Here is a 44,237-nt window from a genome sequence, read left to right on the forward strand (position 1 = left end):
TAAAGTAAAATTAAATTCTCTCAGGAATCGTCAGATAAAAGGTACTTCCTTTTTTCTCCTCACTTTCCACCGTAATTGTTCCGGAATGAATCTCCATGATTCTCGCTGTTATGGAGAGTCCCAGTCCAAATCCTTCTGAGTTTCTCGCTTTATCGGCCCGATAAAATCTGTCAAAAATGTGTTTTTTCTCTTCCTCGCTCATTCCCCTTCCATAATCCCTGACCATCAGTTCCACCGCGCCGTCCCTTTTCTTCAGAACTACATCCACGACAGAATTCTCGTAACTGTATTTTAATGCATTATTAATGACATTTCGTATGGCGGCCATGATCAGCCCCACATCCACCCTGGCCTCCGCATTCTCCAGCGAAAGACGAAGATCAATATTTTTCTCATCATGAAGCTTTTCATTATCACAGACTTCTTCCACAATATCCTTCACATCGACATATTCAAAATCTATACGTATTCTATCCTGATCAAGACGTGCCAGCTGTAAAATCTGTGAAATAATATCATTGGTTTTTTTTACCTGCCGTTCAATCAGAGAAATCGCTTCATCAAATTCTTCTTTGTTATTAATATGCTTTCTCGCATACTGGCACTGCGCCATGATAACAGCCACGGGCGTTCTCAGTTCATGAGTCACATCAGAGGAAAACTGTTTCTGTTTTTCAAACATTTCCTCCAGCCTGTCCAGCATCCTGTTATTGGCCTGGGCAAGAATCTCTATCTCACGAAACATTCCATCATATTCTATTCGCTTGGATAAATCTTTTTCCAGACCGATTTTCTCCGAAGTATCGCAGATCTGCCTGAGTGGAACCACTATACGTCTTGAAAAAACCGATGCCAGAACAGTAGCGATAAGAACAATAGCAGCTGCGCATATATAAGAAGCATATTTCAAAGTCCGGTAACCGCTTGAAAGATTACCTCTGTTCACCATGCTTCTGATATACGCTACCACCCTTGAATTACCGTTTTCATCGCCTTTTATAATCGATCGATCATAAATATAATATTTTACCCTTCCGCATCTTACTTCCCGGACCATTTTGGGTCTGGGCTTTAATTTCTCCAGTCTCTCATCCGGATAAGTACCCTTGACCAGATTCCCCTCGGCGTCAAGAATCACTTTGACTATACCTTCATCCTCATAAACGAAATCATCAGAAACTCTGATCTCTCCCTTTTTTTCCTTGATATTGATATAATCATATCTGGATTCCTTTCGAATCTGCTTTTTAAAATCAGATTCAATAGCCACATTTGAAAAATAAGTAATAAACAGCGCCATCAGCACTGCCGCCGCAAATGTTATCCCTATAAAATGCATAGAAATGTATCTTGCAATGGACATCTTCTTCATTCGTCGCATTTCAGCATATACCCTACCCCTCTGACTGTCTGAATCAACTTCTCATCGAAACCTTCGTCAATCTTTTTTCTGAGATACCGAATATACACATCGATAACATTCGATTCACCATTATAATCCATATCCCATATGTTCGATTCAATCTGCGCTCTCGTGAGAACAATGTTTTTATTGCGAATCAGGCATTCCAGAATCGCATATTCTTTTGGAGACAAAGATATTTCTTTTCCCTGTCTTGTTACCTGTCTCGTATTGACATTCAGGCTTAAATCTCCACATGTATATATATTTTCTCTCACTTCAGGCTTCCTTCTTACGATCACCCTGAGTCTTGCCATCAGTTCATCAAAAGAAAACGGCTTAACCATATAGTCATCTGCCCCGATATTGAGCCCGAATACGATATCTTCCACACTGTCACGAGCGGTTAAAAATAGCACAGGAGTCTCAATTTTCATTTCCCTCACTTTTTTTAATACTTCAAATCCGCTCATCTTCGGAATCATCACATCCAGAATAACTGCGTCATAATCTATACTCATCATAAATAATACGGCATCCTCACCATCGTAGCATGAATCGACAATATAGCCTTCCGCTTCCAGATTCTTCACGATTATACTGTTCAAATCCTTCTCGTCTTCCACAACCAGCAGCCGCATATCGTCCTCCATATTCATTTTTATAAAAAAAATACTATATTATCTTCATTTCAGATACCTTTTATATTATCCCATAATCTTGATGAAATAAAGTTCTTTTTTAAACAATACCGTAAGAATCATCCACTTAACAATAACATACAATATATTAAAATGACAAAATTGAGGATTTCATGAATTTTTCAGAAAAAATCCGCTGGAATATTCAAAGAAAAAGTTTCAGCAATAAAGGTATATGGAAATGTCTGAATCAAATTGTAAAAAGCTTTGATGAAATCTGCCGTACACTCAATGACCGGTAAAAAACGGAGGAGATGCAACATCTCCTCCCGCTATTATTTAACATTTTATTTATATTCCTTCATGTCGTTATTGTTTAAAACTTCGCAACACTTTCGGTCTCTCAACGCTTTTTTCATGATTCTTCTTTCAATCATAAGATTCAACAGATACTGAAGGACCGCCACAACAGGCACGCCGAGAAACAGACCGAACACTCCCAGATAGACTCCTCCCAGCGTAATAGCAAACAAAATCAGAATAGGGCGCAGCCCCGTAGAATCTCCCAATATTCTCGGCGCCAGAATCCATCCGTCAAACTGCTGCAGGACAAAAATCATCACCACAAACATAATCCCATATTTCAGTCTGATCGCCGCCAGTATGCACACGCCCGGCACTGCGCCTATATATGGACCAAAATATGGAATCATATTGGTCACACCCACTATAACACTGATCAAAAGCGCATACGGCAGTCTCAGAAATGTCATCAGCAGAAAACATAGAATTCCCACAATCAGCGCATCCAATGCCTGCGCTGTTATATATCCGGTAAAAATCGCATTACATTTTTTTACGACCCCGATCATCTCATCGACACGTCTCTCCGGCAGAAATGCATAAGATATCCGCTTTACGGAGCAAAATATCAGTTGCTTGTCAAATAACAGATAGATTGATACGACCACGGCAATCACAATAGTTATAAGCCATTGTATCACCGCCACCGACACCGAATACATCCATGGAATGATTTTGGACGCCAGTACCGTTGACAATTCCATCATCTTCGGATACATATTTTCAATCAATGTATGGACAATTCCATTATTCAAAAATTCAAACTCTGCAGCTATATTCAGAAGCCACCCGGAAAATGCTGTATACATTGAAGGAATTTTTCCTGACAATTCTGTCAGACTGGAAATAATCTGCGGTATAATATATATCAGACATACTGCTGCCGCTCCCAGCACCACCACATACGCCAGCGCAATCGCCAGCATCCGGCTCTTTTTTCCCTCTTGTACATGAAAAAATCCAGGCAGTATCTTCTCATAAATAAAATCTACAAGAGGATTCACAATAAACGCAATCAATATTCCCACCACAAATCCGGACATACTGGAGAGAAAATGTTTTATTATCTTCAATATATCATCCCAGTGAAAAATAAGCCTGAAAATAATGCAGGCGGCAAAAATAACAAATACCGTATAAATACAAATAGTAAAATATCTCTGATTGGACCGGAAACGATTATTATTCACAGTACATTTTACCTCCTTCCCTCCCTTCCCTTTTCATCCCTGTCTATATCATTTACATCCTTCACCAAAAATAAACAGCCTCAGAAAAATTGTACTGAAAAAAATACTTAAAAAAAGTAAGAAAAAAGAAAAAAAAGCTTGCATTTTTTTCGATTCTCATATATAATGTTCCTTGCGTTGAAAAGTTCGCAACAATTTCAAATGCAAGGGCTTTTAGCTCAGTTGGAAGAGCACCTGACTCTTAATCAGGGTGTCCAGGGTTCGAGCCCCTGAAGGCCCACTTAAAAGCACTGTTTTTGATGGCTTGACCATTGGGGACGGTGTTTTTTTGTTGTCTGTCACAGAAATCCCGTGTATATATGCCATGAGTTTTACACAAAAACCGCCAGCACGCAATACCGGTTATTAACCGGTATCGAGGTGCTGGCGGTTTTCATTACATGTTATATTATGTTTATCTGTACTTCTGTTTATTGTTACTTATCTCTTCTTCCCGGAACGTCTTTTTCTGGAGGAAGAAGTTCTCCCGGCGTTCTTTTTTCCGGATGAATTTCTTTCTGTGCCTGCCCCGTAACTTCCGCTGTTTCTGGTATTGGAAGAAGCATGTTTTTTCTTTCTCTCCAGTATTCTCTGCTGTCTTCGCTTCTCTGCCTGCCTTCTTCTCAGGAAACTAATAAGAATCGCCAGAATAATAACCACCACAACGGCACGAACGATATAGTTAAAAATTTTACTTGGGGTCATCCGGTCTTCATCCACCGGAGCAGTCTCTAGATTATCGTCCGCACTTCCGCTGCTGACATAACTCTGAGCAGCTTCTGTATTCATATCATAAGTAACAGGAACCGCCGCTATTACATTTTCTCCTGATAAAACATTAATATATCCAATTCTTCCCGCATGTATATCCTCATCCAATACAAACGAAGCAGTCAGAGCAGAATCGTCAAAATCCTTTTTTACAAGGAGATAGTAGTCAGAAGGAAATGTACATCCCAATCTCTGAATATTTGTCAATTTATCATCGGAAATGGAGGATTCTGCATCCAGAGCCCCATTTAAATCAAAAGATGACAGCGGAGTAATTCCTTTTACTTTCTCAAATCCCCACTCAAAGAGTTCAGTGGTATCATAGTAGCTGCTGTCCGCGCCATAATCTTTCAGGATAACGCATATAAGTTCCACATTATCTTTTCCGGCGTAAGTGACCAGAGTATTTAAAGCAGCCTGCGTATAACCAGTTTTAGATCCTTTGGCGTATTCATAGTAATAATCGCTGTTCTCCCGGATTATCTTTGCGTGATTCCATAATTCCAGAGTATCTGTCAGCGTGTCGCTTTTTTTCAGAGTATGGCTGTCTGCCTCGGCTATGGTCCTGAACTCATCATATTTCATAGCCTGCTGAAGAATCAAAGCCATATCGTGGGCGGTTGTATAATGATCCTCATCCGGCAGACCATGGGGATTGGTAAAATGTGTTCCGGTACATCCCAGTTCAGCCGCTCTCTGATTCATCAGCTCAGCAAACGCTTCATTGGAACCGGAGATATGCTCGGCTAAAGCAGAAGCCGCCTCGTTGGCGGAAACCAGCATCAGAGCATATAAAGTATCTTCCACGGTCAGTTGAGCGCCCACATTGATTCCGGCACTGCTGCTTCCCGGTTCAATTCCATTGACCGCTTCATTGGAAAATGTAACAATATCATCCATAGAACAATTTTCTATGGCCAGAAGCGCTGTCATCACTTTGGTTATGCTGGCGGGGTATTGTTTGGATTCCTCATCTTTACCATAAAGTACAGCGCCGGAGGCTGCATCCATGAGAATCGCTGATTCTGCTGTGATATCCGGCGCTCCTTTCAGATTATCCACACCGTATGCGGCAGCGGAAGAATTATCTGAAACTGAACTTCCGGCAGATGCATTTTCTCCGTTGTCAGCCGCTTTGGCAGACTCCGTATCTGACTCGACAGACTCCGTATCTGTTTCGCCTTCAGCGGCACTTTCTCCCTGGGTAGCTGCTTCTGCCGCAGCATCTTCCTGAAAAGAATATTGTGCATGTACAGGAAGACAGACGGAAACACTCATAGATAAAGCCAATATTAAAGTTAATAGACGTCTCATATGTATAATCTCCTTATTATTTATTTTTCAGTTTATATCTGACGGTTCACAGACCGCCCGCAGACATATTTTCACAATAAAACATTACATTTTATACGGCATACGTACATTGTTTTATTTTATACTATCATTTTGTACGAATCAAGTAAAAAAAAATTGCAAAAATGTTACTTTTCGAGTAGGATGTATAAAGTGATTGAAATGATACATGAAAATAATTATGCGAATGTGAGGATAATCATGCGGTTAAGAAATGTAAAAGGTTCGAGAGAACAGATTGCTGAAAATGAATATGTTATTAAAAATGCAGAGGAAAACAAAGGAAAATGGCGGGAATTCTTTCAGGATGGCAAACCAATCCATCTGGAAATCGGCATGGGCAAGGGACGTTTTCTCATGGAGATGGCCAGACTGCATCCGGAGATCCATTATATCGGAATTGAGAAATACTCCAGCGTCCTTGTACGCGCCCTTGAAAAGATGGAAGAAGCGCCGCTGCCCAATATACATTTTCTGCGGATGGACGCCGAATACATCACAGAATATTTTGATAAAGGAGAAGTGGAAGAAATTTATCTGAATTTTTCCGATCCATGGCCAAAAGACCGGCATGCCAAACGTCGTCTTACCTCCCGGCAGTTTTTATCACGCTATCATGAGATTCTCTCCGATAATGGCAAGGTGATCTTCAAAACAGACAACCGGGGACTTTTTGACTTTTCTCTTGAAGAAGTAAAAGAATCCGGCTGGATTCTTGATTATTATACTTACGATCTGCATCACAGTGAATATCTGCCTGGAAATGTCATGACTGAATACGAGGAAAAGTTTGTCAATCTTGGAAATCCTATCTGCAAAATGGTCATTCACCAGAACGCTGCAAGTATTGAAAACTCTCCTTCTCAGGTGTAAAATAAATCTTCAGAAGCAGTGATAACCTGCTGATTCAGACATATCAACACAATACCGGCAGCCATCAGCGCTGCCCAGATCATTTGGGAGGTATGAACATGAAAGTATTAATGATTAACGGAAGTCCCCGCAAGGGAGGCAATACATCCATCGCCCTGCAGGAAATGGAAAAGACATTTTTAGAAGAGGGCGTCGAAGTGGAAACTGTCCAGATTGGAAATAAAGACATCCGTGGCTGCATCGCCTGTGGGACTTGTGCCTCCAAAGGCAAATGTGTATTTGACGACGTGGTAAACGAACTGGCTCCAAAGTTTGAGGAGGCCGACGGCCTTGTGATTGCCAGCCCGGTTTATTATGCTTCCGCCAACGCAACTCTTATTGCCTGTCTCGACCGTCTCTTCTACAGCACCGGTTTTGATAAGAGCATGAAAGTAGGCGCCAGCGTAGCGGTGGCAAGAAGGGGCGGCTGCTCTGCCACCTTTGATGAACTGAACAAATATTTTACCATTTCCGGCATGCCTGTCGCATCCAGCCAGTACTGGAACAGTGTACACGGCCGTGGTCCCGGAGAAGCCGCGCAGGACGCTGAAGGCCTTCAGACCATGCGTGTTCTCGCAAGAAATATGGCATTTCTCATGAAGAGTATCGCTCTTGGAAAAGAAAAATACGGCATGCCAAAGCAGGAAGACGAGCATATGTTCACAAACTTCATCCGATAATTTTTGCTCAAAAAGGAAGCTGCTGCAATCTCGATACCGGGTTTTGCAGCAGCTATTTTATTTGCCATATTCAAAATAAAGCAGTATTTTTTATTCTGGCTTAATCACAGATTTGCCGCCCATATACGGACGAAGCACTTCCGGAATGTTTACGGAACCGTCCGCATTCAGGTTATTTTCCAAAAATGCGATAAGCATACGAGGCGGAGCAACTACCGTGTTATTGAGGGTATGGGCAAAATATTTGCCGTTCTCTCCGACTACACGGATCTTTAATCTTCTCGCCTGCGCGTCTCCCAGATTAGAGCAGCTTCCCACCTCAAAGTATTTCTTCTGACGAGGAGACCATGCTTCCACGTCAATGGACTTAACCTTCAAATCAGCCAAATCTCCGGAGCAGCATTCCAGAGTACGAACCGGAATATCCATAGAACGGAACAAATCTACCGTATTCTGCCAAAGTTTGTCAAACCACATCGGGCTCTCTTCCGGTTTGCAGACAACGATCATCTCCTGCTTCTCAAACTGATGGATACGGTACACTCCTCTTTCTTCGATACCATGCGCTCCTTTTTCCTTACGGAAACACGGAGAATAAGATGTCAATGTTCTCGGAAGCGTATCTTCCTGCAGCACTGTATCGATGAACTTACCGATCATGGAATGTTCACTTGTACCGATCAGATACAAATCTTCTCCCTCAATCTTATACATCATGGCATCCATCTCTGCAAAACTCATAACTCCGGTAACCACATTGCTGCGGATCATGAACGGAGGAACACAATAAGTAAATCCTCTGTCGATCATGAAATCCCTTGCATATGAAATCACAGCGGAATGAAGTCTCGCGATATCTCCCATAAGATAATAGAAACCATTGCCGGCCACCTTTCTGGCGCTCTCCAGATCAATGCCGTTGAATCTTTCCATGATATCTGTGTGGTACGGAATCTCAAAGTCCGGAACTACCGGATCGCCGTATTTCTGTATCTCAACATTTTCACTGTCGTCTTTTCCAATCGGAACACTTGGATCAATGATATTTGGAATCCGCATCATAATGGAGGTCACTTTTTCTCCGATTTCCGCTTCCTGTGCTTCCAGTTCAGCCAGGCGTTCTGCATTTTTTGTGACCTGCTGCTTCACTTCTTCTGCTTCTTCCTTTTTGCCCTGAGCCATCAGGGCTCCGATCTGTTTGGAAATCTTTTTTCTGCTGGCTCTTAACTCATCGGCCTCCTGCTGTGTCTGTCTTCTCTTCACATCCAGAGCGATAACCTCGTCCACCAGCGGAAGCTTCTCATCCTGAAACTTATTTCTTATATTCTGTTTAACGATTTCCGGATTTTCTCTAACAAATTTTAAATCTAACATACTTTCCTCCAGAGGGTAAATTTACATGTATTATAATAGTCTATTCTCCGGCGATTTGCAAGTTTTATGTTCTTTCACGGCAAGAAATCATTGCTCTTTCTGCGGAGGTATCACGATCCGCACGGCCTTCGGAATCAGCTCCAGATCTAGAGGAAAACTGTCCATGAGCTGCTCGCCATCATAATCTACATTAATTTCCTGATCATCCATATTTTCAATCTGCATATGATTAGTTTGAAAATACTCCACTGCCGGATGATTGACATGATCGCCCTGCAAGATAGACAATAACAGCGGCGTCACTTGAAAAATATCCATTTTTTTGATGATAACCACATCAAACTTTCCATCCGAAGTGGAAGCCAACGGCGCAATTTCCCTGAATCCTCCCACACTTTGACTGTTGGCTACCATAAAAAGAAGAATCTCCTCCTCGAGACTCTTATCATCGCAGGTAAATCTAAGCTTTAATGTTCTGCCAAACTGTTTAGGAAGATCAATGGCCCCTTCCAGATAATAGGCAAGCTTACCCATAGCAGCTTTTTTATCTTTGGCCACCTTAAATCCTATATCTGATAACATCCCGGCAGCTACCACATTGATAAAATACCTGTCGTTCACTCTGCCCGCGTCCACCTGCTTCAGATTAAATTCTTTGATCATCTCACAGAACTCCTTCGGCGTCTGCGGAAGTTTCAGATAATTGGCAAAATCATTGACCGTACCCGCTGAGATCACTGCCACAGGAATATCACTTTTGCTGAGAATAATCCCATTGACTACCTCGTTTAATGTTCCGTCACCGCCTACGGCAACCACAAAATCATATTCTCCGGTTTTCAGCTTCTGCGCCCTGTTGAGAGCGTCATCCTGTTTTTCCGTATAGAAAACATCTATCGTATTGCATATCTGATCCATGATCAGATTACCTGCAATCTCTTTTATTTTATCGTGAAAATTCTGTCTGCCGGATGACGGATTAATAATAAACAACCCTTTCATACTCATCTCTCCTGTAAAGTCTCTGCAAAAATCATTATTTATTGGAGCACGCCTTCTCTGGCGAGAGATTCTATCTCTTCCATGGAATACCCTAATGCCATAAGAACTTCTTCTGTGTCCGCCTGTTCCAGAGTTCTGCCTGCAAATTTGTACTCCACAGGTGATTCTGAGAATTTAAACGGACTTCCAATCTGGCGAATCGTTTTTCCCTCCGCTGCAGGTACATCCACAACCATATTTCTTTCTCTGGCAAGCTCGCCGTTTAAGGCCTCCGAAAGCGATAATACCGGTTCAAAACATGCGTCGGCCTCCCAAAAGATGGACATCCACTCATCTCTGGTTTTCGTTTTCATAATCTCCCGCACTTCATTTTTAATCTCATCGCCGGCCTGGACTCCCTTTTCTATCCATTCCTCTCTGTGTATGACTCTGCAGAAATCAGCAAAGAACTTCGGTTCCAGACCTCCGAAGCTTACATATTCGCCGTCTTTCGTCTCATAGAAATCATACAGTGAACCGCCGTTTAACAGCTCTCCTTCCCGCTTCGGATTCTCTCCTGTCGCCAGTACTCCGGGTCCGCTCATGGCGTTAAGAGCAAACACCCCATCGGTCATGGACACGTCCAGATATTGTCCCCTGCCTGTATTGTTTCTGTAAATTACCGCAGCCAGGATGCTGATTATCGTATTATTGGTTCCGGAAGCAATATCCGCTATCTGGATTCCCATCAACGACGGCCCGTCTTTTTTCCTTCCGGCATAGCTCATCATACCGCTTAAAGACAGATAATTAATATCATGTCCTGCCTTTACAGCCATAGGGCCATCCTGACCATATCCCGTTAAGGAGCAATAGATAATCCCTGGATTAATTGCAGACAGCGTCTCGTAGTCCATCCCCAGCTTTTTCATGACGCCCGGTCTGAACTGCTCTAAAACGATGTCATATTCTCTGATTAATTCCTTTATGATCTGAACCGCCCGGGAATCTTTCAGATTCAATGTGATCACTTTTTTATTTCTTCCGATCTGGGCGGCTGTGGCGGAAATATTCATTCCCGGTACATATGGAGGCATTGTCTGTACCAGATCCGCCCTTGTGCCGGAAGTGACACGAAGCACTTCCGCCCCCATATCCGCCAGATGCATTGTTGCAAGCGGTCCGGGCAGCAATGTAGAAAAATCAAGTATCTTTAATCCGCTCAATGCTCCAGCCATAATATTCTCCTTCTATAATATTGTCTCAAAATAACTCATCTGAAAACAGCCTGTTTACCAATTCTATCATTATACAAAGACATATACAAGTATTTCACACAATCTTTAAATTTTACTTACAAAGCCGCTGCATAACATTTTATATATTTTATAACAGATTTCTGTGAATAGTGTTCAGAATATTTCTGAGTTCCGCTGCGTCCATCTGTCCCGGCGCCGATGCCTGTCCGGCGCTTCCGAATGTAACAGCCGACCCGAAGACTTCTCCGCACAGGCGGCTGATCAAACCGGAACCGGACATGGACATGGTGATCACCGGCGTTTTCCCATGTATCCGGCACATTTCTTCAGTGGCCTGAAGCAAGGTCAGTACATCTTCTTTATTCTGCGGCATCACCGCAATTTTTGCAATGTCAGCTCCAGCCTCCTGCATTACGCACAATCGCTTTATGATGACATCTTTGGACGGCGTCTTCATAAAATCATGATTGGACGCAACTACCTTAACTCCGTGTGCGTGCGCCTCCCTGATCAGATTTGTTATTACTCCGTCTTTGACTTCCGCCATTTTCTTTGTCTCGATAAAAAGCTCCACATCGATCATATCCGCATATCCTGTTTCTATGACAAATCTGTTGAGAAGTTCATAGCTATGTACATCTAACTCTCTCTCTCCGCCTTCCTGCAGTGTCCTGAAAGTAAAAAGAAGAGGCGTTTCTTTTAGAATTTTTCTGAGCCCTGAGAGAATCTCTCTTACCTGCTGCTGTTCTGTGATATCTTTAAACCAATCTCCCCGCCATTCCACAATATCGACGGAAAGCTCCGCTATATTTTCCGCCTGCGCAAAGATCTCGTCTCTTGTTACTCCCACCACAGGCACACAGATTTTCGGCATTCCTTCGCCGATTTTTACTTTTCTGACTATTACTGGATTCATTTGCTTCCCTCCATCTATACTTCCTGCAGTTTCCCGACAATTTCCCGGCAAATTTCAGAGGCAGATTTTCCATCGGTAGCGATGATTATATCCGCTGCCGCCTCATATTTCGGTCTTCTTGCCTCCATCAGCTTAGTAATGTGCTCCACATTCTTAGATCCATTTAATAATGGGCGGTCATCACAGTCTTTCACTCTTTCCAGTATCGTTTCCGGAGATGCTGTCAGAAGGACTACCCGTCCATTCTTTTTCATTTCTCTCACATTTCTTTCTCTCAGAGCTACTCCGCCGCCGCAGGATATAATTACATTTTTTCTTTCCTGCAGATCAATGAGAAGCTGGGTCTCCAGATTCCTGAAATATTCTTCTCCATGTTTTTCAAAAATCTCCGGTATACTCATTCCTTGCTGCTCTACGATCACCTGATCCATCTCTATGATTTCCATGGAAAACGTCTTGTGCATATAGCTGGCAACAGTACTTTTCCCCGCCCCCATAAAACCGATCAGCACAATATTATAATCGAAAATATGAGGGTTGCTCAGCTTTTCATCTTTTCCGTGCATTTCCTTTTCTTTCATGTTCTGTCTCCTTTGCTTCGTCTATTCTAAATTTCCTGTGCAATCTTTGTATCGCTGGTATTTTATCACAAATTTCTTAATATCTGCAACGAAATGGGGCGACTGCACTCCTGACACTTTTTTAAAATTTAATACAAATGTGATGAAATGGTAATGCTTTTACGATATATTTTGGAAGTACTTATTGTTTATTTATGGAGGAAAATATGAAAAAAATACATAGAAATTTATCTGTATTACAATCTGTTCCGGAATATCTTATTTATTTCTTTTTATACTCTGTTCTGGGATGGGTTTATGAAGTAGTTTTGGAAGTATTTATTTATCGGTGGGGATATTCCGACCGTGGAGTACTGACTGGTCCTTACTGCATTATCTATGGTTTCGGCGCCCTGATTTTTCTTATTCTTCTTAAGAATTTAAAATCAAAAAGAATTGGCCCAAAGCAATTTAATCTGACGCCGGTTCTTGTTTTTTTCGCCATTATTTTTATTGCCACGGTTGTAGAACTGATTGGAAGCTATATCATGGAATTTACACAGGGAAGCTGGATGTGGGATTACTCCAATTATTTTGCCAACTTTCAGGGACGGATCGCCCTGAATCCAAGCATTCGTTTCGGAATCGGCGGTATGGTGATCCTTTATCTTTTGCAGCCGCTTTTTGAGAAATGCGTAGGAAAACTTTCCCGCAAAGCATTATACCGGGTCAGCGGAGTCATCGGACTGATTCTGGTTGTCGATTACTTACATATGACTCTCTCATAATACGCAAATACAAAATATTATCATTTTTTCTCACAAAAAACCGGAGCAGTTTGGGCTCCGGTTTTCTTAACTTTATTTCTAATCTATTTTCCTGCACGTACCTCTTCAAATTCTCTCTGCATTTCCTCTGACGGCGGCGCCGTGAGAAGGGAAACCACAACAATACACAGACAGGAGATAACAAATGCCGGCAGCAGTTCATAGATATCCCAGATACCTCCCATTGGACGAATAAGAAGGTTCCAAACGAATACCATACATCCGCCGCTGATCATTCCGGCAATGGCGCCGGCACGGTTAATTCTTTTCCAGAACAGTGAAAGCAGCATCAACGGACCGAAGGTTGCTCCGAATCCTGCCCACGCAAAACTTACAATGGTAAAAATAACACTGTTTTCATCAAGCGCGATCACAATGGCTATCACTGTGATTGCAAGAAGCGCAAAGCGGGAAATCCATAAAACCTCTTTATCCGATGCCTTTTTGTGGAACAGGCCCTGATAGATATTCTTGGCAAATGCAGATGCAGCAATCAGCAGATAAGAATCGGAAGAACTGATAGTTGCAGCAAGAATACCTGCCATCACCAGTCCGGCAAGAATCGGCGGAAGCAGATTCGTCGCCAGCAGGATAAACACATTTTCTGACGTAGCTTCTGTTGTCAGAGCAGTAGGATATAAGGTTCTTCCGATAACTCCGATAAAAACAGATACTGTGAGTGAAATCAGAACCCACACTGTTGCGATCCGTCGGGACATCTTCAGTTCTCCTTCTTTTCTGATAGCCATAAAACGGAGAAGAACCTGAGGCATACCAAAATATCCAAGTCCCCATGCCACATTGGACAAGATACTCATAATACTGTAAGTACCGGCTTCACCAAAAACAGGAGCTCCATTCACAACCTGCTGCGTTCCGTCAGTCACAACCGGAGTGGCAATTCCAAAGAAATCAAGGAAGCCTGGAATAGACTGTGCATTTGAGATGACTGCATCAAGTCCTCCGGCTGCCACAGTACCGGTCACTACGATAATAACAAGAGCAACGATCATAACGATGGCCTGCATAAAATCAGAAGCGCTCTCTGCCAGAAATCCTCCGATGATCGTATACACAAGAACGAATACGGCTCCTATGATCATCATCGGCACGTAATCAAATCCAAACAATGTAGAAAATAATTTGCCGCAGGTCACCAGACAGCTCGCTGCATATACCGTGAAGAATATCAGGATAAACAGCGCTGCGATCGTCATGATCACTTTCTTCTCTTCATGGAAACGATTGGAGAAAAATTCCGGCAGCGTAATCGCCTCTGCCTTTTCGCTGTAGCGTCTCAGTCTCTTTGATGTGATCAGCCAGTTAATATAGGTTCCCACTGCCAGTCCGATGGCCGTCCATGCCGCGTCGGCAATTCCGCACCAATAGGCAACTCCCGGCAGTCCCATCAGCAGCCATCCGGACATATCTGAAGCTTCCGCACTCATGGCTGTGACCCATGGTCCCAAAGTACGACCGCCAAGGAAATAATCTTCCGAGCTCTTATTGGCTCTTCTGGCAAACGCCAGACCGATTCCAATGACAATCAACATGTAGATAATCATTGTAATCATAATCTGCATGGTATCATTCATACTTTCTCTTATCCTCCTAAACACAAAAATATTTTTCAGTATAGCAGAAACAGCCGCTCTTTTCAAGATTTCGCCTGGTTTTTATGCTACAATTTGCATTTTTATTGATGAAATCTTGCATATTTATTCATTTTTTTTAAATGTGTAATAATACATATCAGCGCAAGTATTTTTTATTTATAACCCTGATAAAGTTCTCATAACCAAATCTACATCTGTGTTCTCCAGTTCCTGAATAATATGCAGATATATTTTTTGTGTCGTCGTCATACTGGCATGTCCCAACCTGCGTGCCACGCTCGCAATGGATACACCTGCAAATAATAACAAAGATGCATGGGTATGTCTAAGCCCATGCATGGAAATCTCTGATATACCGCTTTTTTTACAATGTCTTGTAAGTACGCCATTAACAGTAGAATTATATATTTTTGATCCACCTACAAAAATAGGTTTACCCTCTGGTATTTCTTTTGTCAGCTCAGCAAATTTTACTACAACCTGCCAGTCAATCTGAATTTTTCTTACCGATGATTTGTTTTTTGTAGGTAAAAAGCCCCCGTCTCCTTTATAATCCCATGTTTTATTTATAGAGAGAGTCTGCCTTGCAAAATCAAAATCCCCGGGAGTAATTGCCAGAGCTTCAGAAAATCTCATACCGGTTTTTGCAACCAGAAGAATAAACCAATCCCAATTTGGCTCCCCTTTTAAATTCAAATCATCAATCAGCTTACGCAATTCAAATTGATTCAGATATTTTATCTTTTTTACTCCAGGTGGCTTTCCTTTAATAATTGCCTTTCGAGTCGGGTCTCTTTCTATCAATCCTTCATCTACCGCATCTAGAATAGCCCCTTTGAGCTGATGATGAAAATCCAGCGTAGTTTGTTTTTCATGTTCTTCTGCGTAATTATTCAAAAGCTGCTGGTACTTCATCCTCGTCAACTCTGACATTTTCAGATCCGGAACCAGTCGCTCTACCCATTTCTGAGTCATCCTATATTTTGCCATAGTTGCTTCCCGGATCGCTCCTTTTTTATATATGTCTACCCACTGCTTATAATACTCACAAAAAAGAAGTGCCTCATTCTTGTTCTTCACCATAATACGCCTTTCTTTTCAAAAATCACTTACGCTGATATGATTATTCAGAATTTCAGCACTTGTTATAAATATATTATGAATGACTGATTAGTGGTTTTATCTCTTCCTCCAATATTTTTTTCAATTCTGTTAAACATTGCGTATAATACTTAAATTTCGGCAATGCCTTTTCCTGCGTTTTTTTATAACTTGCATAATCAATGGTGGATTTGATTACACTTTCATTAGGTATTTCTTCATTTCTATAATGTGTTGCCGCATACATTACATCATCCTTTGATGCATACCATTTCACACAAAAATCAGAAATGACTTTGTCTATGCATGTATTTTTCATTTTTTCGACAATATTTAAAATGGACTGTCCTTTATATTTATTCTCGTCCTGTTCTATTTCTGATATCAGATTAGACATAATATCAGCAATCTTGGGGTTCTCTTTTCTGAGCTCTCCCACGTACTGCTTCACTTCATCAATCTGTTTTTGCCTTTCTCCCGGTGTAATGTCAGATGCATCCTCGTCCGGAGTCACAATATTCTGAATCAAGTTGATAATATATTCATAATCGATCTTTGTATTGCTATATGCCATTAATTCATAATCCGGATCAAGCTCAATCTCTTCTATCTCTTCCTCTTCACCACTTTCCTGATTCTCCCGATCTGCTTTAATTTCTTCCATTACATTCTGATAATGTCCGGCATAATCCTCATATTCTTCCTGTGTAATTCCATATTGTTCCAGCATACTATCATCATACTGTGAAAATGATTGAAGCTGCGCAAACGAGCGGTCAAAATTCTGAAATACTTTTACAAATACCTTTTTTTCCTTCAAAGACATTCCCGGTACTTCAGAAGGTGTCTTTGCAGAAATGCGAAGGGCCGCAAGCGCTTTTTTAAACGCCTTTTCAATCTCATCCCATTCCGCCAGAATAGATTCATTGGTTCCTCCGGCAGAATACAATTTAATGGCGTCATCAACACATTTCTTAAACATCTGCGGAGCCTGAAAAGTAACAATTTGGCCGAACATTTTATTATCATCAAAGATTCGATTAGTTCTTGAAAATGCCTGAATCAAATCATGGGGTCCCATAGGCTGCCTGTCTATATACAAGGTGGACATACATGGAGCATCGAAACCTGTGAGCAGACGGTCTACCACAATCACCAAATCAAGCTGCTCATTTCTTCTCTTATATTTTGCATCTTTTCTGGCAAGTCTCTTATTCAGATTTCCATTATATCCTTGTATCTGACTTAGTTCATATTTCGTCCCAAACATTTTATTGTAATCATCCAATGCTCTCTGCATTTTCTGTTGATTGACCTGAGAGCCTTCTGCATTTTCTGTTATGGAATATGTAATAGCGAACTTGGGAAAGTCCGGAAGTACCTGTTTTATCTTCTCATCAATCTTTAGAGCAGTTTCCCCATTCTTTATTTTAGAGAGTAAATCATAATATTTCTGAGCCATCGGAATGGAACTTGTGGTAAGTAATGCCTCATATGTCTTGCCTTTTCCATTTTGAAATCCTAATTTATGATATGATTTATTCAAAATGATATCCAGAACCTGCAGCATATGAGTTTCATTTTCATATTCACTGCAATCAGCCTCATCAGATATATTTTTCGGGCCATTATGTTCTACCTGAAATCCCAGCACTGCTTTATCATGGATTGCATTCTGTATCGTGTATTTATGCAGACATTTTCCATATAATTCTTCTGTTGTACGCGGCAAATCACCCATCTGAGGATAAGGATTCTCTGAGAATCTTGGCGTTCCGGTAAATCCATACCATAATGCATTGCCAAAAAATCTCTCCAATTCTCTCTTTGTCCCCGGCGATACCGCCCTGTGACACTCATCTACCACAAAAGCAATCTTTAATCCTCTAATCCTACTGTATTCCGAAGTTCCTTCCTTCAGCCTTTTCGTGACCAATCTCTGTAATTTTTGAATAGTTGTGACAATAACCTGTCGGTCGTCCGCCTTCAGTTTTTTCTTTAAGTCGTTGACATTCTCTGTATCATTGACATCAATTAAATCGTTATTAGCATATGCCTGAAAGGCCATGGTCGTCTGGGTGTCCAAATCCTTTCGGTCAATCAGAAAAATAGCCTTGTCTATCGAAGGAATATCCATTAACAGATTTCTCGTTGCCTTATAAGATGTTAAAGTCTTACCCGAGCCAGTCGTATGCCACACAAAACCAGACTGACCAACCTTTGAAGCCGCCCGAATCGCTTCAATGGCATGAATCTGATACGGACGAAGCAAGATTAATTTTTTTGCTTCCTTGTCCAATACCGTATACCTGGCTATCATCTCATGAGCCTGTGGTATGCGAAGTACCTTTTTTGCAAAGTCAATATAATCTGACACCGGATTATTTTCCTCATCCAACCATCCACTGACAAAATTTGAATTCAGCTCTGTATCACTGGCAGCAGAAAAATACTTCGTGTCAACTCCATTACTGACCACAAACATTTGCACTGCAGAAAAAATTCCCGTAAACTTTCCCTCTCCAATATATTTCTTAATCTGACGGAATGCCTCCATATAAGAATGCTGTCTGTTTTTCAATTCAATATGTATCATCGGCAATCCGTTAATCAGCAGCGTAACATCAAATCTCCTGTTGCGCCCGGCATCTTTACCGTCTTCTTCGGTTTTCAATGCACTGTACTGATTAATCACTTCATACACACTGCTTCCTCCCGCAATATGCTCATGATTCATCACCACAAGATGCAGCCTCTCCATATCCCGCTGCACATGAACCTGTACCTTTCCATTTTCTCCCACCAGCCATTCTCCTGCCTTATAAAAGGATGAAAACTGTAATTGATTTTTTACCTGCTCAAATTCCTGGTCAGAAAGAGACTGCCCGTTCAATCGGTCTTTATTATTCTGCTCCAATATATATCTGAAATTCTTCCATAAATCTTCTTCCGTTTTCAAATCTGGCCGATATGTCCACTGGGAATCCCCATAGGCTAACTGCTCGATTAATTTATTTTCAATCATCGATTCCAATTCAGGCATCTCTTTAGTCTCCTTTCCTATTGTTACTAAGCCAGTTCTTATGTAATTGAGAATGTTTCGGGTATGAAAAAACTTACGCTGGTGAAGGGTGATGAGGTTGTCAAGATTTCTGAAATAATCTCCAATTTTCTTCTGTTCTTCAAATACTGTGCAAGAAATAGGAATTTTTTGGCATGTTTCTTTATTAAGCTTTGGCATTGCCATACCCGTATTATATTGAGTATAATCTTTCCTTTCTAACGAATTACAAATGAAATTATTTTCATTTCCTTTCTTTGCGCGAAGGACGTGGGCATGGTTGTTTACCCAGTACTTTCCAGTTGCAAGGAAACATACTGGATAATTCCTGTCTGTAATATTTGCACCATCCTCACTTAACAATACTAGTTCTTCACTAAACAAATATCCATCTACATAATCAACAATTCCAGAAGCTCCATAATATGGATATGGACCTGAAACACGTTTAGCACTGTCTAAAGGTTTTCTCATTGTATCAAGAAATTCGACTACATCACCTAGCTTACGCTGTTCCCAAGTTATAGCATTTTCTTATCTTCCTACCAAGCACTTTTCCCTGTCTTGATTAAACTATCAATATCCATATAAGCATTTTCTATACGTTCCGTATGGTAAATCCAATAATTATCATATATTTTTTTTAGGATTCCACACTTCTCCCAGATTTTAAATACATCTCCAGTTTTTTTATTTTTATAAGCAGAATAATACTCCAACAAATACATAAAAAATTTCATTTCTTCTGACATATTATTCCTCCCTTATATACACAGAATTTCTCGGATCTCCTGTGATTTTTTCGCATTCCCATATCTCAAAAATTGCTTCCGCCCCAAATTCTGTCATGCCACATTCTTCATTTTCAAGCATCTCATGGGTTTTAGAGCATACAAACATTTTTAATGCTTCCATCTGACTTACCCCATATTTTTCTGATATCATCATTACTACTTCATTATCATAATAGTCAATGATTTCAGGCTCTAATCTCTTCATACTTGCTTCACCTCATCAAATTTCAAAAAGGAAAGTGCTTTTTCTGTTTTCAAAACATACTGGTCTTTTAACTTTTGTGGCAACAATAACTGAATTGCAATATCTTCCGTAAAATATCCTTTCAGATAATTATTAACAGTACGAATCGCCTGGTCATTTGCCACCGGACCAATGACAATATCATAGTTATCTCTAGCTGATTTATCCGTTCTATTCACAGAAACATACCGAAGCCATTCTTTGTCTGCTCTATTAAAGTTCAATACATTTAATTCATCAAATTTATTTTCATCGATATTATATATTGTAATTGTAGGGACTCCTTCTTCCCGTCTGGCAGTAGTTCGGATTGCCCATTTCTTTGCCTGCTCATAATCGCTGGTAAGATAGAATCCTGTTCCAAAATCCAATAATCTTTTTGCCTTTATAATTTTAGGACTTCTTACTTCCACATTGCTGCCATGATATAAAATCATTAACCTTCCCCTTTCATATTTTTCTCAGATATGATTTTACGATTTTTGTCTTTCTAATTTTGCAGAAACATATTTTGAAGCATAAATTTTTTCACTTTTTTCAGTTTATCACACTTACGCTGGTGAAGAGTGATGAGCTGATCGAGGTTAGTAAAATAGTCTCCTATTTTCTGTTGCTCTTTCTCCGATGGAATCATAAACTCCATTTTTGAGAACATATAACCAGTGATCTGATTAATAGTTGCTCCCATATTCTTTGCAATTTCTTTTTCAAATGCCGATGTATCAAGTAAGGCATTTACAAAAGAAGATTGTTCAGATCGAAGTCCAGTCATAAACGCACCAATCACTGTATTAGGCATAAACGCCTTAATTTGTGCGTGTTTTCCAATAAGTGCACGAGAACCATTTCTTACAACAACAATTATATCTCCTTTTTGCACATTTTCAGATATAGCAACTTTATCACTCACATATACATTATCCGCATCTACTATTTCTCCATTTTTTACATTTGATGATCTCAGAACTAATGTTCCTGTATCTTGAACATCATCTGGAGTATATGTCAAGCCATTAAAAAACGAAACAAATTCAGGAAACTTACGCTGTTCCCAAGCATCAGTAAAACCTTTAAATCTTATCTCTGGTTTATTCTTTCCTTTATTAGGAAACATTTTCTGGAGCATATATTTTTTCAATATTTTTGCTTCCTCATATTTTCGTTGATAAATGCTTATAAGGTGATCAAGATTCTGAAAATAATAACCAATTTTCTTTTGTTCACTTAGTGATGGACATAAAACAATAGTTTTTCTTATTTGTTCCAAACTTAATTGAGGCATAGACAATCCAGTTTTAATTAACTGATATTTTCTTTGCTGTCCTTCCGTACACAATGATTGATATATAAAATATGGATCTGACTCTTTAGTAACTCTTACTCTGGCTATATGTTGATTAATATTTCCTTTTTCTATACTTTTTGGTATAATTCCTACCTTTCCAATATCTCCAGTAATAGCTACAAGAATATCATTAGCATATATTTCTGAACGCTTTAATGCCTCATTAGCTTTTTCGGAAATATAAGAATAATCTCCATAAACAAATTGATTATTCTTTATTGCATCATTCCTAAAAAATGGTATACCAGATAATTGCCATTCAAATCCATAAGTAGTAGGAGTTGCACCTTTTGTAATAAACTCAGACACCTCTTCCAACTTCTTCTCTTCCCACTCATCCGTATATCCCCCAAATCTTATCTTTGGCTTTCCCATATCAGTCACTCCTCCATCTTTTCAATCAAATCCTGTAACGACGCCATAATTTTTTCATCTGGTGAGGTTAAGTCTTTGAGTAGTGACAAAAATTCCTGCTGTGTTTTTTCCAATTCTTCATCTGTTTTTTTCATATCTGTCAGCAGAGCGTTTAAATCCACCTCTTCTTCTTTTTCAAATGTATCGACATATCGAGGTATATTTAAGTTAAAATCATTTTTCTCGATGTCTTCAAAGCTGGCGAGGAAGGATTCTTTTTCTACGTTTTCTCTGTTCATGTACAGATTGATGATTGTGTCAATATGTTCATCTGTCATACTGTTCTGCTTTTTGCCTTTTTCAAACTTTTTTGATGCATCAATAAACAACACGTCTCTTCCTTCTCTGTGCTTTTTTAATACGAGGATACAGGTAGGAATTGATGTATTATAAAATAAGTTTGCCGGCAGACCTATGACTGCATAGATATTGCCTGAACGGAGTAACTTTTCTCTTATTTTTCCCTCAGAGGCACCCCGAAATAATACTCCATGGGGCAATACGATTGCCATGGTTCCGCTACTTTTTAAATGATACAGCCCATGAAGTAAAAATGCGTAATCTGCTTTTGACTTAGGAGCCAGCACTCCGTAATCACTAAACCTTTCATCCTGCAAAAATCCTGCCGCTGCGCTCCATTTAGCAGAATACGGTGGGTTCATAAGTACCATATCAAAATCTGTCTCTTCTCCGGTTGGCCAGTCTTCATCCAGCGTATCGCCATTTCGAAGTTTTTGGTTTTCAGGAGCTATTCCATGAAGAAACATGTTCATTCTCGCCAGATTATAAGTTGATGTCATCAGTTCCTGACCAAAATATCGGATATATTGTGGCTCCTTTGCATATTTTTTTGCATTCAGCAAAAGAGAACCGGACCCCATACACGGATCATATACCAGTAATCCTCTCTTATCTTCCTGACCAGCGATGGCGATCCTTGTAAGGATTTTAGATACTGGCTGTGGCGTATAGAATTCTCCGGCCTTCTTTCCTGTTTCAGAGGCAAACTGTCCAATCAAATATTCATAAGCATTTCCAAGAATATCCGCATCTGTATTAAGGAGATCTGCTTTATCAATTTCTTTTATCAGACTTGAAACAGTATCGCTTTGTTTTTGGTCGCCTGTTCCCAGTCGGTTTGAATACAAATCAATGTCTGTAAATAAATCTGCAAATAGCGGATCACTCTGTTCGATATTATTAAAAGCTTTCTGCAATTGTTCTCTGTTAAATGCATTATTTCTTGCTGTTTCTGCAAAATATGTATACGTTAATTCCGGCTCAATGATATAGTGACATTCTGATTTAAGCTGATCTTTTAATTCTTCAGCACTCTCATCTTCCAACGCTTCCTTATATGCATCCAAAGCAACTTTCAGATTTTCCGGCTTTTCATCAAAGAGCAAGTCATATACTTTAATCAAAAATGAATCAGATAAATATTTATAAAAAACAATTCCTAATAAATAATCTTTATACTCATTGGCATCCATTTTTGAACGGAGAATATCCGCCCCGCTCCATAATACGCTTATCAAATCTTTGCTATTTTCCATTTCCGCCATTTTCGCTGCCTCCATCACATTTTATAAACATTTTCCACCATAATAATTGACCACATTATACCATAAAATCAACTAATCCTTTTCTTTATTTGAATATCCTTCCTCCAGCTCATGCAGCCTGCGGACGCCTTCCGGATTCTGCTTTATGAGTCTTCGCTCCAGTATGGCCTGTTTTTCTTTCAGATGTTCCTTTACATTTGGATGTTCTTTCAGCAGCTTATCTCTGAGTATTCGTCTTCTCCTCTCAATGAGGCTGACAACCAGTGTGCTCTTCTCTCTTACTTCCGCCGGAAAATCATCAATATGTAATTCCAGCCTCCGCAAAAGCTCATCTTCATCCAGAGGCCCCAGTGAATGCCAGAATTTCAATTTTTCTTCCAGACCTGCCTCTGCAAGTTCTTCCAGATCCGAAATGCCATGAATCTGTTCCACCACGTACTTTACAAAGTTTTCAATTTCCCGAACCGCATCCGTTCCAAATGCCCAGGCAAATTCCTCCATAGTGTTTTCTTCTTCCGGCGTCAGCGCATAAAAACTTTTCCGCAGCGCTTTCTTTTTTTCATCTTCTGATATTTCCAGCGGAAACGGTTCCTGCAGCCCCAGATCATGCAGCGCTGCCGATATTGTTCTCCGCACCATCCCTTCTTTGATCAGATGACCGATTCCCAGATTTCTCATTTGCTCGTTTATATTTTCTGCATGTTCTGTTATATAAAACCGGATATTCTTTTTCTTAAGACTTTCCGCCAGTTTTTCAAGTCCGTCCGCCGCCGTAATATCCAGGCTGTTAATCGCTCCGGCGTCCAGAATAACAGCCCTGGTATCTTCGCTGAGACTGTTCTCTATGTCATTTTGGAGAATCTTGATATTAGCGAAAAACAGATTTTCATTGAAGCGGTAGATTACTACATTTTTTACAGGACAGGCAAAATGATTTTTATTTATATTATAAAAGTCTGCCTTTCCCGGTATCATCCCCAGAAAACTTCTCGGCGGATTGGTTGCTTTAAGAATCACGGCAATGAAAGAAAGCAGGATACCTGCCACCACGCCGTATATAGTTCCCAGTATAAGTACTGTTACACAGGCCGCCATAAAAATAAAGAATTCCTGACGACTCACTTTAAAAAGACGAACAGCAAGATGTACTTCTACAATATTCAGTAAAGCAGAAATTACAATGGCCGTCAGCACAGGCACAGGAAGATATCCGATAAATCCCGTGGCGCACAGCAGAATCACTGCCATGACAAGACCTGCCGTCACCGAGACAGCCTGTGTTTTTCCTCCATACTGCTCATTCATGGAAGTTCTTGAAATGCTTCCGTTGACCGGACAGGAGCCGATGGCGGCAGACGCCAGATTACCTGCGGCGCATGCCAGAATTTCCTGCCTGTCATTAAGTTTGTATCCGTTTTTGGATGCAAAGTTATTTTCGCTGAGCAGTGTCTCCGCCATGATAACTACCGCAACCATGAGCCCTCTTCCCGCTGCCTGTGTAAGATTGATCTGAGTTATATCCGGGACAAAGAATCCCGGCAATCCAGTCTCTACTTGCGAAAGAAGGCTGACTCCATAATCCTGTATATGAAATACAATCGTCAAAAATGCTCCCGCTGCCATGACTGCCACCGACATAGGGAATCTTGGAATAAACCGTTTTCCTGCCAGAAGAACAGCCAGGGACAACAATCCCAAAAACACAGACGGCACATTGATCTGCCGCATTGCTTCCATCAGATGATGGAGTAATTCCGGAAGCTCCCCTGTTCCCGCAGTGCTTCCCAGAATTTTAGGAATCTGCATAAGGATAATTGTTATGGCTATACCGCTTATGAATCCTCCCATTACCGGCATCGATATAAAATCCACAATCCGGTCCGCATGGAGTAGATAAAAAAGCAGAAGCCACAGGCCCGCAAATAAAGCAATGCAGGGAACATACTGCAATGCGGCCTCACTTTCATTTATAATACCCAGACTGGATAACGCGGCTCCCACAATGGCTGCGGGAGCGGCATCCACTCCGAATATGAACTGTTTCGATGTGGAAAACAGTGCAAAAAATAAGATTGGCCAGACAGATCCATACAAGCCGTACACTGCCGGCAGCCCCGCTATCTGCGCGTATCCCATTGAAATCGGTATGGAAACAGCGGCAATAATAATCCCTGAAAAAATATCTTTTAAAAGAAATTCTTTTTTATATTCTCTCAGAGTTGGAAATAATGCAGCTTTCATTACTTTCTTTACACTTCCTCTCCTTTTATGGCGTCTATTCTTTTAGAAAGAACAGACGCCATATGATATCCGTTATTACACAGCATCATTTTCTATTTTTCTATAATATGAAAAAAGCGGAAAATGATTCAGTTATCTCTGATAATCATTCCCGCTTTTTACGCCCGTCCCCGAGAGGATTTGAACCTCCGACCCCTCGCTTAGGAGAGCTCTGTGGTTCTGTCAATCCCTGTCAAGAACTGATATGTTTAGCCTTTTATTATCAAGGACTTTTTTTATTTTCAAATCAAATTCTGGTAATCTGAATATCCTTTCTGTTAAGTCCAGATAAGCCCTGAAAATTAGCAGGTTCTTTGCAGCTGCTAACATCCGGGGAAAGCTCTGTTGTTACTAACAGATATCATCTTCCGGCTACCATCCCCTTACAAGCGGGAATGATAAACAATATTCAATTGACCAGATTTCTATTATTACTATACAACGTTATTGTCAATTTGTCTATGGGGTTTCGACCACGACAGCCGATTTAAATACGAACATATCCAGTTGCCGGCCCGGCACCTACTTTTGCAATATATCCACTTTTAACCAGTTCCGTCAGGGTCCTTTCTACAGTTACCTTGCTTATATCCGGACATAACTCCATGATTTCTTTTTTGGTAATTTTTCCTACCTTATTATCAATCACTGCCTTTATACGATCCGGCTTTGAAAGGCTTCTGTTCTTCAGGTGCTCTACACGCCCCTCAAACTCACTGTATGCTTTCAGTATAATTCCCAGATAATATTTTACAAATGACTCATAATTGTTTTCATTTTCGTGCCATCCATTAGAACTTTCCTGTAATGCCTCATAATAAGTTTCTTTTGTCTTTTCAATCAGCATTTCAACACTGACATACTTTCCGACAATATAGCCGGCTTTATAAAACAAAAGAAGTGTTAACAGGCGGCTCATTCGCCCATTTCCATCATTAAATGGATGGATACACAGAAAGTCAAGAATAAACATAGGGATAAGAATCAACTTATCTATTCGATCTGCTTCCCATGCTTCCAGAAAATTTGTACAAAGTTCATTCATAGCTTCTGGAGTCTGAAATGCCGGCACCGGGATAAAACGCGCTTTCTGATGACCTTCTGCATCTGTTTCTGCAATTACATTATCCGAATTTTTATAATTTCCACCAGCATTTCCTCCGGAATATGAGTATAAATCCCGATGCAATTGTAAAATAATATTGGGTCTCGGATTAATATACTCATAACTTTCATGGATAGTGGCAAGAACTTCCCGGTATCCGGATATTTCCTGTTCAGACCGGTTACGCGGTTCGGCTTTCTGTCTTACTAATTCTTCCAACCGTTTGTCGGTAGTATAAATACCTTCAATCCTGTTAGAAGCCCCTGTACTTTGAATCAAAGCAACTTCCAGCAGAGTTTTCAATTCGTCTATATTGGCTTCAAGGAACAATTCCTGCTTACCTTTATGCTCATGAATGCTTCCGACCATCTGAACAATTTCAGGTTTTAGCAATTGCTCCGGAGTTTTTATATAATCAAAACTTCTCATCGAAATCTCCTTCATTTTAATATTATCTCCATCATTTTACCATCAAATGACGGTGATATCAATTAGCATGATGGAGATATATTTTTAACATTCCTTTTAACGAAACCCGTTTTTCACTAAAATTACACTATTTTTCACTTCATTGTCTTCGCCAGTGACGTAAGAAGTGCTGCCATCTCAGGATTATTAAGGACCTTTGCAAGCAGCTCTGCATCCACGCCTTCCGGAACCGCTACCGTGTTTTGTGCTGTATTCGGATGCATCTGCGGATCCAGATCTTTTTTCTCATAAAATGCCTCTTCAAATAATTCTGCATTTTTCTTCCGGTCGTCATCCAGGATGTGGGAATATACATCCGTAACCATGCTGACCTGAGCATGTCCGGAGTCGCCCTGAACTGCCTTGATATCTCCACCATTCAGTTTCAGCTTATAGGTAACACTGCTGTGTCTGAGACTGTGGAAAACAACCGGTGGGAGATCATAGTCTTTAATCAACTGATTTAATGGCTTCCGGATCGCGCCATCCCCCAAAGGAAGACCAAACGTACTTGCCATGACCAGGTTATAGTCCATGTATTCATCTCCAAGAACTTCCTTTGTCTCATCCTGTTTTTCTTTCCATTCGATCAGCATCTTTGCGACAGACTTTGGAAGGAAAACCTTTCGAACACTGCTGTCTGTCTTCGGTGTTTTCAAAACACAGACTGTTTTATTGGTCTTGCTTTTTTCCGGAAATACCAACAGCACATCTTTTGCATCCAGCTCTTTTAAAGCGGATTTGCTCACTCGCTGGGATTCCTTATTGATAAACAGATATGCCCGGTTTTCCTCAATTGCTTCCTCCGAGATGTCCACACAATCCCAGGTAAGCCCCAGAAGCTCACTGATCCGGAGAGAGCAGGAGAAGGAAAGGTTCATTGCCAGCTTTAGCCGATCATCCTCACATACTTCCAGTGCGTACATCAGAGTTTCGGCAGTCCAGATTTCCCGTTTCTTTGTTTTATGTTTTGGTACGGTCGCATAGATACAAGGATTCTTCTCCATCAGCTCCCATTTGACAGCCTGTTTAAAACAGCTTCGGAGAAGTTTATGGATATCTCTGATGGTACTGGTAGATACATATTCATTCTTTCTTTTCCCAATTATAGGATTGACCACAGCCGGAGCTTTCAACAATCTCTGATAATATTTTTCAATAAAACGGGTATTGATCTCCGACAGTTTTTCATCCCCGATGATCGGAAGAATATAATTATTTATGAGAGAAACATTTCCATCATACGTGGATAATGCCCAGTTGTCCTTCCCATACAGAGCAACGTATTCTGCCAGAAGGTCCTTCATGGTTTTACACTGCGGGATTATCATGGACCCCATTTCTTCTTTATATTCAATTTCTTTCTTGCGTTTCTTTGCCTCTGCCTTTGTAGCATAAGTTTCCCATTTCTGCTTCCGTTTCCCGTCTGCATCAGTATAGGAATAGATTACATTAAATTTTCCATTTCGTTCCCTGATCGATGCCATAATTTAACAGCCCCTTTCTGTATTTCTCTTTTCCAGCCACGCTTCAAATTCTTTTCGTTTGATCCGAACATGGTTCCTTATTTTTACAACCGGAAAATATCCTTTTGTGTACCAGACATTTATCATGGACCGGCTGACCTTTGCCATAAAGGCTGCTTCATCTATAGTAAGATACTGCAGATTGCCATTCCTTCCTCGTTCCCCGGTCTGTGCCAGTTTCTTTCTCCGATAATTCGCCAGTGCCACATTTTCTTCCATTGCCAGTTCTTCATAATCGTTCGCCGGATCCAGATGATATTCATCCTGCCCTTCCAGAAACTTCTGAAAGCTTTCTTTCGTGATTCTTTTTCGATCAGCGATCGTGACGAACTCAAAGAAATGCTGATACTTTTGACTATTCAGGATGCCATATACCTGATTTCTGGTGATTCCCAGCTGTCTGGCCATTTCCGGCATAGTGAGAGTAGCGGCCTCCATTTCCGCGTCCCTCTTTTTATCCTCCTTCGTGCGGTATCTGGACTGTCCGTCATACCATTTCTGAAATGCAGCTTTTGGTACACGTTTCCAGTAGTCCACAATCACAACCTCAATCTTATTCTGCTTGATCAGGTCATAAATGACACCATCCGTAAGCTCCAGCATTTCTGCAAGTTCCGGAACAGAATAAGACCATTCTTTCAATTCCTTTCCCGGTTCTTCTCCGTTGACTTTATGATATTTAATCTGATTCGCATACCACTTTTCAAAACTCTCAATATTGACCCGCATCTTTCCGGCAATCTCTTTGGTCTCAAAAAAGTTTTTATGTACCAGCCAATACCGATCCGTCTTTTTAAGTCCCAGGAGCTCGCCCATCTCAGAAACACTCATCCATTTCTTTTTCGCAGAAGACAGCCTCTTGTATGGGCTGTTTGCTTTCACTTCCTTTATCAGTTCTTCGTATTCCTTGGTATTCATTTTTCCCTTCTCATCCATGAATCTTTCCTCCTTCTTCCCATACCATACCGCACTTTTTCAAAAAAATTTAGGATGTCGATTTTTCATCCGGATAGGAGATTAGTTAGAAGATTCCGGCAACTTATCCAGCCAGTCATCAAAGCTTTTTTTGGAAATACGGTACTTTCCGCCATCCAGCTGGATCCACCGGAACTCATTTTTCTTCAGAAGGTTATATATTGTCGGTCTGCTGACTCCAAGAATTTCCTGTAACTCTTTTACTGTATAACATCTTTTCTCTGACATATGTCATTACCTCACATTTCATTATTTTGGAGGCGGCATTCCAAATACTCCCGCAAGTGACGGGGCATTTGGCTCTCGCGGCAGTCGCCAAATGGACATGCAAGCATGTCCGCTTGGCTTGTTGCTCGCGGATATAAATGTCCCTCTATATATCCAAAGTTTCAGAGGGGCTTATACAACATGTTTTAGTAAAAAAATGTCAAGATGAGAAAAAGGGCAAAAAGAAACCTCCGTATGAATTGAATCATACGAAGGATCAATATACTTATCATCATCAATTATCCTGAATGGGATATATTACAAAATGGAAAACTAACTGCTATTATTTCCAATCCTAATATAATTACATGATTGGATATCTTTTCAATCGGATTAAACAGAAGGAGTAATGCTAGCGTAATTCGTACGAAAAATCCTATCATTGGTATAACACAATTATTATTTCTACAAAAGAACTGCCTAATTGCCCCATTCAATGATTTAGATGCCTTTCTAATACCGATAATTGCCCAAGTAATTCCTAATGCCTCCAACGAACGGGATCCTTTCAGTAGAAATGCAATCCCCATAATAAACATCATAATACTATATGCTAATTCATCGGACTGCTTTTCAAAAAACTTTTTTTCCTTAAAATAGCTTACTAACATCAGAGTACCTACAAGTACCATAGCACTTCCTAATAAATAAGGTAACAGAAGAGTTACTCTATCAGAAAACAATATACAGATTAATCCTAGAGATGGAAATAATATACTCTTGACTTTTAATATTCTATTCATTTTTCTCATTTCTCTCCCGCTCTTTTAGTCATATAGTGTTTCAAGACTACAGTTCCGCCAGAAACCAAAATTCTTAATAATAATACCATGATAAATTCTATTGAAAACGGATTGCTCAACTTAGTTCCAAGCAAAGTAGTAGTAACAATACTGAGCAAAGAACCGCTTATTCCTGCTGTCAGATAAGTGCTGAATTTCGCTCCACAAGCGCCAAAATACAGGCTGACAATGTCACCTGGCAAAAATCCAACAATTCTGGTTATAAAGCATACAAAAAAAGCATTTTCATTCTGATATCCTGCCAATTGTTGAACCTTGGGATATCTAGTCCCAATATACTGTATAATATCCTCACCGCTGTATCTTCCGATCCAATAAGGAATTGTAATGGTTGTCGCCAATCCAACCATACTTACCATCACAGCTATAAATGGTGTAAACAGAACTCCACTGCTCAAATATAAAATCGACAATGGAAACATAATTGTAAGGCTTTTGAGAGCAAAGAACAAAACTAAAACACACGCAGCCAAAATCATATTTTCAGGTGTATACCTCAATATCGTTTTTACAGACAAAGGTTCTTCTGATTTTCTTACAATCACAAAAAGAATCAATGTCATCAGAATAATTGCTGCTAAAGGAGTGAGTTTCTTTAACTTCATTTCTGACTTTTTCTCACTCTTTTGTTTTTTTTCTTTGTTTCTGATTTTCGTCCAACTTTTCTCATTCATAATTATAATCATAAAGTACTTCTTATATCTATTCGTCTATTATATTTCCATTTACTTCATCAAACACATTCTTCATTTCAAGAGCATATTTTTTACCTATTTTGCTCAATCGGTATAATATAAAAATGTCAATAATACCATTTAAAATGAAGATAATTCCTGCCATTAATGCAGCGGCTGAAACTGTATCCGGTGAAAAGAACATCATACTAATTCCAACCAGAATAATAATACATGATAGAATAACATATGATGTACAGCGCACATGAAATATGTCTTTCATGCAAACAGCCGTCTCCATACAGATTACTCCATTGATTATGATGACAATACTAAACACATAAGAAAACAACACTATTGTAATTCCCCCATGTGTGATGATAAAGATTCCAAAAATACATTTCAAAATGCCTTCAAATAACGTTCCATATGTAAAATAAGTATTTCGTCGTAATTTTGAATCACAAACCAGATCAAAAATCCCACTGCACAAAATCAGAATACCTGCAATTATCGCAATTACTTTTAAGGAATCATGTGGTTTTATTATGAATAATACACCAATCAATACCGTCATGATTGCATTTGTCCACATATCCAGCTTTATTTTTTTCAACGTTTTCATATTTTACTCCTCCCAGTTTTAGTAAACTCTCACATTCATCAATAATATTTACTATTTCTGCTTTTTATAGCAAATGTCGAAACGGAATAATTAAAATGCGCAGGATTCCATAAAAAATCCTTTTTCCTACACTCTGTTCTATTATTTGATAATTTTCTTCATGCCATCAACTAATATCTGAACTTTTACACCTCTATCTGCAGCATTTAATAGTGCAGCCATCATATCCTGACCACTGTTATCGTCACGAAAATCAAAAGTTGCAAGCACGATATTTTCTTTTGCCGATTCGATTAAACGGAGCCGCCACACCAACGCATCCACATTATTTTCTATATTTAATATCCTCTCCTGTCCAGCCATATTTAACGCCCTTTCACACTCTCTGTTTTCTTCATCAGCTCGTTTGTGATACAGCGGCGGGATCACCAGACATACTATCAAATAAAAGAACCATATTCTCAAAATACCTTTTATCATCTTTCCGAATTTTTTCATTATTCTACACCATTGTATCCTTCGACATTTTATGCTACGATATAAAAAAACAAAAAGCGAGTTGATATATATGAACCATACAAAATCTGCCATCATAGATGCTTTCTGGCAGTTGTTGGAAGAACGTCCCTACACCAAGATTACTGTAAGGGATATCGTAGAACTCTGCCAAGTCAATCGAAACACCTTTTACTATCATTTTCATGACATTCCTGAGCTTCTGAAAACTACGATAAAATCTGATGTAGATCAAATCATCCAGACTAACGGACATTTTGGTTCACCGACGGATTGCTTGATTCCAATTGTTGAGCGTTGCTTAAAACGTAAAAAAGCCATGCTCCATATATACCGTTCTGTGAAACGAGATATATTCCAAAGCGAATTAGAAAGAATCATACTCTACACAGTAACTCAATATGTACATACTGTTACCAAAGATTTGAATATTCCTTCTGAAGATAAAACTATCCTAATACAGTACTATAAATGTTGCCTTCTTGGATACACATTAGATTGGCTGGACAAAAACATGAACTTTGACCTTTTGAAGTCAGTTACTCGTATTACTGATTTGATTGGAGATTCTCTGAAGCAGGCATTTCTTGAATTGTCCGAATCTTCAAGGACATAATACCCGATTAGATTGAGCACCGCTTCAACTTGACGGTGCTCTTTACATTAGTGGGGCAAATATTCTCAAGATTTCCTGAAATACCCTTATTGGCAACCTTTCTATACACTCTTCTAATGTAATCTGCGTGCACTCATTCAATGTATCAAAATAATCTTTTTTAATTTGTAATACTGCCTTACTGTTATACATCCATACTCCACATTCGAAATGCAGATAGAGGCTTCTAAAATCTAAATTCGTTGTTCCTACAGTCGCTATCTGGTCATCGGAAACAAATATTTTAGAATGCATAAATCCTTTTGAATATTCATATATTTTCACACCACCATATATCAATTCCCTGTAAAATGATCGTGTAGTCAAATGAATCAAGGCCTTGTCATAAATATGAGGAGTGATAATCCGCACATCTACACCGCTTTTAGCCGCTAAGCACAATGCAGATACCATGCTGTCATCGACAATCAAATATGGCGTACAGATATAATACTTGTACTCGTCTCAAGAGCAATGCTCTAAACCATGAACGCTTCATTTGATTCCCCACTTATTCTAAATTCAAATTTTTCTACTTATCCCCATACCGAAAGCCCCTGGCCCCACATGACAGCTGATACTGAATGTCAGCGGATCGTATTTAACATCTTCCCAAGGAAACATCTCTTGGGCCATTTCCATCCATTCCTGATGTTCTTCTTTTTTTCCGAAGCTCCCTGCGACGCCCACATATATCTCATCACTATTTTTATGAAATTCATCTGCAATTGTATTCATTTCCATAAGCAGACGCTTTTTACAGCTTTTTGTTCCACGAACTTTTGCATAGGCATCTAAACGTTCTCCAGCAATTACGAGCAGTGGTTTTATACTTAATAATGTGCCCATGGCAGCTCCCGCCGGAGTAACACGTCCTCCCTTTTTCAAATATTCTAAGGTTTCCACGCCTACATAGATAATGGATTCATAAGCAGTTTGTTCTAAAGCTTCTTTTATTTCTTTTGCAGAACACCCTTTTTCTTTCAGCACCAGTGCATCCAACACAGACTGCCTCTGGGTAACAGAAATACGATGATTATCAACCACCTGTACTTTTTCTTCATAATCCTGCGCCAGGGCCTGAGCTGTCTGATAGGATCCACTGAGTCCACTGGACATTGGAATATATACAATTTCATCATATTCAGATAATAGCAGCTTATCCCACATGTCTGTCACTTCTGCCGGCGAAGGCTGTGAACTAAAAACTTCTCTGTTTTCCTCAAGGCATTGATAAAACTCCTCATGAATTAAATCAATGCCTTCATAATATGTTTTCCCTTCCAGAATCACCGGCATTGGAATGACATGGACACCTAGAATCTTTCCTTCTTGTTCAAAGATCCCACTGTTGCTGTCTGTTACAATCGCAACGTTCATCTCATAATCCTCCTGTGCCATTTTTATACTATTACAAATATTTCTTTAATTCATTTACTTTATCCAGCCTTTCCCATGGAAGATCCAAATCTTCTCTTCCAAAATGTCCATAAGCAGCTGTCTGTCTGTAAATAGGTCTTCTTAAAGTCAATTCTTTGATAATACCAGCTGGGCGGAAATCAAAGTTCTCTCTTACAATCTCCGTAATTCTCTCATCTGAAAGTTTTCCTGTTCCAAACGTGTCCACCATAATTGAGGTAGGCTGTGCTACACCAATAGCATAGGAAAGCTGCACCTCACATTTTTCAGCCAACCCTGACGCTACAATGTTTTTTGCCGCATAACGGGCCGCATATGATGCAGAGCGATCTACCTTAGTACAGTCCTTTCCCGAAAAAGCTCCACCACCATGCCGCGCATATCCTCCATATGTATCTACAATAATCTTACGGCCTGTCAATCCACTGTCTCCATGCGGTCCACCTATTACAAAACGGCCTGTTGGATTGATATAGAATTTTGTATTCTCGTCCACCATTCCACCAGGCAGGATTTCGTCAAACACATATTTTTTAATATCCAACTGAATCTGTTCCTGTGTTATTTCCGGATCATGCTGTGTAGAAAGCACTACGGCATCCAGTCTGAGTGGTTTGTCCTTTTCATCATATTCTACAGTTACCTTGGTTTTTCCATCTGGTCTCAAATATGGAAGTATTCCTTCTTTTCGTACTTTTGTCAGCTGCAATGCCAGCTTATGTGCAAGCTCAATGGGATAGGGCATATACGTCTTAGTCTCATTCGTCGCATATCCAAACATCATCCCCTGATCTCCGGCTCCGATGGCTTCAATCTCTTCATCCGACAAATTATGTTCTTTTGCCTCAAGAGCCTTATCCACACCCATTGCTATATCTGCCGACTGTTCATCAATGGCTGTTAACACACCACAGGTATCTGCATCAAAACCATACTCTGCATTTGTATATCCAATTTCCCTGATTGTATCTCGAACCACCTTCTGGATATCTACATATGCATTGGAAGTAATTTCTCCCATTACCATAACAAGACCCGTAGTCGTTACCGTCTCACACGCCACCCGGCTCATAGGATCCTGCTTCAACAATTCATCCAGCACGGCATCTGAAATAGCATCACACATTTTATCTGGATGCCCTTCTGTGACAGACTCCGATGTAAAAAATCGTTTACTTTTATTCATTTTTCATTTCCTTTCATCTTTTTTCCGATTACCTGAATAAATACTTTGATATTCAAATTCATAGTTGTTTCTTTAATTTGCGATTCCCTTTTTCGCTCTGTTCTCTTTCCAAAGTTCATCTGCAACTGGCTTCCAATTCTTCGCATACTGGTCACATTTTGCACAAAGATGTTCTGCTGTTTCTGGAGATTGAAGATCTGTTGAGTGAGCTCCTGATTTTTCAACCATTGCGCGAAGCTTGTCAGGATTTTCCAGCATAGGACACGGACGAAGCATATTATCATTAAATGGCTGATTATCATGGTAAGCCATCATCATCGGTGACTGCAGTGCTTCCAGAAGCGTCTTTTCCCGAATATTAGAATCTGAATAATGGATAAATACGCAAGGATCGATATCACCGTTAGCATTAATATGTAAGTAGCGATGACCACCAGCGATACATCCACCAACATATTCTGCATCATTCTGAAAATCCAGTGCAAATAATGGCTTTGTGGCACGATAACGACGGATTTTCTCATAAACTCCGGTACGCTGCTGCGGTGTAGGCATCAACTCTGGAACAGCATCGTTTCCTACCGGCATATAATGGAAATACCATACAAAATAGGCGCCCATTTCAATCAATGTATCATAGAATTCCTCTGATGTAATTGAATCATAATTGGCACTGGTATAGCAGCAAGAAATTCCATAAATCAGTTTCTTTCTTCTGAGAAGTTCCATGGCTTTACGTACTTTCTGATATACACCAGCTCCACGTCGTCCATCAGTTGCCTCTTCAAATCCTTCCAGAGAAATGGCTGGTACAAAATTACCTACACGGAGCATTTCATCCGCAAATTCTTCGTCAATCAATGTTGAATTTGTAAAGCAAAGGAATACGCAATCCGAATGCTTTTCACAGATCCGAATCAAGTCTTTTTTACGGACCAGCGGCTCCCCACCAGTGTAAATGTACAAATAAACGCCCAATTCTTTTCCCTGGCAGATAATATCATCAATCTCATCATAAGTAAGATTTAATTTGTGTCCATATTCCGCTGCCCAACAACCAGTACAGTGCAGATTACAGGCCGATGTGGGATCCAGAAGGATAGCCCATGGAATATTACAGTTATACTTCTTTCTCAGTTCTTCTTCCTTTTTCCAGCCAACCAGACTGGCATTAATAAAAAGATTCACGGCAAGTGTCTTAGTCACATTGGGATCTACCTCTTTAAAAAGACGGCGGATATAGCTATAATAAGGATGTTCCGGATCTGTAATTGCTTCCCGAATTATTTTTCTCTGAGAAATAAATTCACCATCAGCAAATTTATCCGCCCAGTCCATCATCTTCGGCATATGCTTATCCGGATCCTTGTAAATATAATTGAATGTCTGCTCGATTCCCAGTTTCTTTAAAGTATTTGATGCGTTCATAATAGAATTCCTCCCTATAATTTTATATTTGTTAATAATAAGTTTTACTTAAACATTTTATTCTTCCCAGTCAGTATCTTCCTCGTTCTTTTCCTGTCCTTGGATTTGTTTTGAAATCTTCACCGTCTCCTTGACTGTGAGATGATTCATGAGACCTTCTGCAAAAAAACCGCTTCCGATAATGACATGACTGATCTGACTTTCCTGAAACGGCTTTATTATAATTAAGATCCCAAAAGCAGCTACAATGATGGAAAGTGTCAATATCCATTTCCATATTTCAAGTCCAAATACTTTTGCGTCTTTTGCAGTCTGAACTTTTAATACAGCGTCAAGCAAAATCAACAATCCTAGTCCTGGGGAAAGATATGAACGGATACGCAAATTACATCCAAGCACTATCACTCCTAGCACTATCAGGAATATTCCACAGGCCAGATCATATTGGAAAGCCAGATCATACAAATCATCTGAAAGATATCCAATAATCTTAACAATTCCATAGGCAACTAATATGATGCCCCCTGTGATACATAGCACCAGTGGGGATATAGATGGTATTGTCATACATACGATTCCAGCTATATAGAAAATAATTGAAATCAAAACATACCCATCTCTTGCCATACGAATCTTTTTCAATATTTTCACCTCCATTCTCTTTTTCTTGCCTAAATTCTACATACTATTTCATTCTTCTTCTATGGGCAAACGTCTTCTATATATCCAAAAACTAGGCAATCTTAACATGTTTGTCTGGATTCATTCAAAGTTCAAGATCAATAAAAGCTTCCCATTGCCGACATAAATGTCGACAACGGAAAGCTTTTGCTTATTTGTTTATCATGGAAAAGAATATGATTATTTCAATTTTTTCAAACTCAAATAACATGATATTCTTTCAGCAGTTTTTCCACATCTGTGTTTTTGATAAAGTCTAAAGCCTTTTTAACAGCAATCTTTTCCTTGATTCCCAGCTTCATCTGAGTCAGTGGTTCTCCATCACGCAATTTGACAGTCGCATTCAAAAGATCCCTCACATCATATGTGCTGCACCAAACCTCCGGAACTCCACGGTCTACATTAAGCAAGGTATAAACAGCTTCCATACCGGTACGCATGGAATACTCTGTTGTAAAAATAGTATCCCTTGCGGTCTCGGCAAACTGGCCAATAAATGCAAAGTTTACTGCTCCATCAGGCACAACTTTTGGACGATCCGTATCATTACGAGGCATGAAAAAGGCATCAATATAAGGCATCATAACTGGAACTGTATTTGCACTGTTCTCAGCCAGTTCTTCGATCTCGTTTTCCGGCACACCAATATGGTACAGCCATTCCATACAGATCTCTTTTCCTGTACAATCTCTCATTGGCTTTTTGACATAGTCACCAGGTCTGTCATTAAAGAGCGCATATACCCAAACGAGACAATGGTCTTTTGGCTGGGAACGGAACTGTGGCTGACGGTTAATCGTCCAACTCAAAAGCCAGCTGGAATCTTTTACAGATACAATACCGCCGGTGACCACTTTACCAGTAAACGGATCTCGTTTACAGATATTTGTGATATATGGAATAATTCTTTGATCAAGTGTCTCCACAGTGGCACTCATCCAGTTGCACAGCTCACTGTCATAACAGAATTTATCCGGATTTCCAAAGTCAGGGCTTTGGGCGGCAATACGTCTCCACATATCCCATCCGCCACCTGGCTTGATTTCCGGATTATATGGAGCCGGCGTATTCTGGGATCCCATTGCAGAGTTTTCCACACATCCACCATTTGTGATGAACACAAGATCATCCTCTGTGAAGTCTACGAAACGTGTTTCACCTTCCGTCTCAATTTCAATACGGGTAGCCTGCTTTCTGTTGGATGTAACATCAAACTCAACATTTACAACCTTTGTATTATAGTGGAATACGACACCGGCATTTTCCAGATATCTTACCATCGGAAGGATCATACTCTCATACTGATTATATTTTGTAAAGCGCAGAGCGGTGAAATCAGGAAGCCCTCCAATATGGTGAATATACCGCTTAATGTAACGCTTCATTTCCAGTGCGCTGTGCCAGTTTTCAAACGCAAACATCGTCCGCCAGTACAGCCAGAAGTTTGAATCAAATACTTCATCGTCAAAATATTCATCAATACGTTTATCATACAATTCTTCATCCGGCGTGAAAAACAGCCTCATGATCTCCATCTGTGCTTTGTCTGAAACTGCAAATTTCTTATCTGTATGTGCATCCTGTCCCCGGTTGACAGTAGCACGGCAAAGGGAGTAATTCGGATCTTCTTTATTGAGCCAATAATACTCATCCAGTACACTGACTCCCTCAGTTTCAATAGATGGGATAGAATGGAACAAATCCCACATAACTTCAAAATGGTTATCCATTTCACGTCCGCCACGCATTACATAACCTACACCAGGATATTCAAACCCATCACAGGCACCACCAGGAATCGGATCTTTTTCAAAAATGTGTATACGTTCACCTTTCATCTGACCATCACGGACAAGGTAACATGCGGCTGAAAGTGCTGCCAGCCCTGTACCAATAATATAAGCTGACTTGTGATCTACTCCTTCTGGTTTCTTCGGATGAGCAAAAGCTTCATAGTTTCCACTTGAATAATACATAATCATACCTCCTGAATTTCAATTCGTTATATATGTTTTTCAATTACATCCTCAATATACATTGTATGATAACTACTCTCAATCAACAGAATAGCCCCATCATCGAATTCTTCGATGACAGGGCTATATTGTTGTTTTTTTCGACAAACTCCATCATTTGTTGATATTATCATATGGCTTATCAATCCGGCATTTTTCAAGCATACGAATGATATCTCCCTCTATTAAATTACTCAGTCTGAAAATCATCTTTTCCGGTGATGGTTTCATGTCCTGCCGTATCCAGTCCAGCATCATACCTACAAAAGCATACTTGTAAAAATCGGCAATAAATTTTTTATCCTCCTCCCTGACACTCATGCCTTGTGCACATTCTTCAACAACGTTAATAATCAATTGATAAACAACCCTGTACAGATATTGAATAATCTGTTCCTGACTCACATGACGGTAAACATTAAGTATAAAAGGCTTGTTTTCTTCTACGGCTTGAAAAATATACAGAAATCCCTGTTCCCATGTATCATATGTAGTATTTCCATTTGCTGCTATGCGGGAATCCTCCTCACAGGACCATTCAATGAGGTCATAAATATCTTTGAAATGATAATAAAAAGTTGCACGGTTGACACCGCAGTCTTCTGTAATATCACTAATTGTAATTTTGGTAACCGGTTTTTTCAGTAACATCTTTTTAAGAGATGCCTCTAATGCTCTTTTTGTAATATCCGACACTTATCAATCCCTCCTATTCTGTATATCATTCCATTCGTTTGAAAAATATTATACTAAACTCGCATATTTTCCACAATGAACAAAAAATAAATCAAATTACAAATGACAAATCAGCCAATGCCTGATATCGTCATAAACGTCTTCTTTGTCTGTCTCATTGATCAATTCATGTCTGTCATTTTTATAAAGTTTTATCGAAATATCCTTAATTCCTGCTTTTTTGTAGATTTCATAAACATTTTTAACTGCTTTTCCATAATTACCAACAGGGTCTTCTTCTCCTGCAATCAAAAATACAGAAAGGTTCTTCGGTATTTTTGCAATATTATTTGAATTCTGTATGAATGACAGCACGTCCAATAAAGTACGGTATCCATTTACCGTGAAGGAATATGTACAATACTTATCTGTGTTATATCTATCAACAATAGTTTCATCCTTTGTAAGCCAATCATTTGATGTCCTGACGTTTGGAATATGATTATTAAATTTGCTGAAAAACATATTTTTCAGCATCTTGGATCTATAGCGGTCTCCCTTAAAGAATTTAGTCAGCGATACCATTATTTTACCAGCTTTCAGTACACTTCCAGACTGGTTGCCTGTTCCGGAAATAATCACTCCATCCAACTCATTTCCATATGTCATTATATAGCGCCTTGCCATAAATGACCCCATACTGTGTCCAAACAAGAAGTAAGGAACATTAGGGTAATTTTTCTTTGCAAAACGGGTTACTTCATATAAATCTGCAACGACAGTTTCACTCATGTTGCTTGGACAAAAATACCCCAAATCGTCATCTATTTTTGCCGTTTCTCCATGACCAAGATGGTCATTCCCAATTACAAGAATACCATATTGGTTTAAGTACCTTGCAAATTCATCATAGCGTTTTATGTATTCAATCATTCCATGAGAAATCTGAACAATTCCAATTACTGTAATATTGGGTTCCCAAATAACAACATGCAACTGATTCTTTCCATCTGAGGATGGTATATATAATTCCTTCATTATACTGCCTCCTTGTTTCTTATCTCTAGAAATATACTTTTAAATTTCCTATGCATTATTTCAAGTATCCTCTATTTCAGCATATCAGATATCCTCCCAACGACAATAGGCAAACACCTTTGCAATGCCCAAGAACAGGTACTCCAACAAAGTAGCTCTAATAAGTAAACTTTTTAATACATGAATTTTCATTGTAACAAATTGATCCACTCCGTTTCTAATTCCGCAAAGCCAATATTTTTGACTATTTCAACAAAATCATATTTCTACCATAGCGAGGTTTTTCCATTTCCATGTTGTATAAGGTGGTCTCTATTCCCATATATATTGAGAGGTTCTTTTTCGAAGAGCAAGATCCACCCGTGTTTAACAGTAGTGCCATTTTGGCAACTGTTGCACTTACGGATTTTCATCTTGATGGGGATTCCGTTTCCCCATGCCCTCGTTTTTGACATCACAGATGTCTTTTGGCTTCCACTGAAAAAGTGGTCGCAGCAACAATGGTACAAATGGAAGGGACAGCCATTTATACCTATGTTGGCATCACAATGTGATGAATGATTCCGTTGGAAGGGAGGAATATGGAGAGAAGAAATAAAAGAAAAGAAGTTACACATCCACATTTTGTAGCTGTAAGACTTACCGATGCAGAGATGCCTGATATCTGATTGCTGTAACTCGACAGCACCATATTCCTTTTCATATTCTTCTACAGATAACGCCTCCGATGAATGATGTCCGGAAACAATATTTGACAGTCCAATATCACTAATATAATTAAAGGCGTTGATCAGTGATGCTTCAGCTGCAAATGCCTCCGCTTCAGTCAAATTAGAATTAATGATTATTTTTTCTACATCAAGTCCTTTCGATTTGATATCTGCAATAGTCTTTAATTTTAACTTTTCACTATCCGGATTTACTATACTTTCTCTTTCGTGTTCGAAAACCCTGTTGCCAGTTCCTTTTCCAATATAGAAAATTTGCTTATTTCTCGGATCAATTAACCCATATACATAATAATCGCCTAATGACAAAAGGCTTTTTTCTGAAAAATTATTCATGATTGTATCTCCATTAATGCAACAATACTTTAACCTTCCTCTCCCCGGATCGGAGCATAGAAGATCAGCAAATCTATATATTTTTCTCCGTCTCCCTGTTCTCTATAATCATACCGGATCATATAATCCCGAATACTATATCCCCGATACGGATCAGATAGGGTATAAAGTTCTCCTGTTGTAAAATCAATTAGTGAGTACCCTGTGCTTTCCAGATATTCATCATTATCACTGTTTACCTGATCTTCATAAAATTCACACACCTTATCCAGACAATCCTGACACAATTGATCTTTGAGAGTTTCACAGTCTATCGTATCTTTCTCTCCAAGGTGTATATTGGGTTCCGCAATACATCTATCCGGTTGAGAGTGTGTCATAATAGAACCATAATCCTCTCCAAAAGAATTTACCATTGTGCTCATATGCCCAGAATCAATCTTTTCATTTCCATCATCATCATATTCTCGGATCCGGGTGTCAGTGACTGACATATCGGCCCAATGGATAATCCCAATTGAATCGAATTTTCTATAATATTCCAGAAGTCCACCAGCCGGTGTTCCGCAAATAAAGCATTGTTCTTTACCGATTGATGATTGAAGAGACAGTTCAAAGTCATCATCAGATTCATACTCCGTCTGATCCACCTGTTGTTTTGTTGTTGATGTTTTTGCAGGCTGCGTCTGACAACCACAAAGAGTAATCCCTAATATAAGTACAAAGCATAAAATATTACTTCTTTTCATAAAAACCCCCGAAGCTGAAATAAGGACGTACTATGCCATCCCTCAGCACAGACGTCCTTATTTTCTAATAATGCCCTGTATATACGCTTTTACCAGCTCTTTTTGATGTTCGTCCATCGCATTCCAGTCAGAAAGCAGCTGTTTCTGATCTGCTGTTAAATCAGGAGTTTCTTCATCACCTGCAAAAAACTGGGCAAGGGTGATATCGAATCCCTCACATATTTTCTCAAGCGTCTGAATCGTTGGAACACTCTTCCTGTTTAGCAATGTAGAAATAGATGACTGGGCAATTCCAGATTTCTGAGCGAGTCTGTACCTACTAAATTTCTTTTTTTCACACAACTGCTCAATCCTGGCAATAATATAGTTCTCAGCTTGCAAGTATTCTACACCTCATTTCCGATATGATACCCTTATTGTACTTATAATTAAGGAAACTTATCAGATTGTATATTCCAATGCAAAATACTTAGGTATAACGAAGTATACAGGTAAAAAAATAAGGAACTACATTAGTATATCATATTTATTCCCAGTTCTGCATCAATTTACTCATGATGGTCCACGACAAACGCATGAATGTGTTTCCCAACTAAACCTATCGATTTTTAAAATTTTTACAAGTTCATAAGTTCATCCAGATATTTTTCCGGATTTGTTCCTATCGCATACCGTTTCTT

At 39.6% G+C, this 44,237-nt stretch carries 41 protein-coding genes and 1 tRNA gene; 5 read left to right on the forward strand and 37 right to left on the reverse strand.

From position 1 onward, the window contains the following. Positions 1-10: 10 nt before the first annotated feature. From B5F87_RS11630 to B5F87_RS11640, 3 genes are all read right to left on the reverse strand, one after another. The gene (locus B5F87_RS11630; RefSeq protein WP_087281220.1) at positions 11-1,381 is read right to left on the reverse strand and encodes an ATP-binding protein; all 1,371 of its coding nucleotides are present in this window, start codon (positions 1,379-1,381) and stop codon (positions 11-13) included. After that, positions 1,369-2,043 carry a response regulator transcription factor gene (locus B5F87_RS11635; RefSeq protein WP_087281221.1) on the reverse strand — a complete coding sequence of 225 codons (675 nt, stop codon included), beginning with the start codon at positions 2,041-2,043 and terminating at the stop codon, positions 1,369-1,371. The genes B5F87_RS11630 and B5F87_RS11635 overlap by 13 nt, the downstream gene beginning before the upstream one ends. A gap of 347 nt (positions 2,044-2,390) precedes the next feature. Continuing rightward, a complete protein-coding gene (locus B5F87_RS11640; RefSeq protein ID WP_087281223.1) occupies positions 2,391-3,596 on the reverse strand; it encodes an AI-2E family transporter in 1,206 nt (401 codons plus the stop codon). 207 nt (positions 3,597-3,803) lie between these two features. On the opposite strand from B5F87_RS11640, the gene B5F87_RS11645 reads away from it, so the two are divergent. Further along, positions 3,804-3,876: transfer RNA gene (locus B5F87_RS11645), tRNA-Lys, on the forward strand. A gap of 200 nt (positions 3,877-4,076) precedes the next feature. Here the strand turns inward: B5F87_RS11645 and B5F87_RS11650 are convergent. Continuing rightward, positions 4,077-5,720, reverse strand: a complete 1,644-nt coding sequence (locus B5F87_RS11650; protein WP_087281224.1) for a D-alanyl-D-alanine carboxypeptidase family protein — start codon at positions 5,718-5,720, stop codon at positions 4,077-4,079. Positions 5,721-5,921: 201 nt separating this feature from the next. On the opposite strand from B5F87_RS11650, the gene trmB reads away from it, so the two are divergent. After that, a complete protein-coding gene (gene trmB, locus B5F87_RS11655) occupies positions 5,922-6,632 on the forward strand; it encodes a tRNA (guanosine(46)-N7)-methyltransferase TrmB (RefSeq protein WP_343215760.1) in 711 nt (236 codons plus the stop codon). A gap of 98 nt (positions 6,633-6,730) precedes the next feature. Continuing rightward, on the forward strand, positions 6,731-7,351 hold the full coding sequence (locus B5F87_RS11660) for a flavodoxin family protein (RefSeq protein WP_087281226.1): 621 nt from the start codon (positions 6,731-6,733) through the stop codon (positions 7,349-7,351). A gap of 90 nt (positions 7,352-7,441) precedes the next feature. Here the strand turns inward: B5F87_RS11660 and serS are convergent, their stop codons facing one another. From serS to B5F87_RS11685, 5 genes are all read right to left on the reverse strand, one after another. Next, complete coding sequence (serS, locus tag B5F87_RS11665; RefSeq protein ID WP_087281228.1) at positions 7,442-8,725, reverse strand: serine--tRNA ligase; 1,284 nt, start codon at positions 8,723-8,725, stop codon at positions 7,442-7,444. 87 nt (positions 8,726-8,812) lie between these two features. After that, a complete protein-coding gene (locus B5F87_RS11670; protein WP_087281230.1) occupies positions 8,813-9,727 on the reverse strand; it encodes a diacylglycerol kinase family protein in 915 nt (304 codons plus the stop codon). 38 nt (positions 9,728-9,765) lie between these two features. Beyond that, positions 9,766-10,944, reverse strand: coding sequence for a CaiB/BaiF CoA-transferase family protein (locus tag B5F87_RS11675; RefSeq protein ID WP_087281232.1), 1,179 nt, complete (start codon positions 10,942-10,944; stop codon positions 9,766-9,768). Positions 10,945-11,092: 148 nt separating this feature from the next. Then, positions 11,093-11,881: a type I 3-dehydroquinate dehydratase gene (aroD, locus tag B5F87_RS11680; protein ID WP_087281234.1), complete on the reverse strand. Its 789-nt coding sequence runs from the start codon at positions 11,879-11,881 to the stop codon at positions 11,093-11,095. A gap of 14 nt (positions 11,882-11,895) precedes the next feature. Continuing rightward, positions 11,896-12,462: a shikimate kinase gene (locus B5F87_RS11685; RefSeq protein WP_087281237.1), complete on the reverse strand. Its 567-nt coding sequence runs from the start codon at positions 12,460-12,462 to the stop codon at positions 11,896-11,898. A gap of 206 nt (positions 12,463-12,668) precedes the next feature. Between B5F87_RS11685 and B5F87_RS11690 the strand changes: the two genes are divergently transcribed. After that, positions 12,669-13,229 carry a putative ABC transporter permease gene (locus B5F87_RS11690; RefSeq protein ID WP_087281239.1) on the forward strand — a complete coding sequence of 187 codons (561 nt, stop codon included), beginning with the start codon at positions 12,669-12,671 and terminating at the stop codon, positions 13,227-13,229. An 83-nt stretch (positions 13,230-13,312) separates the two neighbouring features. Here the strand turns inward: B5F87_RS11690 and putP are convergent, their stop codons facing one another. The 17 genes from putP to B5F87_RS11775 form a co-directional block, all read right to left on the reverse strand. Next, positions 13,313-14,863 (reverse strand): sodium/proline symporter PutP, encoded by a 1,551-nt coding sequence (gene putP, locus B5F87_RS11695; RefSeq protein WP_087281241.1) that lies wholly within the window; start codon positions 14,861-14,863, stop codon positions 13,313-13,315. Positions 14,864-15,040: 177 nt separating this feature from the next. Beyond that, on the reverse strand, positions 15,041-15,967 hold the full coding sequence (locus B5F87_RS11700; protein ID WP_087281243.1) for a site-specific integrase: 927 nt from the start codon (positions 15,965-15,967) through the stop codon (positions 15,041-15,043). A gap of 73 nt (positions 15,968-16,040) precedes the next feature. After that, positions 16,041-19,028 (reverse strand): type I restriction endonuclease subunit R, encoded by a 2,988-nt coding sequence (locus tag B5F87_RS11705; RefSeq protein ID WP_143405249.1) that lies wholly within the window; start codon positions 19,026-19,028, stop codon positions 16,041-16,043. A 560-nt stretch (positions 19,029-19,588) separates the two neighbouring features. Continuing rightward, positions 19,589-19,798 carry a DUF3791 domain-containing protein gene (locus B5F87_RS11710; RefSeq protein ID WP_087281247.1) on the reverse strand — a complete coding sequence of 70 codons (210 nt, stop codon included), beginning with the start codon at positions 19,796-19,798 and terminating at the stop codon, positions 19,589-19,591. 1 nt (position 19,799) lies between these two features. After that, positions 19,800-20,045: a hypothetical protein gene (locus B5F87_RS11715; protein ID WP_087281249.1), complete on the reverse strand. Its 246-nt coding sequence runs from the start codon at positions 20,043-20,045 to the stop codon at positions 19,800-19,802. Next, positions 20,042-20,521, reverse strand: coding sequence for a DUF3990 domain-containing protein (locus B5F87_RS11720; protein ID WP_087281251.1), 480 nt, complete (start codon positions 20,519-20,521; stop codon positions 20,042-20,044). The genes B5F87_RS11715 and B5F87_RS11720 overlap by 4 nt, the downstream gene beginning before the upstream one ends. A gap of 53 nt (positions 20,522-20,574) precedes the next feature. After that, complete coding sequence (locus tag B5F87_RS11725; protein ID WP_087281253.1) at positions 20,575-21,804, reverse strand: restriction endonuclease subunit S; 1,230 nt, start codon at positions 21,802-21,804, stop codon at positions 20,575-20,577. A 5-nt stretch (positions 21,805-21,809) separates the two neighbouring features. Then, on the reverse strand, positions 21,810-23,408 hold the full coding sequence (locus tag B5F87_RS11730) for a type I restriction-modification system subunit M (RefSeq protein ID WP_087281255.1): 1,599 nt from the start codon (positions 23,406-23,408) through the stop codon (positions 21,810-21,812). 72 nt (positions 23,409-23,480) lie between these two features. Next, a complete protein-coding gene (locus B5F87_RS11735) occupies positions 23,481-25,649 on the reverse strand; it encodes a SulP family inorganic anion transporter (protein WP_087281257.1) in 2,169 nt (722 codons plus the stop codon). A 526-nt stretch (positions 25,650-26,175) separates the two neighbouring features. Then, on the reverse strand, positions 26,176-27,222 hold the full coding sequence (locus tag B5F87_RS11740; RefSeq protein WP_227225312.1) for a Fic family protein: 1,047 nt from the start codon (positions 27,220-27,222) through the stop codon (positions 26,176-26,178). A gap of 134 nt (positions 27,223-27,356) precedes the next feature. Continuing rightward, a complete protein-coding gene (locus B5F87_RS11745; RefSeq protein ID WP_087281260.1) occupies positions 27,357-28,748 on the reverse strand; it encodes a site-specific integrase in 1,392 nt (463 codons plus the stop codon). A gap of 3 nt (positions 28,749-28,751) precedes the next feature. Next, on the reverse strand, positions 28,752-29,723 hold the full coding sequence (locus B5F87_RS11750) for a helix-turn-helix domain-containing protein (RefSeq protein ID WP_087281261.1): 972 nt from the start codon (positions 29,721-29,723) through the stop codon (positions 28,752-28,754). 81 nt (positions 29,724-29,804) lie between these two features. Continuing rightward, positions 29,805-29,990, reverse strand: a complete 186-nt coding sequence (locus B5F87_RS11755) for a helix-turn-helix domain-containing protein (RefSeq protein ID WP_075671598.1) — start codon at positions 29,988-29,990, stop codon at positions 29,805-29,807. 278 nt (positions 29,991-30,268) lie between these two features. Next, a complete protein-coding gene (locus B5F87_RS11760; protein ID WP_158097038.1) occupies positions 30,269-30,772 on the reverse strand; it encodes a DUF308 domain-containing protein in 504 nt (167 codons plus the stop codon). A gap of 5 nt (positions 30,773-30,777) precedes the next feature. Continuing rightward, the gene (locus B5F87_RS11765) at positions 30,778-31,518 is read right to left on the reverse strand and encodes a VTT domain-containing protein (RefSeq protein ID WP_242964429.1); all 741 of its coding nucleotides are present in this window, start codon (positions 31,516-31,518) and stop codon (positions 30,778-30,780) included. A 16-nt stretch (positions 31,519-31,534) separates the two neighbouring features. Continuing rightward, positions 31,535-32,131, reverse strand: a complete 597-nt coding sequence (locus B5F87_RS11770) for a DUF308 domain-containing protein (RefSeq protein ID WP_087281265.1) — start codon at positions 32,129-32,131, stop codon at positions 31,535-31,537. A gap of 141 nt (positions 32,132-32,272) precedes the next feature. Continuing rightward, the gene (locus B5F87_RS11775; RefSeq protein WP_158097039.1) at positions 32,273-32,629 is read right to left on the reverse strand and encodes a phospholipase D-like domain-containing protein; all 357 of its coding nucleotides are present in this window, start codon (positions 32,627-32,629) and stop codon (positions 32,273-32,275) included. Positions 32,630-32,699: 70 nt separating this feature from the next. On the opposite strand from B5F87_RS11775, the gene B5F87_RS11780 reads away from it, so the two are divergent. After that, positions 32,700-33,263, forward strand: coding sequence for a TetR/AcrR family transcriptional regulator (locus B5F87_RS11780; RefSeq protein WP_158097040.1), 564 nt, complete (start codon positions 32,700-32,702; stop codon positions 33,261-33,263). A 42-nt stretch (positions 33,264-33,305) separates the two neighbouring features. Here the strand turns inward: B5F87_RS11780 and B5F87_RS11785 are convergent, their stop codons facing one another. The 11 genes from B5F87_RS11785 to B5F87_RS11835 all read right to left on the reverse strand — a co-directional run bounded on the left by B5F87_RS11785 (position 33,306) and on the right by B5F87_RS11835 (position 43,938). Next, positions 33,306-33,716 carry a phospholipase D-like domain-containing protein gene (locus B5F87_RS11785; RefSeq protein ID WP_087281292.1) on the reverse strand — a complete coding sequence of 137 codons (411 nt, stop codon included), beginning with the start codon at positions 33,714-33,716 and terminating at the stop codon, positions 33,306-33,308. A 108-nt stretch (positions 33,717-33,824) separates the two neighbouring features. Then, positions 33,825-34,682: a DegV family protein gene (locus B5F87_RS11790; protein ID WP_087281269.1), complete on the reverse strand. Its 858-nt coding sequence runs from the start codon at positions 34,680-34,682 to the stop codon at positions 33,825-33,827. Between the two features lie 31 nt (positions 34,683-34,713). Then, positions 34,714-35,907 carry a methionine adenosyltransferase gene (gene metK, locus B5F87_RS11795; RefSeq protein ID WP_087281271.1) on the reverse strand — a complete coding sequence of 398 codons (1,194 nt, stop codon included), beginning with the start codon at positions 35,905-35,907 and terminating at the stop codon, positions 34,714-34,716. 72 nt (positions 35,908-35,979) lie between these two features. After that, positions 35,980-37,335 (reverse strand): radical SAM protein, encoded by a 1,356-nt coding sequence (locus B5F87_RS11800; protein WP_087281273.1) that lies wholly within the window; start codon positions 37,333-37,335, stop codon positions 35,980-35,982. A gap of 57 nt (positions 37,336-37,392) precedes the next feature. After that, positions 37,393-37,977, reverse strand: coding sequence for a DUF308 domain-containing protein (locus B5F87_RS11805; protein ID WP_158097041.1), 585 nt, complete (start codon positions 37,975-37,977; stop codon positions 37,393-37,395). Positions 37,978-38,216: 239 nt separating this feature from the next. After that, positions 38,217-39,992, reverse strand: a complete 1,776-nt coding sequence (locus tag B5F87_RS11810) for an oleate hydratase (RefSeq protein ID WP_087281277.1) — start codon at positions 39,990-39,992, stop codon at positions 38,217-38,219. A 153-nt stretch (positions 39,993-40,145) separates the two neighbouring features. Continuing rightward, positions 40,146-40,727: a TetR/AcrR family transcriptional regulator gene (locus tag B5F87_RS11815; RefSeq protein ID WP_075758605.1), complete on the reverse strand. Its 582-nt coding sequence runs from the start codon at positions 40,725-40,727 to the stop codon at positions 40,146-40,148. A gap of 96 nt (positions 40,728-40,823) precedes the next feature. Beyond that, positions 40,824-41,744 (reverse strand): alpha/beta fold hydrolase, encoded by a 921-nt coding sequence (locus B5F87_RS11820; RefSeq protein ID WP_087281279.1) that lies wholly within the window; start codon positions 41,742-41,744, stop codon positions 40,824-40,826. A gap of 266 nt (positions 41,745-42,010) precedes the next feature. Then, the gene (locus B5F87_RS21430) at positions 42,011-42,808 is read right to left on the reverse strand and encodes a GIY-YIG nuclease family protein (protein WP_242964431.1); all 798 of its coding nucleotides are present in this window, start codon (positions 42,806-42,808) and stop codon (positions 42,011-42,013) included. A gap of 29 nt (positions 42,809-42,837) precedes the next feature. Continuing rightward, on the reverse strand, positions 42,838-43,557 hold the full coding sequence (locus B5F87_RS11830; protein WP_087281281.1) for a hypothetical protein: 720 nt from the start codon (positions 43,555-43,557) through the stop codon (positions 42,838-42,840). A gap of 57 nt (positions 43,558-43,614) precedes the next feature. Continuing rightward, the gene (locus tag B5F87_RS11835; RefSeq protein ID WP_087281283.1) at positions 43,615-43,938 is read right to left on the reverse strand and encodes a helix-turn-helix domain-containing protein; all 324 of its coding nucleotides are present in this window, start codon (positions 43,936-43,938) and stop codon (positions 43,615-43,617) included. Positions 43,939-44,237 lie beyond the last annotated feature (299 nt).

The sequence above is a fragment of the Eubacterium sp. An3 genome (genome assembly GCF_002159465.1).
Taxonomy (GTDB): domain Bacteria; phylum Bacillota; class Clostridia; order Lachnospirales; family Lachnospiraceae; genus Anaerobutyricum; species Anaerobutyricum stercoris.

Excerpts from the sequence above, each read along its gene's own strand:
- B5F87_RS11820 (WP_087281279.1), bottom strand. The coding sequence starts at position 41,744 with ATGAAGGAATTATATATACCATCCTCAGATGGAAAGAATCAGTTGCAT.
- serS (WP_087281228.1), bottom strand. The coding sequence starts at position 8,725 with ATGTTAGATTTAAAATTTGTTAGAGAAAATCCGGAAATCGTTAAACAG.
- metK (WP_087281271.1), bottom strand. The coding sequence starts at position 35,907 with ATGAATAAAAGTAAACGATTTTTTACATCGGAGTCTGTCACAGAAGGG.
- B5F87_RS11775 (WP_158097039.1), bottom strand. The coding sequence starts at position 32,629 with ATGAAAAAATTCGGAAAGATGATAAAAGGTATTTTGAGAATATGGTTC.
- B5F87_RS11725 (WP_087281253.1), bottom strand. The coding sequence starts at position 21,804 with ATGGGAAAGCCAAAGATAAGATTTGGGGGATATACGGATGAGTGGGAA.
- B5F87_RS11790 (WP_087281269.1), bottom strand. The coding sequence starts at position 34,682 with ATGAACGTTGCGATTGTAACAGACAGCAACAGTGGGATCTTTGAACAA.
- B5F87_RS11650 (WP_087281224.1), bottom strand. The coding sequence starts at position 5,720 with ATGAGACGTCTATTAACTTTAATATTGGCTTTATCTATGAGTGTTTCC.
- B5F87_RS11660 (WP_087281226.1), top strand. The coding sequence starts at position 6,731 with ATGAAAGTATTAATGATTAACGGAAGTCCCCGCAAGGGAGGCAATACA.
- B5F87_RS11745 (WP_087281260.1), bottom strand. The coding sequence starts at position 28,748 with ATGGCATCGATCAGGGAACGAAATGGAAAATTTAATGTAATCTATTCC.
- B5F87_RS11705 (WP_143405249.1), bottom strand. The coding sequence starts at position 19,028 with ATGCCTGAATTGGAATCGATGATTGAAAATAAATTAATCGAGCAGTTA.
- B5F87_RS11715 (WP_087281249.1), bottom strand. The coding sequence starts at position 20,045 with ATGAAGAGATTAGAGCCTGAAATCATTGACTATTATGATAATGAAGTA.
- B5F87_RS11765 (WP_242964429.1), bottom strand. The coding sequence starts at position 31,518 with ATGATTATAATTATGAATGAGAAAAGTTGGACGAAAATCAGAAACAAA.
- B5F87_RS11710 (WP_087281247.1), bottom strand. The coding sequence starts at position 19,798 with ATGTCAGAAGAAATGAAATTTTTTATGTATTTGTTGGAGTATTATTCT.
- B5F87_RS11740 (WP_227225312.1), bottom strand. The coding sequence starts at position 27,222 with ATGAGAAGTTTTGATTATATAAAAACTCCGGAGCAATTGCTAAAACCT.
- B5F87_RS11735 (WP_087281257.1), bottom strand. The coding sequence starts at position 25,649 with ATGAAAGCTGCATTATTTCCAACTCTGAGAGAATATAAAAAAGAATTT.
- B5F87_RS11675 (WP_087281232.1), bottom strand. The coding sequence starts at position 10,944 with ATGGCTGGAGCATTGAGCGGATTAAAGATACTTGATTTTTCTACATTG.
- B5F87_RS11700 (WP_087281243.1), bottom strand. The coding sequence starts at position 15,967 with ATGGTGAAGAACAAGAATGAGGCACTTCTTTTTTGTGAGTATTATAAG.
- trmB (WP_343215760.1), top strand. The coding sequence starts at position 5,922 with ATGATACATGAAAATAATTATGCGAATGTGAGGATAATCATGCGGTTA.
- B5F87_RS11830 (WP_087281281.1), bottom strand. The coding sequence starts at position 43,557 with ATGAAAAGAAGTAATATTTTATGCTTTGTACTTATATTAGGGATTACT.
- B5F87_RS11635 (WP_087281221.1), bottom strand. The coding sequence starts at position 2,043 with ATGCGGCTGCTGGTTGTGGAAGACGAGAAGGATTTGAACAGTATAATC.
- B5F87_RS11760 (WP_158097038.1), bottom strand. The coding sequence starts at position 30,772 with ATGAATAGAATATTAAAAGTCAAGAGTATATTATTTCCATCTCTAGGA.
- B5F87_RS11785 (WP_087281292.1), bottom strand. The coding sequence starts at position 33,716 with ATGGTATCTGCATTGTGCTTAGCGGCTAAAAGCGGTGTAGATGTGCGG.
- B5F87_RS11800 (WP_087281273.1), bottom strand. The coding sequence starts at position 37,335 with ATGAACGCATCAAATACTTTAAAGAAACTGGGAATCGAGCAGACATTC.
- B5F87_RS11690 (WP_087281239.1), top strand. The coding sequence starts at position 12,669 with ATGAAAAAAATACATAGAAATTTATCTGTATTACAATCTGTTCCGGAA.
- B5F87_RS11770 (WP_087281265.1), bottom strand. The coding sequence starts at position 32,131 with ATGAAAACGTTGAAAAAAATAAAGCTGGATATGTGGACAAATGCAATC.
- B5F87_RS11730 (WP_087281255.1), bottom strand. The coding sequence starts at position 23,408 with ATGGCGGAAATGGAAAATAGCAAAGATTTGATAAGCGTATTATGGAGC.
- B5F87_RS11630 (WP_087281220.1), bottom strand. The coding sequence starts at position 1,381 with ATGCGACGAATGAAGAAGATGTCCATTGCAAGATACATTTCTATGCAT.
- B5F87_RS11755 (WP_075671598.1), bottom strand. The coding sequence starts at position 29,990 with ATGTCAGAGAAAAGATGTTATACAGTAAAAGAGTTACAGGAAATTCTT.
- putP (WP_087281241.1), bottom strand. The coding sequence starts at position 14,863 with ATGAATGATACCATGCAGATTATGATTACAATGATTATCTACATGTTG.
- B5F87_RS21430 (WP_242964431.1), bottom strand. The coding sequence starts at position 42,808 with ATGAATAATTTTTCAGAAAAAAGCCTTTTGTCATTAGGCGATTATTAT.
- B5F87_RS11685 (WP_087281237.1), bottom strand. The coding sequence starts at position 12,462 with ATGAAAGAAAAGGAAATGCACGGAAAAGATGAAAAGCTGAGCAACCCT.
- B5F87_RS11670 (WP_087281230.1), bottom strand. The coding sequence starts at position 9,727 with ATGAAAGGGTTGTTTATTATTAATCCGTCATCCGGCAGACAGAATTTT.
- B5F87_RS11810 (WP_087281277.1), bottom strand. The coding sequence starts at position 39,992 with ATGTATTATTCAAGTGGAAACTATGAAGCTTTTGCTCATCCGAAGAAA.
- B5F87_RS11780 (WP_158097040.1), top strand. The coding sequence starts at position 32,700 with ATGAACCATACAAAATCTGCCATCATAGATGCTTTCTGGCAGTTGTTG.
- B5F87_RS11750 (WP_087281261.1), bottom strand. The coding sequence starts at position 29,723 with ATGGATGAGAAGGGAAAAATGAATACCAAGGAATACGAAGAACTGATA.
- B5F87_RS11720 (WP_087281251.1), bottom strand. The coding sequence starts at position 20,521 with ATGATTTTATATCATGGCAGCAATGTGGAAGTAAGAAGTCCTAAAATT.
- aroD (WP_087281234.1), bottom strand. The coding sequence starts at position 11,881 with ATGAATCCAGTAATAGTCAGAAAAGTAAAAATCGGCGAAGGAATGCCG.